The 54,953-nt window shown below is 56.0% G+C and carries 58 protein-coding genes and 1 tRNA gene (2 of these 59 cut by a window edge); 34 read left to right on the top strand and 25 right to left on the bottom strand.

Annotated features, from left to right (window positions below; all coding sequences use genetic code 11):
• The 3 genes in view from xylB to ACR0DX_RS12170 are tightly spaced (each overlapping or abutting the next) and all read left to right on the top strand, a layout consistent with a single transcriptional unit that may run on beyond the window.
• Window positions 1–1,391 carry the 3' portion of a xylulokinase gene (xylB, locus tag ACR0DX_RS12180; protein WP_170354426.1) on the top strand. 67 nt of this gene lie to the left of the window's left edge, so only the last 1,391 of its 1,458 coding nucleotides appear in the window; its start codon lies off the left edge, out of view; it ends in the stop codon at window positions 1,389–1,391.
• Window positions 1,388–2,341, top strand: a complete 954-nt coding sequence (locus tag ACR0DX_RS12175; protein ID WP_480846267.1) for an aldose epimerase family protein — start codon at window positions 1,388–1,390, stop codon at window positions 2,339–2,341. Before xylB ends, ACR0DX_RS12175 begins: the two co-directional genes overlap by 4 nt.
• Window positions 2,338–3,639 carry a cytochrome-c peroxidase gene (locus ACR0DX_RS12170; protein ID WP_170354206.1) on the top strand — a complete coding sequence of 434 codons (1,302 nt, stop codon included), beginning with the start codon at window positions 2,338–2,340 and terminating at the stop codon, window positions 3,637–3,639. Before ACR0DX_RS12175 ends, ACR0DX_RS12170 begins: the two co-directional genes overlap by 4 nt.
• On the opposite strand, the gene ACR0DX_RS12165 is transcribed toward ACR0DX_RS12170, so the two are convergent.
• Both ACR0DX_RS12165 and ACR0DX_RS12160 read right to left on the bottom strand, forming a co-directional pair.
• On the bottom strand, window positions 3,640–5,151 hold the full coding sequence (locus ACR0DX_RS12165) for a CRTAC1 family protein (RefSeq protein WP_170354205.1): 1,512 nt from the start codon (window positions 5,149–5,151) through the stop codon (window positions 3,640–3,642).
• On the bottom strand, window positions 5,141–6,358 hold the full coding sequence (locus tag ACR0DX_RS12160; RefSeq protein WP_170354204.1) for an ROK family transcriptional regulator: 1,218 nt from the start codon (window positions 6,356–6,358) through the stop codon (window positions 5,141–5,143). Before ACR0DX_RS12160 ends, ACR0DX_RS12165 begins: the two co-directional genes overlap by 11 nt.
• Window positions 6,359–6,509: 151 nt before the next feature.
• Here ACR0DX_RS12160 and xylF point away from each other — a divergent pair, with 151 nt between their 5' ends.
• From xylF to xylA, 4 genes are read left to right on the top strand one after another with little or no spacing between them, the layout of a single operon-like run.
• Entirely contained in the window at window positions 6,510–7,529 is a 1,020-nt protein-coding gene (xylF, locus tag ACR0DX_RS12155; RefSeq protein ID WP_480846264.1) for a D-xylose ABC transporter substrate-binding protein, read from the top strand.
• A 60-nt stretch (window positions 7,530–7,589) separates the two neighbouring features.
• On the top strand, window positions 7,590–8,888 hold the full coding sequence (locus ACR0DX_RS12150; RefSeq protein WP_170354202.1) for a sugar ABC transporter permease: 1,299 nt from the start codon (window positions 7,590–7,592) through the stop codon (window positions 8,886–8,888).
• A complete protein-coding gene (locus ACR0DX_RS12145) occupies window positions 8,888–9,691 on the top strand; it encodes an ATP-binding cassette domain-containing protein (RefSeq protein ID WP_170354201.1) in 804 nt (267 codons plus the stop codon). The genes ACR0DX_RS12150 and ACR0DX_RS12145 overlap by 1 nt, the downstream gene beginning before the upstream one ends.
• Before the next feature lie 9 nt (window positions 9,692–9,700).
• On the top strand, window positions 9,701–11,008 hold the full coding sequence (gene xylA, locus ACR0DX_RS12140; RefSeq protein WP_170354200.1) for a xylose isomerase: 1,308 nt from the start codon (window positions 9,701–9,703) through the stop codon (window positions 11,006–11,008).
• A 475-nt stretch (window positions 11,009–11,483) separates the two neighbouring features.
• On the opposite strand, the gene ACR0DX_RS12135 is transcribed toward xylA, so the two are convergent.
• The gene (locus tag ACR0DX_RS12135) at window positions 11,484–11,924 is read right to left on the bottom strand and encodes a hypothetical protein (RefSeq protein ID WP_170354199.1); all 441 of its coding nucleotides are present in this window, start codon (window positions 11,922–11,924) and stop codon (window positions 11,484–11,486) included.
• A tRNA-Ser gene (locus tag ACR0DX_RS12130) sits at window positions 11,884–11,973 on the bottom strand. The genes ACR0DX_RS12135 and ACR0DX_RS12130 overlap by 41 nt, the downstream gene beginning before the upstream one ends.
• A 123-nt stretch (window positions 11,974–12,096) precedes the next feature.
• On the opposite strand from ACR0DX_RS12130, the gene ACR0DX_RS12125 reads away from it, so the two are divergent.
• The 9 genes from ACR0DX_RS12125 to ACR0DX_RS12085 all read left to right on the top strand — a co-directional run bounded on the left by ACR0DX_RS12125 (window position 12,097) and on the right by ACR0DX_RS12085 (window position 19,075).
• Entirely contained in the window at window positions 12,097–12,939 is an 843-nt protein-coding gene (locus ACR0DX_RS12125) for a DUF2059 domain-containing protein (RefSeq protein ID WP_170354198.1), read from the top strand.
• Window positions 12,940–12,944: 5 nt separating this feature from the next.
• Entirely contained in the window at window positions 12,945–13,739 is a 795-nt protein-coding gene (locus ACR0DX_RS12120; RefSeq protein ID WP_480846261.1) for a DUF2059 domain-containing protein, read from the top strand.
• A 209-nt stretch (window positions 13,740–13,948) separates the two neighbouring features.
• Window positions 13,949–14,560: a 50S ribosomal protein L21 gene (locus ACR0DX_RS12115; RefSeq protein ID WP_170354196.1), complete on the top strand. Its 612-nt coding sequence runs from the start codon at window positions 13,949–13,951 to the stop codon at window positions 14,558–14,560.
• Between the two features lie 11 nt (window positions 14,561–14,571).
• On the top strand, window positions 14,572–14,841 hold the full coding sequence (gene rpmA, locus ACR0DX_RS12110) for a 50S ribosomal protein L27 (RefSeq protein WP_010440093.1): 270 nt from the start codon (window positions 14,572–14,574) through the stop codon (window positions 14,839–14,841).
• A 94-nt stretch (window positions 14,842–14,935) separates the two neighbouring features.
• Entirely contained in the window at window positions 14,936–15,094 is a 159-nt protein-coding gene (locus ACR0DX_RS12105; protein WP_174821684.1) for a hypothetical protein, read from the top strand.
• Entirely contained in the window at window positions 15,091–15,627 is a 537-nt protein-coding gene (locus ACR0DX_RS12100) for a GNAT family N-acetyltransferase (RefSeq protein WP_170354195.1), read from the top strand. The genes ACR0DX_RS12105 and ACR0DX_RS12100 overlap by 4 nt, the downstream gene beginning before the upstream one ends.
• 37 nt (window positions 15,628–15,664) lie before the next feature.
• Window positions 15,665–16,699, top strand: a complete 1,035-nt coding sequence (gene obgE / locus ACR0DX_RS12095) for a GTPase ObgE (protein ID WP_170354194.1) — start codon at window positions 15,665–15,667, stop codon at window positions 16,697–16,699.
• The gene (proB, locus tag ACR0DX_RS12090; RefSeq protein ID WP_170354193.1) at window positions 16,687–17,793 is read left to right on the top strand and encodes a glutamate 5-kinase; all 1,107 of its coding nucleotides are present in this window, start codon (window positions 16,687–16,689) and stop codon (window positions 17,791–17,793) included. Before obgE ends, proB begins: the two co-directional genes overlap by 13 nt.
• Before the next feature lie 19 nt (window positions 17,794–17,812).
• Entirely contained in the window at window positions 17,813–19,075 is a 1,263-nt protein-coding gene (locus tag ACR0DX_RS12085; RefSeq protein ID WP_170354192.1) for a glutamate-5-semialdehyde dehydrogenase, read from the top strand.
• Here ACR0DX_RS12085 and ACR0DX_RS12080 read toward each other — a convergent pair.
• The gene (locus ACR0DX_RS12080) at window positions 19,072–19,668 is read right to left on the bottom strand and encodes a histidine phosphotransferase family protein (protein WP_170354191.1); all 597 of its coding nucleotides are present in this window, start codon (window positions 19,666–19,668) and stop codon (window positions 19,072–19,074) included. The genes ACR0DX_RS12085 and ACR0DX_RS12080 overlap by 4 nt on opposite strands.
• 43 nt (window positions 19,669–19,711) lie before the next feature.
• On the opposite strand from ACR0DX_RS12080, the gene ACR0DX_RS12075 reads away from it, so the two are divergent.
• From ACR0DX_RS12075 to tsf, 5 genes are all read left to right on the top strand, one after another.
• Window positions 19,712–19,894, top strand: a complete 183-nt coding sequence (locus ACR0DX_RS12075) for a DUF3553 domain-containing protein (protein ID WP_170354190.1) — start codon at window positions 19,712–19,714, stop codon at window positions 19,892–19,894.
• A 98-nt stretch (window positions 19,895–19,992) separates the two neighbouring features.
• The gene (olsB, locus tag ACR0DX_RS12070) at window positions 19,993–20,748 is read left to right on the top strand and encodes an L-ornithine N(alpha)-acyltransferase (RefSeq protein ID WP_170354189.1); all 756 of its coding nucleotides are present in this window, start codon (window positions 19,993–19,995) and stop codon (window positions 20,746–20,748) included.
• 3 nt (window positions 20,749–20,751) lie between these two features.
• The gene (gene olsA, locus ACR0DX_RS12065) at window positions 20,752–21,588 is read left to right on the top strand and encodes a lyso-ornithine lipid O-acyltransferase (RefSeq protein WP_170354188.1); all 837 of its coding nucleotides are present in this window, start codon (window positions 20,752–20,754) and stop codon (window positions 21,586–21,588) included.
• A 167-nt stretch (window positions 21,589–21,755) separates the two neighbouring features.
• On the top strand, window positions 21,756–22,547 hold the full coding sequence (gene rpsB / locus ACR0DX_RS12060; RefSeq protein WP_170354187.1) for a 30S ribosomal protein S2: 792 nt from the start codon (window positions 21,756–21,758) through the stop codon (window positions 22,545–22,547).
• 76 nt (window positions 22,548–22,623) lie between these two features.
• Window positions 22,624–23,499: a translation elongation factor Ts gene (gene tsf, locus ACR0DX_RS12055; RefSeq protein WP_170354186.1), complete on the top strand. Its 876-nt coding sequence runs from the start codon at window positions 22,624–22,626 to the stop codon at window positions 23,497–23,499.
• A 374-nt stretch (window positions 23,500–23,873) separates the two neighbouring features.
• Here the strand turns inward: tsf and ACR0DX_RS12050 are convergent, their stop codons facing one another.
• From ACR0DX_RS12050 to ACR0DX_RS12040, 3 genes are all read right to left on the bottom strand, one after another.
• Entirely contained in the window at window positions 23,874–24,629 is a 756-nt protein-coding gene (locus ACR0DX_RS12050; RefSeq protein WP_170354185.1) for a LuxR family transcriptional regulator, read from the bottom strand.
• Entirely contained in the window at window positions 24,626–25,075 is a 450-nt protein-coding gene (gene aroQ / locus ACR0DX_RS12045; RefSeq protein ID WP_170354184.1) for a type II 3-dehydroquinate dehydratase, read from the bottom strand. Before aroQ ends, ACR0DX_RS12050 begins: the two co-directional genes overlap by 4 nt.
• A 124-nt stretch (window positions 25,076–25,199) precedes the next feature.
• Window positions 25,200–26,195 carry an NADPH:quinone oxidoreductase family protein gene (locus ACR0DX_RS12040; RefSeq protein ID WP_170354183.1) on the bottom strand — a complete coding sequence of 332 codons (996 nt, stop codon included), beginning with the start codon at window positions 26,193–26,195 and terminating at the stop codon, window positions 25,200–25,202.
• 138 nt (window positions 26,196–26,333) lie between these two features.
• On the opposite strand from ACR0DX_RS12040, the gene ACR0DX_RS12035 reads away from it, so the two are divergent.
• Both ACR0DX_RS12035 and ACR0DX_RS12030 read left to right on the top strand, forming a co-directional pair.
• Complete coding sequence (locus ACR0DX_RS12035; protein WP_170354182.1) at window positions 26,334–27,152, top strand: SDR family oxidoreductase; 819 nt, start codon at window positions 26,334–26,336, stop codon at window positions 27,150–27,152.
• 22 nt (window positions 27,153–27,174) lie between these two features.
• On the top strand, window positions 27,175–28,203 hold the full coding sequence (locus ACR0DX_RS12030; protein WP_170354181.1) for a phosphotransferase: 1,029 nt from the start codon (window positions 27,175–27,177) through the stop codon (window positions 28,201–28,203).
• A 19-nt stretch (window positions 28,204–28,222) separates the two neighbouring features.
• Here the strand turns inward: ACR0DX_RS12030 and ACR0DX_RS12025 are convergent, their stop codons facing one another.
• The gene (locus ACR0DX_RS12025; RefSeq protein WP_480846254.1) at window positions 28,223–28,819 is read right to left on the bottom strand and encodes a DsbA family protein; all 597 of its coding nucleotides are present in this window, start codon (window positions 28,817–28,819) and stop codon (window positions 28,223–28,225) included.
• Window positions 28,820–29,059: 240 nt separating this feature from the next.
• On the opposite strand from ACR0DX_RS12025, the gene ACR0DX_RS12020 reads away from it, so the two are divergent.
• Window positions 29,060–30,235, top strand: coding sequence for a serine hydrolase domain-containing protein (locus ACR0DX_RS12020; RefSeq protein ID WP_480846252.1), 1,176 nt, complete (start codon window positions 29,060–29,062; stop codon window positions 30,233–30,235).
• 49 nt (window positions 30,236–30,284) lie between these two features.
• Window positions 30,285–31,154 (top strand): acyl-CoA thioesterase, encoded by an 870-nt coding sequence (locus tag ACR0DX_RS12015; protein WP_170354178.1) that lies wholly within the window; start codon window positions 30,285–30,287, stop codon window positions 31,152–31,154.
• Here the strand turns inward: ACR0DX_RS12015 and ACR0DX_RS12010 are convergent.
• The 12 genes from ACR0DX_RS12010 to ACR0DX_RS11955 all read right to left on the bottom strand — a co-directional run bounded on the left by ACR0DX_RS12010 (window position 31,151) and on the right by ACR0DX_RS11955 (window position 42,870).
• Window positions 31,151–31,918, bottom strand: coding sequence for an SDR family oxidoreductase (locus ACR0DX_RS12010; protein ID WP_170354177.1), 768 nt, complete (start codon window positions 31,916–31,918; stop codon window positions 31,151–31,153). The two genes, ACR0DX_RS12015 and ACR0DX_RS12010, sit on opposite strands and share 4 nt — an antisense overlap.
• A gap of 111 nt (window positions 31,919–32,029) precedes the next feature.
• Complete coding sequence (locus ACR0DX_RS12005; protein WP_170724302.1) at window positions 32,030–33,259, bottom strand: acyl-CoA dehydrogenase; 1,230 nt, start codon at window positions 33,257–33,259, stop codon at window positions 32,030–32,032.
• Window positions 33,260–33,369: 110 nt separating this feature from the next.
• Window positions 33,370–34,059: a phosphate regulon transcriptional regulator PhoB gene (gene phoB, locus ACR0DX_RS12000; protein ID WP_170354175.1), complete on the bottom strand. Its 690-nt coding sequence runs from the start codon at window positions 34,057–34,059 to the stop codon at window positions 33,370–33,372.
• A gap of 3 nt (window positions 34,060–34,062) precedes the next feature.
• On the bottom strand, window positions 34,063–34,773 hold the full coding sequence (gene phoU, locus ACR0DX_RS11995; protein ID WP_170354174.1) for a phosphate signaling complex protein PhoU: 711 nt from the start codon (window positions 34,771–34,773) through the stop codon (window positions 34,063–34,065).
• Between the two features lie 16 nt (window positions 34,774–34,789).
• Entirely contained in the window at window positions 34,790–35,587 is a 798-nt protein-coding gene (pstB, locus tag ACR0DX_RS11990) for a phosphate ABC transporter ATP-binding protein PstB (protein WP_170354173.1), read from the bottom strand.
• A gap of 10 nt (window positions 35,588–35,597) precedes the next feature.
• Window positions 35,598–36,959: a phosphate ABC transporter permease PstA gene (gene pstA / locus ACR0DX_RS11985; RefSeq protein WP_170354172.1), complete on the bottom strand. Its 1,362-nt coding sequence runs from the start codon at window positions 36,957–36,959 to the stop codon at window positions 35,598–35,600.
• A complete protein-coding gene (gene pstC, locus ACR0DX_RS11980; RefSeq protein ID WP_170354171.1) occupies window positions 36,956–38,428 on the bottom strand; it encodes a phosphate ABC transporter permease subunit PstC in 1,473 nt (490 codons plus the stop codon). Before pstC ends, pstA begins: the two co-directional genes overlap by 4 nt.
• An 81-nt stretch (window positions 38,429–38,509) precedes the next feature.
• Entirely contained in the window at window positions 38,510–39,550 is a 1,041-nt protein-coding gene (locus ACR0DX_RS11975) for a substrate-binding domain-containing protein (protein ID WP_170354170.1), read from the bottom strand.
• A gap of 197 nt (window positions 39,551–39,747) precedes the next feature.
• Complete coding sequence (locus ACR0DX_RS11970; protein WP_170354169.1) at window positions 39,748–40,794, bottom strand: PAS domain-containing sensor histidine kinase; 1,047 nt, start codon at window positions 40,792–40,794, stop codon at window positions 39,748–39,750.
• 22 nt (window positions 40,795–40,816) lie between these two features.
• Window positions 40,817–41,338 (bottom strand): gamma carbonic anhydrase family protein, encoded by a 522-nt coding sequence (locus ACR0DX_RS11965; RefSeq protein ID WP_170354168.1) that lies wholly within the window; start codon window positions 41,336–41,338, stop codon window positions 40,817–40,819.
• A complete protein-coding gene (gene gmk, locus ACR0DX_RS11960) occupies window positions 41,335–41,976 on the bottom strand; it encodes a guanylate kinase (protein WP_170354167.1) in 642 nt (213 codons plus the stop codon). Before gmk ends, ACR0DX_RS11965 begins: the two co-directional genes overlap by 4 nt.
• Window positions 41,977–41,991: 15 nt before the next feature.
• Window positions 41,992–42,870 (bottom strand): YicC/YloC family endoribonuclease, encoded by an 879-nt coding sequence (locus ACR0DX_RS11955; protein ID WP_480846245.1) that lies wholly within the window; start codon window positions 42,868–42,870, stop codon window positions 41,992–41,994.
• A 255-nt stretch (window positions 42,871–43,125) separates the two neighbouring features.
• Between ACR0DX_RS11955 and ACR0DX_RS11950 the strand changes: the two genes are divergently transcribed.
• The gene (locus ACR0DX_RS11950) at window positions 43,126–43,800 is read left to right on the top strand and encodes a PAS domain-containing protein (RefSeq protein WP_170354165.1); all 675 of its coding nucleotides are present in this window, start codon (window positions 43,126–43,128) and stop codon (window positions 43,798–43,800) included.
• Between the two features lie 217 nt (window positions 43,801–44,017).
• Here ACR0DX_RS11950 and ACR0DX_RS11945 read toward each other — a convergent pair whose 3' ends face one another.
• Window positions 44,018–45,388, bottom strand: coding sequence for a class II 3-deoxy-7-phosphoheptulonate synthase (locus ACR0DX_RS11945; protein WP_170354164.1), 1,371 nt, complete (start codon window positions 45,386–45,388; stop codon window positions 44,018–44,020).
• Window positions 45,389–45,557: 169 nt separating this feature from the next.
• On the opposite strand from ACR0DX_RS11945, the gene ACR0DX_RS11940 reads away from it, so the two are divergent.
• Window positions 45,558–46,562 (top strand): GlxA family transcriptional regulator, encoded by a 1,005-nt coding sequence (locus tag ACR0DX_RS11940; protein ID WP_170354163.1) that lies wholly within the window; start codon window positions 45,558–45,560, stop codon window positions 46,560–46,562.
• A 6-nt stretch (window positions 46,563–46,568) separates the two neighbouring features.
• On the opposite strand, the gene ACR0DX_RS11935 is transcribed toward ACR0DX_RS11940, so the two are convergent.
• The gene (locus ACR0DX_RS11935; protein WP_170354162.1) at window positions 46,569–47,096 is read right to left on the bottom strand and encodes a GNAT family N-acetyltransferase; all 528 of its coding nucleotides are present in this window, start codon (window positions 47,094–47,096) and stop codon (window positions 46,569–46,571) included.
• 80 nt (window positions 47,097–47,176) lie between these two features.
• Window positions 47,177–48,277 carry a PQQ-dependent sugar dehydrogenase gene (locus ACR0DX_RS11930; RefSeq protein WP_170354161.1) on the bottom strand — a complete coding sequence of 367 codons (1,101 nt, stop codon included), beginning with the start codon at window positions 48,275–48,277 and terminating at the stop codon, window positions 47,177–47,179.
• A gap of 150 nt (window positions 48,278–48,427) precedes the next feature.
• On the opposite strand from ACR0DX_RS11930, the gene ACR0DX_RS11925 reads away from it, so the two are divergent.
• The 7 genes from ACR0DX_RS11925 to ACR0DX_RS11895 all read left to right on the top strand — a co-directional run bounded on the left by ACR0DX_RS11925 (window position 48,428) and on the right by ACR0DX_RS11895 (window position 54,544).
• On the top strand, window positions 48,428–49,609 hold the full coding sequence (locus ACR0DX_RS11925; protein ID WP_170354160.1) for an ABC transporter substrate-binding protein: 1,182 nt from the start codon (window positions 48,428–48,430) through the stop codon (window positions 49,607–49,609).
• A 127-nt stretch (window positions 49,610–49,736) separates the two neighbouring features.
• Window positions 49,737–50,525 carry an ABC transporter ATP-binding protein gene (locus tag ACR0DX_RS11920; RefSeq protein ID WP_170354159.1) on the top strand — a complete coding sequence of 263 codons (789 nt, stop codon included), beginning with the start codon at window positions 49,737–49,739 and terminating at the stop codon, window positions 50,523–50,525.
• Window positions 50,522–51,352, top strand: a complete 831-nt coding sequence (locus ACR0DX_RS11915; protein WP_170354158.1) for an ABC transporter ATP-binding protein — start codon at window positions 50,522–50,524, stop codon at window positions 51,350–51,352. Before ACR0DX_RS11920 ends, ACR0DX_RS11915 begins: the two co-directional genes overlap by 4 nt.
• 1 nt (window position 51,353) lies before the next feature.
• Window positions 51,354–51,788 carry a hypothetical protein gene (locus ACR0DX_RS11910; protein ID WP_170354157.1) on the top strand — a complete coding sequence of 145 codons (435 nt, stop codon included), beginning with the start codon at window positions 51,354–51,356 and terminating at the stop codon, window positions 51,786–51,788.
• The gene (locus tag ACR0DX_RS11905) at window positions 51,788–52,798 is read left to right on the top strand and encodes a branched-chain amino acid ABC transporter permease (protein ID WP_170354156.1); all 1,011 of its coding nucleotides are present in this window, start codon (window positions 51,788–51,790) and stop codon (window positions 52,796–52,798) included. The genes ACR0DX_RS11910 and ACR0DX_RS11905 overlap by 1 nt, the downstream gene beginning before the upstream one ends.
• Entirely contained in the window at window positions 52,795–54,108 is a 1,314-nt protein-coding gene (locus ACR0DX_RS11900; RefSeq protein ID WP_170354155.1) for a branched-chain amino acid ABC transporter permease, read from the top strand. Before ACR0DX_RS11905 ends, ACR0DX_RS11900 begins: the two co-directional genes overlap by 4 nt.
• A gap of 181 nt (window positions 54,109–54,289) precedes the next feature.
• Window positions 54,290–54,544, top strand: a complete 255-nt coding sequence (locus ACR0DX_RS11895) for a hypothetical protein (protein WP_234899463.1) — start codon at window positions 54,290–54,292, stop codon at window positions 54,542–54,544.
• Window positions 54,545–54,579: 35 nt separating this feature from the next.
• Here ACR0DX_RS11895 and ACR0DX_RS11890 read toward each other — a convergent pair whose 3' ends face one another.
• Window positions 54,580–54,953: the end of a helicase HerA-like domain-containing protein gene (locus ACR0DX_RS11890; protein ID WP_480846239.1), read on the bottom strand. The gene runs 1,168 nt beyond the window's last position; only the last 374 of its 1,542 coding nucleotides appear in the window; its start codon lies beyond the right edge, outside the window — the gene reads right to left on this strand; it ends in the stop codon at window positions 54,580–54,582.

The raw sequence follows: 54,953 nt of genomic DNA, 5'->3' as shown, positions 1-54,953 counted from the left end.
TTGAAGGTAGTGCCGAGTCTAGAATTCTCACGTCTTGCCCAAAGCCTGGTTGGTCCGAACAGTCGCCTTCGGACTGGATAGAGGCTTGCAAAGAAGTTGTCCTTCAGCTTCGTGAAGCACACGGAACGTCGTTTTCCGCGCTGCGTGGCATTGGTTTAAGCGGACACATGCATGGTGCGACCCTTCTGGATGCCAATGGCAACGTGTTGCGGCCGTGCATTCTTTGGAACGACACAAGGGCTTCGAGAGAAGCAGAGATTCTTGATCAATCACCCGGTATGCGTGACAGTTCAGGCAATATCGTTTTTCCGGGTTTTACGGCGCCCAAGTTGGAATGGATTCGTGCAAATGAACCTGACCTGTTCGTCAAAATTGCCAAAGTTCTGCTACCGAAAGACTACTTGCGGCTCTGGCTGACAGGAGATTACGTCAGTGACATGTCTGACAGTGCGGGGACTTCATGGCTGGACGTAGGTGCACGGCGATGGTCGGAAACTGCCCTGGAACAAAGCCACATGAAAATCGAACAAATGCCCCGATTGGTCGAAGGCAGTGATCCGGGCGGAGAGTTGCGGTCCGAGTTGCGGCAAGAATGGGGGGTGTCTGGACAAGTCGTGATTGCTGGCGGAGCAGGGGACAATGCCGCTGCTGCCTGTGGGATAGGCAGTATCAGCGACGGAACTGGCTTTTTGTCTCTCGGAACCTCGGGTGTGCTGCTGGTGTCCAGGGACAAGTATGCTCCAGCGCCAGAAACAGCTGTACACTGTTTTTGCCATTCTGTCCCTGACAGGTGGATTCAGATGGGTGTTATCCTGTCTGCGACAAATAGTTTGAACTGGCTCTCTCGCAACCTTGGCCAGTCCGTTGGTGACTTGGTCGCTGCGCTGCCTGCTGATCTGGATGGCCCATCAGAGATCACGTTTCTGCCTTATCTTTCAGGTGAGCGGACGCCGCACAATGACAGTACAATCCGTGGTGCGTTTCTGGGTGTGGATATTTCCTCGGAGGCCACCGATTTGACGAGGGCAGTCATTGAAGGCGTTGCCTTTGCAATGCGGGACTGTCTGGAGGCCCTCAAGAGTACCGGAACAAAACCAACGAGCCTTTTGGCCGTTGGCGGCGGTGCGCGATCTCATTATTGGTTGAAAAGTCTGGCTACTGCGCTCAATACGCCCCTGGCCTTGCCGCAGGGCAGTGAGTTCGGAGCCGCCATCGGCGCCGCCCGTCTGGCAATGTGCTCGGTCACTGGCGCACCCCCGGGCACTATAATAACGTCTCCCAAAATCGACAGGGTCATCGAACCTCGTCAGGACTTGGTCGATGCTTTCGAAACCGAGTACCAACGCTACCGGCAATATTATTCGGCTTTAGCACCTTTTGCCAAACGATGAACACAAGACGGGACATATCTCCGCAGATCGACAGGGTCGTTCTGAGTGATGGCGATATGCGAGTGTCGCTGCTCAGCTACGGAGCCATAACTCAAAGCTGGTGGTACAAGGGTTTACCAATGATCCTTGGATACGAGAACCCGCAGGACTATGTCGCCGACAAAAATTATCTGGGTGCAATCGTCGGGCGTGTCGCCAATCGGATCGGACAAGCGCATTTTGACTTGGGAAACGTTCGTTATGAGCTTGACGCGAACGACGGTCAAAATTCTTTGCATGGTGGGCGCGCAGGACTATCGCATCAGAATTGGGCTCTTGAGAGGATAACAGTAAACGAGGCCATATTGCGCCTCACTTCCCCAGAGGGTTCCGGCGGGTTTCCGGGAGAAATCAAATTTGAAGTGCGGGTAAGGCTGGACTACCCGCGTTTGACCTATTCGATTTCGGCGCAACCGGATCGGCCGACACCCATAAGTATAGCGCAGCACAACTACTACTGCCTGGGTGGAGCGGCGGGCATTTCCGAGCATTGTCTGCGGCTCACCTCAAGCCGCTATCTTCAAGTTGACAATCGGGGAATTCCCTCTGGCAAATTTGAGGATGCAAGTGAGGGTGAGATGCAATTCAGGGTGCCGAAAGCGATCAGTGCCGCTTTGACGGACTTGGACAACTATTTCGTTTTTGACTGCAAACGAGAAAATGGGTTTCCGGTCGCTGACCTTACTGCACCCAACGGTTTGAAGTTGTCTGTCTGGTCAGACCAGGCAGGGGCGCAGGTTTACTCTGGCGCTCACCTGACGAAACCCTTTCACAAAAGCGCCGGTGTGTGCATCGAGCCGTCAGGTTATCCCAATGCGCCTAACATCCCCGAATTCCCGTCGATCATTTACACGCCCGAAACCCCTTACGAGCAGACCTTGATTTTGGAAATTTCCGAGGGTGGCACATGAGGTTTGCTGCACCGATTATTGCTTTCGGCGTGGTGATTGCGTCCATCACGACAGCAACGTCTCAGAACCTCGGTCCGAACCCAAAATTTGTTGAATCTGATCTGGCTAGTGTCCAACTTGGACGGCTGCTTTTCTATGACCCGATCTTGTCCGGAAACAGGAACATCAGCTGCGCAACTTGTCACCACCCCAAACTTGGCACGTCCGATGGGCTCTCGCTTGGGATCGGAGAAGGGGGTTCGGGTTTGGGGGCAGGGCGCAAAATTGACACGGACAACCCGCCGGAACAACGTATTCCGCGCAATTCACCGGGGCTTTGGAACCTTGGTGCAACCGAATTCACAACCTTCTTTCATGACGGGCGCCTTGAAACTGATCCGACGCGCGAGAACGGTATCAGGACGCCGCTGGGCATGCATATGCGGTCAGGTTTCAATTCAGCTTTGGCAGCTCAGGCAATGTTTCCGGTGCTTTCGCCCGATGAGATGGCAGGCCACTATTCCGAGAATGATGTCAGTCAGGCTGTACGTCTAGGGATGCTTACTCAGGAAGGGGGGGCGTGGGATCTGATTGCAGCTCGCGTCGCGGCCATCCCAGAGTATGAACACCGTTTTTCCTTAACCGCTCCTGGGGACGCGATAACGTTCTCGGCTATTGCGAATGTAATTGCAGATTTCATTGCGTTCGAATGGCGCGCCGACAACAGCCCGTTTGACCTTGCGATGCGGGGGGAAGCAGCATTGCCCGAAGAGGCACAGCGCGGCATGCAGTTGTTTTACGGGAAAGCAGGGTGCAGTACCTGTCATTCGGGCTGGTTCCAAACAGACCATAAATTTCACTCGATTGCGCTGCCGCAGATCGGACCGGGAAAAGCAGCGCGATTTGAAAGCCATACCCGAGATGATGGACGCCTGCGCGTGACTGGTGACGCAGAGGACGCGTTTGCGTTTCGCACGCCCTCGTTGCGCAATGTAACGCTGACGGCCCCATATGGGCACAACGGCGCCTATGCACGGCTTGAAGATATCGTGCGCCATCATCTCAACCCAGAGGCTTCACTGCGGTCGTACACGTTGGAAATGGCGAAACTACCTTATTTTCCTGGTGTGCAGGATCAACGGTCATTGTCGAACCCAGAGAATCTGGATGCGATTGCCAGAAGCAGCGATCTGCCGAGGATAAGTTTGACGGATCAGGAGATTAGCGCACTTCTGAGCTTTTTGGGCAGCTTGGAAGATCCCGCAGAGCGCCTTGGAGTTCCGGATCATGTTCCAAGTGGACTGCCAGTCGATCAATGATCAGCGCTCAATGCGAATGATCTGGTTCGATTGATATTCCTTCCATGCTCCTTTTTCACCATCTGGCCAAATTACGCGAACTTTTATTGCTTCGGCATCCCCCAGCCCAAAATGATGCAGCCCTGCAATGCCGCTTGCATGCCCTCCACCGATTGTGATTTCTCGGGTTTCTATACCTGACGCGGTCTTGGCCTCGATAAAGCTACCGACCGCGAAGCGATTTGACTTGTTTTGAGAAATGTCCAGCATCACCCAATTCTCGGTGTTAGGCTGGTTTTGGTAGACCTCAAGTTCCGACCCTCGGTTAACCACCACCAGATCCAGCCAACCGTCATTATTGAGGTCAGCCAAAGCCGCACCGCGAGACTTGGCCATAGAGGCAATACCAGCCTCGACTGAAGCTTCTAGAAATTGACCATTTTCCTTTTGCAAAAGCAGGTTGTTGGGGTCATCGAAAGCCGCATCTGGCATCTGCTCGACATTTCCTTTGGCAACGAAGATATCGTCCAGACCGTCGTTGTTGACGTCCCCAAATTGTGCGTGCCATCCGGTCGATGGGCGGCCGTCGCCTCCCGTGTGCGGCCTGTGAGCGGTCGTGCCTTTGCCGAAGGTGGCGTCTCGCCAGGTCGGACCACCGGCTTTGGGATCGAAAATCTGCAACTTCTGATCGCCCATCGAAGTCAGGTAAACTTCGGGAAAGCCATCTCCTGTCAGATCCCGCGAAGCGATGCCCATCCCCCAGATCGAGTAAGGCAACCATCCGTCTTCTTTAGAATAAAGGCTTGGTGTTTCCTCCATCGCCCATAACTGCTCTTGGCCGCCGCGCACATAGTAATGGCGATCGTTACTGACGCGCAGATCCGCTTGCCCGGTGCGCGACCAGTCAGAAAACAGAATAGACAACGCGCAATAGCCTGGTTCAAGATGATCCGGTGGCTGGTAGCTGTCACCAGTTGGCCGGAATAGGACCGTGGGTCCGCAAGTTTCAAATGGGCCGTCGGGATTGCGACGCTCAACATAAGTTCCGAAGGCCAGTGTTGGCAGGGTCTGATTGGTTTCCCATGTGGCAGAGAATCCGGTTGTCCAATGATCCTCCGACTGGAAGCCCAGAGTGCTGAAGCGGCGGAACTTGCAATCAGGCTCACCCTTCAAAAGCAAATCGGGGCCCACGCGCAAAACGGCCAGATCCAGAATTCCATCACTGTCGACATCCAGCGGGTAAGCCCCAGTTACGCCGGTTATGGCAAGCGGCTCGGGGGTGTCGGCGCGAAACGATAATCCTTCGCGCGATGTGTTTCTAAACAGTTTGGATGCGTTGGTGCCGCCCGCGGCAAAGAGTTCGGGCAGCCCATCGCCGTCACAATCGAAAACGGCGACCCCGCCGCCCACAAAATGTTCCCAGCCGCCGTCATAGATATGCGTACCTATGTCAATCTTTTGGAACTGAGGAGCGCGACTTTCTGCACTGGCCGCAGATGCAAAAGCGAGCAGGATAAAAAGCTCAGGGCGCATTTGTTGCCAGCTCTTTTACCTTAAGGATCGAGACCTGCTCAATCCCGTACGCCGCAGCACCCTTAGCCCACATAAGATCGCCCCAGTGATGCGCTTTTATTTCCGGCAAGAGGGTGTCGACATTCACGACGCCACTGCGGATTCGGGCCATCACCTCGTCCGAATACAGGTGTTCCAAATCCATTTGAGCCCCGGACAGGATAATGCATTCAGGGTCAAACAGGTTGATCAGGTTGGATATCCCCAGACCAAACATCTGGCCCGCGCGGGTCAGAACGGACTTCGCCCTTTCGTCTCCGGATCGCGCGTTTTTGTGGATATCTGCAACCGTTTCCGTTCCAGTGCCTTGATCGGCAACGGTTGCTTCCCGGATCAATGCATAGTCGCCGACGTAGGCTTCAAGGCACCCTCGCTGGCCGCATTGGCAAAGCGCGCCGTCCAGTTGAACTTTGGTGTGGCCAAACTCTGCTCCGCAGCCTCTTTCCCCGCGATACAGCTTGCCGTCCAGCACAATTCCAAGCCCTACGCCGTGTTCTATCGTCACGACCAAAAAATTCTTAAGACCCTTGCCTAACCCGAAAAGTTGTTCCGCCTTTGCCACCAGGTTGGCATCGTTTTCTATAAAGGCAGGGCAAGGCAATTCTGTTTCCAGAAACTGGCTGAAGTCGACGTTTCTCTCGGTAAGGGATGAGGACCAGTGTACAAAGTTCCGTTCAGCGTCTACGAGACCGGCAATCCCGATTGACACTCCGGACAGGGAGTTCAGGGTCGCGTTGATCTGTGCACAGGCTAGATCTAAGGCCGTGCGAATGGTTGCTACGAATGCCCCTGGCGTCATCCGGACGTCATCCAGCGGATATTTGTATGACGTAACCTCGTTTCCTTCGAAATCTGCAAGGATGACCGAGATCATGTGGCGCGCGACTTTAAGGCCCGCAATAAGATAAGATCCGCCATCCAACTGAAGTAAAACTCTGGGTCGCCCCCTTTTGGCAGACTTGGATTGGTGTTCGGTTTCGATCTCTTTGATCAATCCTGCCGAAATGAGATCGGCTGTCGCTGCAGTAACTGTCGCCGGACTGGTTTGCAAAGCGCTGGCGATATCGATCCGTGAAATCGAGCCTTCTGTCCGGATATGTTCCAGCACCCGAAGTCGGGTGATGTTCCGCTGGTCCGCGGCATTTTGAGAAGCTTTGCTTTTCAGCATCTTGGTCTCGCGAATCTGGTTCTTAACTCAGTCTATTTGGATTCCGCCCGCCCTAACAGAGTAAATATTTTACCCGCTGAATTAAATATGGTATTCAATTTCGTGAGAGCCGCGAATCGAAACACGATGGCTCGGCAAATGGGAGGAAAACATGAAAAGAATTCTCAGCTTCTCTGCTGTGGCCACGCTGTTGGCTTCGACCGCATTCGCAGAGCCAGTGGTCGGTGTGAGTTGGTCGAACTTTCAGGAAGAACGCTGGAAGACGGACGAAGCGGCCATCAAGTCTGCGCTTGAAGCAGGCGGCGCCGATTATATTTCGGCAGACGCGCAATCGTCTTCCGCAAAGCAGTTGTCAGATATTGAAAGTCTGATTGCGCAAGGCGTGGACGCGCTTATCATTTTGGCGCAGGACGCGCAGGCAATCGGACCGGCTGTTCAAGCTGCGGCCGACGAAGGTATCCCGGTCATTGCCTATGACCGCCTGATTGAAGACGACCGTGCATTCTATCTGACCTTCGACAACGTGGAAGTCGGCAGAATGCAGGCCCGAGCTGTTTTTGAAGCCATGCCCAAGGGTAATTACGTGATGATCAAGGGCTCTCCTACTGATCCCAACGCTGATTTTCTAAGGGGTGGTCAGCAAGAAATCATCGGGGCTGCAGTTGACAGTGGCGACATCGTTATCGTTGGTGAAGCCTACACGGACGGCTGGTTGCCCGCGAACGCACAGCGAAATATGGAACAGATCCTGACCGCCAATGAAAACAATGTGGATGCTGTCGTGGCATCAAATGATGGTACTGCAGGTGGCGTTGTGGCAGCTTTGACTGCGCAGGGAATGGAAGGCATCCCGGTGTCCGGTCAGGACGGCGATCATGCAGCATTGAACCGTGTCGCGTTGGGAACTCAGACCGTTTCCGTTTGGAAGGATGCCCGCGAACTTGGTAAGGCAGCAGGTGAAATCGCAGTCGCGCTGAGTGGGGGAACAAGTCCCGCCGACGTGGAGGGCGCGGCCAGTTGGACGTCGCCTGGCGGTACCCAGATGAACTCGGTCTTCCTTGCACCTGTACCGATCACGAAGGACAACCTGTCTGTTGTTGTGGACGCCGGATGGATCCCATTGGAGGATTTGTGCCAAGGTGTCGAAAACGGACCTGCCCCTTGTAACTAAACTTCAAAGTCCCTGGCCCTGTCTGGGCCGGGGACCATTGCTGAATATGAAAGATCGGAAATGACCGAAACTTCGTCTCAGCCGATACCGGAAAAAGCAAAACCCAGCCTGTTCCAGCAGTTGGAACTGGATATGCGGCTTTTGGGAATGATCGGCGCGTTTGTCATCCTGTGCATAGGGTTCAACATCTTTACGGATGGACGGTTCCTTACGCCTCGGAACCTGTTCAATCTGTCCATTCAGACGGTTTCGGTGGCCATAATGGCCTGCGGGATGGTGTTCATCATTGTCACGCGACACATCGACTTGTCCGTTGGAGCGCTGCTTGCAACGACGTCAGCCGTGATGGCAATGACGCAAACCGAGCTTTTGCCGCAAGTACTAGGGATGGGTTTGAACAACCCTGCAACCTGGGCGATCACCATTGTCGTCGGGCTGTTTGTCGGCACGCTGATTGGTGCGTTTCATGGCTGGATGGTTGGGTATCTGACGATACCAGCCTTCATCGTTACTCTTGGTGGGTTTCTGGTTTGGCGAAACGTGGCGTGGTATTTGACCAGCGGCCAGACGATTGGCCCTCTGGATAGTACGTTCCTGATGTTTGGCGGGACGAACGGCACATTAGGCACGACGACAAGCTGGCTGTTCGGCTTGTTCGCCACCGCAATCGCGATCTGGGCTTTGTGGAGCAGTCGTCGTGCAAAGGCGGCACATGGTTTTCCTGTCAAACCCGTTTGGGCAGAGGCCACTCTGGCCGGGATAATCGCAATTGCCATCCTTGGGTACGTTTACATCGTAAACAGCTACGCCATTCCGGCGCGTCGGTTGCAACGTATGTTCGAAGCGCGCGGAGAGACAATGCCAGAGGGGCTGGTCGTCGGATACGGCATTCCGATTTCTGTCCTCATATTGATCATCGTAGCCGTAACCCTAACAATTGTGGCGCGGAAAACCCGGTTCGGACGCTACATCTTTGCCACTGGTGGAAACCCAGATGCGGCAGAGCTTTCCGGCATCAATACGCGGCTGCTGACCGTGAAGATTTTTGCACTGATGGGTTTCCTATGCGCCGTTTCTGCGGTGGTTGCTTCTGCGCGCCTCGCGAACCATTCAAACGACATTGGCACGCTGGATGAACTACGGGTTATTGCTGCCGCTGTAATTGGTGGGACCGCGTTGTCCGGTGGCATCGGGACGATCTACGGCGCCATCCTTGGTGCATTGATCATGCAAGCGCTCCAGTCTGGTATGGCCATGGTTGGCGTGGACGCGCCGTTTCAGAATATTGTGGTCGGCAGCGTTCTTGTGTTGGCCGTCTATATCGACATCGTCTATCGCAAACGATTGGGGGCCAAGTGATGCAAGATCAAGGCACGCAGAAAATACCCTCAAAATCTGGGCGCGGCTCCGGCGCAGCGCCATTGGTCGAAATGCGAGACATTTCGATCTCGTTCGGTGGAATCAAGGCTGTCGACCACGTGTCGGTCGATCTCTATCCGGGTGAAGTGGTCGGTCTGCTTGGGCACAACGGGGCTGGAAAATCGACGTTGATCAAGGTTCTGTCCGGCGCATATCAAATGGATCACGGCGAGATTCTGATCGATGGCAAGCCAGTCGAGATTGGCAACCCCCGTGACGCCCGCGCGAACAATATTGAGACCATCTACCAGACGCTTGCCCTGGCGGACAATCTGGACGCGACATCAAACCTTTTCCTGGGACGCGAGATGACGACGCCATTGGGGTTGGTCAACGATGCCGCCATGGAGGCCGAATGCCGAAAGATCATGGCGCAGCTCAATCCGAACTTTCAGAAGTTTAATGACCCTGTCTCTGCGCTGTCGGGTGGACAAAGACAGTCGGTCGCGATTGCCCGGGCTGTCTATTTCAACGCTCGTATTCTGATTATGGACGAGCCGACAGCGGCGCTGGGGCCGCATGAGACAAAGATGGTGGCCGACCTGATCCACCAGTTAAAGGCGCAAGGCATCGGCATCTTCCTGATTGATCACGACGTGCATGCTGTAATGGAGCTATGCGATCGCGCTTCGGTCATGAAGAACGGAAAATTGGTTGGGACTGTCGATATTGCAGACGTAACAGATGACGATTTGTTGTCGATGATCATTCTCGGCAAGCAGCCAGAACAAAAAGCAGAATAGGGGGCAGATATGCCAAGCGGATTTTTTGAAGGGATCGAAGAGATCCGGTTTGAAGGCGTAGACAGCGACAACCCCATGGCCTTCCGCCACTACAATCCCGACGAAGTTGTCATGGGAAAACGTCTGGAAGACCATCTGCGGTTCGCGGTTGCCTGGTGGCACTCCTTCGCATGGGAGGGCGGAGACCCCTTTGGCGGACCTACATTCGAACGCCCGTGGCATCCTCAGGACGACATGGGACGGGCCCGATTAAAGGCGGATATTGCTTTTGAACTGTTCGAGCTGCTGGGTCAGCCCTTTTTCTGCTGGCACGACGCTGACATTCGGCCCGAGCAGGGCAATTTTGCCGATAACTTGAAAACTCTGGAAGAAATCACCGATTACATCGGTGAAAAAATGCAAACGTCCAGCACCAAGCTCCTTTGGGGTACCGCCAACATGTTTAGCCACCGTCGGTGGATGTCAGGCGCAAGCACCAACCCCGATCCGGATGTTTTTGCTTTTGCGGCAGCAACGGTAAAGTCGTGCTTGGATACGACCCACAAGCTTGGTGGCGAAAACTATGTTCTGTGGGGCGGGCGTGAAGGCTATGAAACTCTGCTAAACACGGACCTGAATACTGAACTGGACCATATGGGCCGGTTCTTGAATATGGTCGTAGAGTACAAACACAAAATCGGCTTCAAGGGCACCATCCTTGTAGAGCCCAAACCTCAGGAGCCGTCCAAGCACCAATACGACTACGACGCCGCGACCTGTATTGGATTCCTCAGGAAATACGGTTTGGAAAGCGAAGTGAAGTTGAACCTTGAGCAGGGACACGCGATCCTCGCCGGGCATAGTTTCGAGCATGAAATAGCGGTTGCTGCTGCCGAGGGGATGCTGGGTTCGATTGATATGAACCGAAACGATTATCAGTCGGGGTGGGACACAGATCAATTTCCTAACAACACGCCAGAGGTTGCTTTGGCATATTACTACATTCTGAAAGCCGGAGGTTTTACAACTGGGGGCACCAACTTTGACGCTAAAGTACGTCGCCAGTCGCTTGATGCAAAAGATCTTGTTGCAGCACACATCGGCGGAATGGACATATGTGCAAGAGGCTTGAAAGCCGCGGCTGCTATGATCGAAGATGGCGGTCTGGAGGATGCGCTGTCTGAACGGTATTCCGGTTGGAACGCTCCGGAAGCGGCGTCTATGCTCAACAGTAGTCTTGAGGACATCTCTGCGCGAGTTTTACAGGACAATATCAACCCGGAACCGCGATCTGGGCGTCAGGAAATTCTGGAAAACTATGTGAACAGGTTTGTTTGACCGAGGAAAAATATCAGTTGAAGTATTGCCAAAAGAACTCGGAGTGAACTGAACAGATGCTTTCATGACTAAGTGGTTGCAATCAGATCACTTTGAGCCGGAAGGATCACGTTCTGTTATAGTGCGCTTAAGTGGATCAGCGCTAATGGCCTGCCTAACGCAGGATGGAGTTTTGAAATCTGCACTGGACGGCGCAGATGGCTAGTAGCCGCCAACCTAAACATTAGTTTATTTGTCAACGCAACAGGCTGCACAGGTTTTACGATTCGTTCTCGTCCAGACACAGTGACCTGCTGGCTTGATGCGTCGAAAAATACGCTTGCCTTGCACAGTAGGCGGCGGGACTAAGGTGCAATAGTTGCCTCGCGCCCATTCCGGCAGTCAAAAATTCAGGTTGGTAAGGGCAACGCCCTCGCTGTTCATGGCTGAGCCGACTGATCGCGCTCAGGTGCCACGGCCGATAGGCGGTAATTCCTCAGTCTCGACTGTGTTTTGGCATCTTTCTCAATTGATTTAGTCTGACATGTTCCTGCGGAATTTCGGCAAGGGTGCTTAACATAGAGCGCTGTTTCCTGTCTTGCCTCACACTTGTGTAAATCGCCCGGGTGCAAGCTGATGGCGACAATGAGTCTGTTGAAGTTACAAAAACCGCAAAACTCCAAAAGTTGTCTTGCGGACGCAGGGTATCTTTTGGTTGTCCGACTAAGTGTGAGAATAGAGCAAAATCGCCGTAGTAGGCTTCAAAAGGAAAACAGTTGGCTTTAACAAAGTTCAAAAAGCCTATCAGTATGGCGGCTTTGATCCAAACTATCGCAACACTGGAAATCTCATCACGCCCGGAAATGCGTTGTTTTCCGCTTTTTGCGTCGGGATAGTGGCGGAGAGACAGGGATTCGAACCCTGGGTGGGCTTGCACCCACAACGGTTTTCGAGACCGCCCCGTTCGACCACTCCGGCACCTCTCCGCGGGGGTCTGTGAGGGGTGGATTTAGTGAGGAACGGGCAGGGGTGCAAGCAGAAAATTCCCGAAATTCACTAAGAAGGGATTTTCCATTGCCTGACGGCGTAAAACACCTAGGCTCTGTGGCATGACATATATCTATCGCACCGCCTTTCTGCCCCTTTGTATGTTGGTCGCAACGCTATTCGCCCTTCCGGTTTCATCGCTCGCTGCCGAGCGGGACAGGATCGAGGCATTTCTGGAAACCACCGGCTTTGACGTCGCGTTGGAAAGTATCGCGCTGGCCTCGGCATCAGCACCGGAAATGCTGGGGATTGACCCGGACGGATTCGGGTCGGATTGGGCACGGTTGACCGAAGATGTGTTTGACGTCCAAGAGATGCATGAAACCGCCGTTTCAATTCTAGAGCAGACACTTAGTGATGACGCTCTAAATCATGCAGTCGAGTTTTATGCGTCCGATCTGGGTCAAAGACTGGTCGAGGCCGAAAACGCGTCGCATCTGATTGAAGATGAAGATGCCAAGCAGCTTGAGGGTCAGCAGATCGTGTCAGACCTGATCCGTGAGGGCTCGATGCGGGTGGAAGAGCTGAAGCGGATGAACGCAGCCGTTGATTCTAGTGGAACAGCCCTGCGTGCCATTCAAGAAATCCAACTGCGGTTCCTTCTGGCAGCAAGTGCTTCGGGAGTTATTGACCTGCAGATGGGAGCAGACGACCTAAGACTGTTGATGCGCCAGAACGAAGCCGGGATGCGTCAGTCGCTGAAATTGTCTGCTCTGGCGGGCGCGGCTTATACGTACCAGGATTTCTCGGATGCGGATATCATCGCGTACTCAGACGCGCTTGAGGAACCTCTGATGCAGGAGGTTTATGAACTTCTGAACGCCATTCAGTATGAAATCATGGCCATGAAATTCGAAGATCTTGCAGCACGTATGGCGGATCTGCATCCGGCTCAGGATATCTGATGCGAGTGGGTGTCCTTTTCTTGGTGATCACGCTGTGGGCGACAATTGGGTCGGCCTCGGAAAAAGTGGACCGTCTGATGGATGCCATACGCCTTGAACAGGTAATCGACATTCTTCGAAGCGAAGGGCGCGAACAGGCCAAGGAGTTAAACGAAACGCTTCTGGGCAATTCCGGTGGGTCATATTTTTCGGCGCAACTGGACATCATCTACGATGCGGAATGGATGCACGATCAGATCAGCGATGTTTTCCAAGAGTCGCTGACTGAAGGTCAACTGGATCGCGCAATCGTTTTCTATGAAAGTGACCTTGGCCAGACGCTTGTTTCCCTTGAGAATTCGGCGCGCGAGGCGATTGGCGACGAGACCATCCTAGAGATGGCCAAGGACAGCTTTTTGACGGGCAATCACGATGTGTCTCTTTACCGCCTTATTGACGAATACATCGAGGTTAACGATCTGATCGCCAAAAACGTCCACAGCGCCATCAGTGCAGATTTCCAATTCTTTCGAGGGCTGAACGAAGATGTCGGCGCGGATGATCAGGAAATATTGGCCCAGCTGCTAACCGAAAAGGACGCCATCACTCAAGATACGGAAACATGGCTTTATTCGTTTTTGTTGATGGCCTATCAGCCGTTAGAGGATGGGCAGATGCGGGAAAACATCGCCTTTTCGCGTACCGAGACGGGGCGCGCCGTGAACAAAGCCTTTTTTGACAGCTTTGACCAAATGTATGACGACATCTATTACCGACTTGGTCAGGCGGTTTCACATGCGTTGACGGCTTCGGAGCTGTAAGCGGGCTTTTGCTGTTGACTTTCACCAGCATTCCGGGAATAAGCGCGCATCCCGGCCGGTTCCTCCGCGCCGGGTCTCGTTATTATTGACCCATTGGGCCTGTCCCTAGGGTCGTCACACAGCCCGAAAAGGGCGCGCTGTTCGAGGTGGCGAAAGCCGGCAACACCCGTAAGGGGACCACAGAACGCGGGTTTGAAAAGGAAAGACGCATGTTTGCGGTCCTCAAGACTGGCGGCAAGCAGTACAAGGTTCAGGCGGGCGATGTGCTCCGCGTTGAAAAGCTGGCTGCCGATGCAGGTGAAAAAGTTCAATTCAACGATGTTCTGATGCTGGGCGGCGACGCTCCAGTTGTTGGTGCACCTTTCGTTGAAGGCGCAGGCGTACAGGCCGAAGTGATCGAACAGATCAAAGGTGACAAGGTCATCAAATTCGTCAAGCGCCGTCGTAAGCACAGCTCGAAGCGTACCGTTGGCCACCGTCAGAAGCTGACTCTGGTCAAAATCACCGACATCTTGGCGTCGGGCGCTGACAAGTCGGGCATCAAAGCGGCAACTGGTTCGGCACCGGCTGGCGAAGCGGCGCCTGCTGCAAAGCCTGCCAAGAAAGCTGCTGCCAAGGCAGAAGCACCCGCTGCAGCTGCTGCTGACGAACTGACCAAGCTGAACGGTGTCGGCCCCGCCGCTGCCAAAAAGCTGAACGACGCAGGTATCGAGAGCTTTGCCGCTCTGGCCGCCTTGTCGGACGAGCAGATTGCTGCTATCGACACCATCAAAGTGAAGCCCGAATGGGTTGAGCAAGCCAAAGAGCTGGCTCAAGGCTAAGGAGAGAGAGAATGGCACATAAAAAAGCTGGCGGTTCCTCCCGTAACGGTCGCGACTCTGCTGGTCGTCGCCTTGGCGTGAAACTCTATGGTGGCCAGGCGGCCATCGCAGGCAACATCATCGTACGTCAGCGCGGCACCAAGTTCTGGCCGGGCGAAGGCGTGGGCATGGGCAAAGATCACACCATCTTTGCAACTGTTGATGGCGCCGTGAAGTTCCACAAGGGACTCAAGAACCGCACCTTTATTTCGGTCCTGCCAGTGGCGGAGGCCGCAGAGTAAGCCGAAACCCTAAAGGTTTAGAAATAAATGGGGGACCGGCAGAAAATGCCGGTCCCCTTTCTCGTTTTTAACACAGTTTTGACCAATGAGCCCGATGACACACGCAGCAAGCACAATACCGCCCCTGTTTCAGGGACGCATTGCCCATGCGGTTGAAGATCGTCTGGGCCGCAAATATCTGATGTGGACGTTAATTGGTTTCACTGTTGCGTCCGTAATTTACGTGTTGTTCGGAGGAGGACCGCACTCATGAAGTTTGAGACAATAATAAACCAGCCGGTGATCGAAACCGAGCGGTTCGATCTACGCCCCTTGCGTCGTTCGGATATGGGTCTCATTGAACACTATGCAGGCGATGAACGTGTGGCGCGGATGACCACGGCTATTCCACATCCATTGCCGCCGGGTTCGACCGAAGCGTTCGTTACCCGCGCCATGTCCGAGGAGCGGGACGAAGACGTTTGGGCCTTGGATGCCACCAAAGATGACGGACCAGAGCTGATTGGCCTGATTTCGTTGACTCGGCTGGATCGCAACCAGTCCGAGGTTGGGTATTGGGTCGCGCCGATCTACTGGAATACCGGTGTGGCATCGCTGGCGGTTGAGGCGTTGATCAATGCAAACCCGTTGGAGAACGCCAATATGTTCGCCAGCGTGTTTCAGGACAATCCGGCCTCGGCCCGGGTATTGACCCATTGCGGGTTTGAATATCTTGGCGATGCCGAAAACTATTCGGTGGCGCGCGATGCGAATGTGCCCACCTGGACATATACAAAGAAACTGTGACTTGTGGCCGATGGGGCCTTTGCAGTAGGGGACAGCTATGAAATTTCTCGATCTTGCAAAGGTCTACATTCGGTCCGGGGCCGGTGGGGGCGGGTGCGTCAGCTTTCGGCGCGAAAAATACATCGAATATGGCGGCCCTGACGGCGGGGACGGCGGCAAAGGCGGCTCGGTCTGGGTTGAGGTTGTGGACAGCCTGAACACCCTGATAGACTTCCGCTATCAGCAGCATTTCTTTGCCAAAAACGGTCAGCCCGGTCGTGGGCAGCAGCGTACCGGCAAGGATGGCGATGACATTGTCCTCCGCGTGCCTGTTGGGACCGAGATTCTGGACGAGGACGAAGAGACCGTCATCTGCGATCTGACAGAGGTCGGGCAGCGTGTGCTGCTAGCGAAGGGTGGCAATGGCGGTTTTGGCAACCTGCATTTCAAATCGGCTACCAACCAGGCTCCGCGCCGGGCCAATCCGGGGCAGGCGGGGATCGACCGCACCATTTGGCTGCGGCTGAAGCTGATCGCCGATGTGGGTCTGCTGGGCATGCCCAATGCGGGCAAATCGACCTTTCTGGCAGCCACCTCGAACGCGCGACCCAAGATTGCCGATTATCCGTTTACCACGCTGCACCCCAATCTGGGTGTTGTGGGCGTGGATAGCGTCGAATTCGTTGTTGCCGACATTCCTGGCCTGATCGAGGGCGCGCATGAGGGCCGCGGCATTGGCGACCGTTTTCTGGGCCATGTCGAACGCTGCGCCGTACTGCTGCATCTGGTCGATGGCACCTCGGAAACCGTGGCCGAGGATTACCGCACCATCATTCACGAGCTTGAGGCTTACGGTGGTGAGTTGGCCGAGAAACCCCGGATCACCGTGCTGAACAAGGTCGACGCTCTGGATGATGAGGAACGCGAACTGGCCAAGTCTGAGTTGGAAGACGCCGTGGGCGGCCCCGTCATGACCATGTCCGGCGTCGCGCATTTGGGCGTGACCGAGGTTCTGCGCGCACTGCGCGCGGAAATTGACGACAATCGCCTCCGCCACAAACCCGCCGAGGAGGTCGCGCCTTGGCAACCCTGACTTCAGCCAAACGTCTGGTTGTGAAGATCGGGTCTGCCTTGCTAGTGGATCGGGATACAGGGTTGTTGCGGTCTGACTGGCTGCATTCGCTGGCGCAGGATGTGGCGTGGCTCAAAGGGAAGGGGACGGACGTCATTTTGGTGTCCTCCGGCTCGATTGCTCTGGGTCGTGGGGTTCTTAGCCTACCTATGGCGACATTGCCGCTGGAACAGTCTCAGGCGGCTGCGGCCGTTGGGCAAATCCGCCTCGCCCGCGCCTATGAAGAGGCTCTGGCCCCGCATAATATCACCACCGCGCAGGTTCTGGTCACGCTTGAAGACAGTGCCGATCGCCGTCGTTACCTGAACTCACGCGCGACGCTTGAGACGCTGCTTGGCCTGGGCGTCGTCCCGATTGTCAATGAAAACGATACAGTTGCCACGGATGAGATCCGATATGGCGACAATGATCGTCTGGCTGCTCAGATCGCTGTCACCGTAGGCGCAGACCAGTTGATCCTGTTGTCTGATGTGGATGGGTTCTATACCGGGAACCCGACCGAGGACAGCTCGGCGACCCGTTTTGATGTGATCGAACAGATAACGCCCGAGATTGAGGAAATGGCCGGTGACGCCGGTTCAGGTCTCTCGAAGGGCGGGATGAAGACCAAATTGTTGGCTGCCAAGATGGCGACAGCTGCAGGTTGCGACATGGCGATTACTGAAGGATCGACCTTAAACCCGCTGAAAATGCTCGAAAATGGCGCGAACTGCACGTGGTTCACGGCCACCGTCGATCCGCACGCGGCGCGCAAACGTTGGATATCAGCCATGAAACCCCGCGGTGAGATCGTGGTGGATGCCGGCGCGGCCAAAGCACTTGGCAATGGCAAAAGCCTTCTGCCTGCGGGTATTGTCGAAGTGACCGGCGATTTCGGGCGCGGCGATCCGGTGGCGATCATAGATCCGCAGGCGAGGCGTTTGGCCCAAGGTCTCAGCCGCTACACTGCGCAGGAGGCAGACGCGATCAAAGGGCGCAAATCATCCGAGATCGAGGCGACGCTAGGCTATCCGGGCCGCGCCGTGTTGATCCACCGGGACGATCTGGCGCTGTAGGTAAAGAAAGGCATGTAATATGAAGGATTTCGACAGCATTCCCGCCCTGATGACTGATTTGGGTGTGCGCGCCAAAGCGGCCTCGGCCGAGCTGGGCTTTGCCAGTGCAGAACGCAAGCACGCGGCCCTGATTGCCGCTGCTGATGCGGTCTGGGCGCGACGCGCCGAGATCATTGAGGCCAACGCGAAAGACCTGGAGTTCGGGCGCGACAAGGGTCTGAGCCCGGCGATGATGGATCGCCTGATGCTGGACGAAGCCCGCATTCAGGGCATGGTCGATGGTCTGCGCACCGTTGCCGATCAGGCTGATCCGGTGGGTGAGGTTCTGACCGAATGGGACATGCCGTCAGGTCTGCATATCCAGCGCGTGCGGACGCCTCTGGGCGTGATCGGCGTCATTTATGAAAGCCGCCCGAATGTGACGGCGGATGCGGGTGCTCTTTGCTTGAAATCGGGCAATGCGGTGATCCTGCGTGGCGGTTCGGAAAGCTTCCATTCCTCAAGCGCGATCCATGCCTGTCTGGTCGAGGGTCTGAAGGCTGCCAACCTGCCCGAAGACGCGATCCAGTTGGTGCCCACACGCGACCGAGCAGCCGTTCAGGAACTGCTGACGATGACCGACTATGTCGACGTGATCGTCCCGCGCGGTGGTAAAGGGTTGGTGGGCCTTGTCCAGCGTGAGGCGCGAGTGCCCGTGTTCGCGCATCTGGAAGGCATCGTGCATATTTATATCGATAAAGCTGCCGATCCGGCCAAAACGCTTGAGGTCGTGCTGAACGCCAAAACCCGCCGGACGGGGATCTGTGGAGCAGCCGAATGCCTGCTGATCCATCAAGACGTTGCTGAAACTTTGGGCCGGGACGTCATCCAAGCTTTGTTGAGTTCAGGTGTCGAAGTCCATGCCGAGAGTGGTTTGGAGATGAACGGAACGATTGCAGCGTCGGCCGACGATTGGGGAAAAGAGTTTCTCGACAGTATCATCGCCGCCAAACCTGTTGCCGATATTGACGCTGCTATTGCGCATATCCGGCAGTACGGCTCTGACCATACAGATTGTATCATGACCGAAGATGCAGAGGCCGCTGCGCGGTTCTTCGAACGTCTCGATAGTGCAATTCTGATGCACAACGCCTCGACGCAATTTGCCGATGGTGGAGAGTTTGGCATGGGCGCCGAGATCGGTATCGCCACCGGCAAGATGCATGCCCGCGGACCTGTGGGCGCTGCTCAGTTGACCAGTTTTCAGTATCTGGTCCGCGGAAACGGGACTATTCGGATCTAAAACCGTATCTCGACGCGGGTTGAGGTTGTATCCACCGCAACCCGCCGTCCCATAGAAGTCGCGGTATCAGGGAGCAGGGCGAACTGAACGTGGGCAGGCGTGACCTTGTTGGCAAACCGCCCGCGGGGCAGGTTATTCCATAAGTCGTTGTCGATGTTCAATTTGTCCGCGATACCCGTGACGGACCAGCGGTCTACATTATTGCGAATGGAGACTTCGCCGCCGAACGGCATTGCGCTTTCACAGCACATCAATGCCAGAAACGCCAATTTGACCTGATTGCGCGGCACGGCTTCGGTGAGGTTCCAGTTCACCCGCAAACGTCCGGCTCGTTCTACATCTTTCAGCAAATCGCTGACTTCAGTCCGCCCCAAGGGTTGATCCCCAGCGGACCCAAAGGCCACGCGAAAGAACCTGATCCGCGCGCCAGCGCTACCGACACTGCCCGAGATCAGCTCCATCTCGGGGCCTTGGGTGCCGCCAACCATTTCCAGCAGTTCAAGCCCGTTGGTAATCGCGCCAATAGGGCTGATCAGGTCGTGACAGATGCGCGAGCCGATCAGCTCGGCCAGGTTGACGTCTGTAGCGCTCATGCGTACCTCCTGCCGTATCTGCCGCCGGACCCGGAGCCCAGTCATGTCAGACCTCAATGCCATTCTTGCACCGGGCATGTTTGTCCGCCACCCCGATTTCCCCGATTGGGGCATTGGACAAGTGCAGTCCAATATCGGTGGCAAAATCACCGTGAACTTCCGCGAGCAGGGGAAAGTGGTGATTAACGGATCGCGCATCGCCCTGATGCCCGTCTTTGATCCGTGAAACTGGTTTAGGAAAGGTTAACGCGCGGTCGGTTGCGGCCCATGTTGCCATTCCCCCGATACCTGCGGTATCTGCCCTGAAACCACAGGGACGTTCTAATGTCGGGTACAGGCCCATCCTTCACCGTCAAACTCGCCGAGACCGAGGCCGAACTGCGTGCCGCGCAGCGGCTGCGTTATGACGTCTTCGTTCGCGAACTGGGCGGTGGCGGAGAGATGGTTGATCACGACGCGGGGCTGGAACAGGATCGGTTTGACCCGTATTTCGACCATATGCTCGCCATCGATGACCAGACGGGCGAAACTGTTGGCGTTTACAGACTGTTACCGGGTGAACGTGCAGCAGATCTGGGTCAGTTTTATTCCGAAGACGAATATGATGTCAGCGTCCTTAAAGACAGCGGTCGCAAGCTGTTGGAATTGGGGCGATCCTGCCTCCACCCTGACTATCGCGGCGGCACGGCAATGTATCATCTGTGGAACGGTCTGGCCGCCTATGTGAACGCGCGCCAGATTGAAGTTCTGTTCGGCGTCGCCAGCTTTCATGGCACTGATGTTCAGGCGCTGGAGCAGCCTCTGTCGATGTTGCATCACAACCACCTCGCGCCGCCAGACCTGAGGGTGCGGGCGCAACCCGATGTGTTTCAGCCGATGGACTTGGTGGACGTGGATGCGCTGGATCGCCGTGCAGCCATGGTGCAGGTTCCAGCGCTGATCAAAGCCTATCTTCGGCTGGGCGGGTTCGTGGGCGAGGGCGCTTTTATCGACCATGCCTTCAACACAACGGACGTGTGCCTGATCTTGGACACAGCGCGTATGAACGAGCGCCAACGGCGCATCTATACCGGAGCATAACCCTTGAGCGACGCATCCTGGCACAGCGAAGACGCGCCTGATCCCATTGAGTTGGGCCTTATCGGCTGGATTCTGGTCATTTTGCGTGGTCTTCCTCTGGCGGTGTTAGTTTTCGGCGGTCTGATTGTTCTGCTGATCCTACGCCTGATCGAACGACCGATTTACGGTGTCCGCCGCCCCGTCACGCCCTTCATCACACAGTTTGTATGTCGCAACGCTTTTCGCATTCTAGGAATGGGGTTCCGCAGTTCGGGAGAGTTGATGACCCAACGCGGTGCAGTGGTGGCCAATCACTCCTCGTGGTTGGATATTTTCGCGCTTAACGCCCGCAAAAGGGTCTATTTCGTCTCAAAAGCCGAAGTGGCGAAATGGCCCGGTATCGGCTGGCTTGCCCGGGCCACGGGTACGGTGTTCATCGAACGCAACCGTAAAAAGGCGCGCGAGCAAACCTTGTTGTTTCAGGAACGCTTGTCCGCAGGTCATAAGTTGGCGTTTTTTCCGGAAGGAACCTCAACCGATGGAATCAGGGTTTTGCCTTTTAAAACAACACTCTTTGCTGCATTCTTTACCGATGAACTGCGCGAATTCATGTATGTGCAGCCGGTCTCGGTGATCTATCACGCTCCTGCTGGGCAACCCAACAGGTTCTATGGGTGGTGGGGAGATATGGATTTCGGTCCGCATTTGCTGAAAACGCTGGGCGCCCGTCGGCAAGGCTGGGTCGAGTTGATCTACCACATACCCGCCAAGGTCAGCGACTTTGAAAACCGTAAAGCGTTGGCTGCTCATTGCGAAGAAGCCGTGCGTCATGCTCATAGCTTGGCGCGGCTTGAAAAATAGGGGCGAAAGCCTCTTGCACTGCACCAAAACCTGCCGTATACGCGCGCCATTCAAACCCGCAGGCGGGGTTTGGGCTTTTTGCAGGGAGACATCCTCATCAGGCCCGCCGGTTGGAGCATCCGCTTCTTTCACCCCCGCCAAGGCGTAAACCGGAAAAGGAAAATAGCATGGCTCTTCCCGAGTTCACCATGCGTCAGCTGCTGGAAGCTGGCGTTCACTTTGGTCACCAGACACAGCGTTGGAATCCCCGCATGGGCCCGTTCATCTACGGCTCGCGCAATGGCATCCACATCATGGACCTGACCCAGACCGTTCCGATGCTGGATCAGGCTCTGCAGGCTGTTCGGGACACCGTTGCAAAAGGTGGCCGCGTTCTGTTCGTTGGTACCAAGCGTCAGGCCGCTGGCCCGATCGCCGAAGCGGCTGAAAAGTCGGCTCAGTACTACATGAACCACCGCTGGCTGGGCGGTACGCTGACCAACTGGAAAACCGTTTCCCAGTCGATCAACCGTCTGAACCAGATCGACGAAGCAATGGAAGCCGGCGCAGAAGGCCTGACCAAGAAAGAGCGTCTGGGCATGGAGCGTGACCAGCAGAAGCTGCAGGCTTCGCTGGGCGGTATCCGCGAGATGGGCGGCGTTCCTGATTTGCTGTTCGTCATCGACGTCAAAAAAGAAGCACTGGCCATCGCCGAAGCCAACAAGCTGGGTATCCCGGTTGTGGCTGTTGTCGACACCAACTGCTCGCCTGACGGTGTTGACTACATCATCCCCGGCAATGACGACGCAGCCCGTGCGATCTCGCTATATTGCGACCTGGCAGCACGTGCCGCTCTGGACGGCATGACCGCTCAGATGGGTGCAGCAGGTGTTGACCTGGGTGCATTCGAAGAAGCACCGGTTGAAGAAGTAGTCGCCGAAGAAGCCTCCGCGGAAGCAGAAACACCTGCCGAAGCGTAAGCTGCCCGTCACGTAAATGACATATGGGGCAGGGTAGACCTGCCCCAATTCCGTTTGATTTGAGGAGAGCCGAAAGATGGCAATCACAGCAGCAATGGTTAAAGAACTGCGCGACAGCACAGGCGCAGGTATGATGGACGCGAAAAAAGCGCTGACCGAAACTGGCGGCAACATGGACGAGGCCGTTGACTGGCTGCGTACCAAAGGTCTGGCCAAGGCGGCCAAGAAATCCGGTCGTACGGCCGCCGAAGGTCTGGTTGCTGTTCACGTCAACGGTGGCAACGGTGTTGCTGTCGAGGTGAACTCGGAAACCGACTTCGTGGCGAAAAACGCTGAGTTCCAGGAAATGGTCGGCAAGATCGCATTTGCAGCCGAAGGCGTTGCAGATGTTGACGCTCTGCTGGCGGCTGACCTGGGTGGCAAATCCGTTGCCGACACTCTGACCGACAAGATCGCCACCATTGGTGAGAACATGTCGGTACGCCGCATGGCGAAACTGTCGGGTGACACTGTTGTGTCTTACGTCCACAACGCAGCCACCAACGGCATGGGCAAAATCGGCGTTCTGGTCGCTCTGACCGGTGGCGACGAAGCGATCGGCAAGCAGGTTGCGATGCACATCGCAGCTGTGAACCCGGCAGCTCTGTCCGAGGCGGACATGGATCCAGCTGTTGTCGAGAAAGAAAAGCAGGTTCAGATGGACATCGCTCGCGAATCCGGCAAACCGGAGCAGGTGATCGAAAAGATGATCGAAGGCCGCATGAAGAAATTCGTGGCTGAATCGACTCTGCTGAACCAGTCGTTCGTTGTGAACCCTGACCTGACCGTTGAAGCAGCCGCCAAAGAAGCAGGCGCAACCATCACCGGCTTTATCCGTCTGGAAGTTGGCGAAGGCATCGTGGTCGAGAAAGAAGACTTCGCAGCCGAAGTTGCCAAAGCCGCGCAAGGCTAAGATGTTTTGTCCGAAACCTTACGGGGGTTCGGCACCTTATCGGAACCGGTCACGCACAGCGTGGCCGGTTATTTCGTATGGACAATAAAAAAGACGCCGCAGCGCCTGAAATTCAAGGATAGGGTTGGGGGGCCCCGCATGATGGGGATGGTCGAGGCCCCCCAGTGTTTCCGGCAAAGGTACGTGGACGAATAGACGCCCCTGTGCCAGAGCGGTTGGAGAGCCCTGAAATTACAAAGATCCAACCAAATGTTCCCAGGCTAAAGCCACCACTCACGGAACAATCTCATTTTGCAACTGTAGACCCGGATTCGGAAAGTCATGTTTTCCTTACCTAGGGTAAGTTGATGCAAATTAGCGTCAAATTCCCGGTGTTATGCCTCTATTTTGAACATCTGATTCTGCAATGACGCCTTCAGTACAGCCTGAGCGGTGGTTTCAACCGACAGCGATTCTCGGGCTAGCCTCAAATGCTTTTCGACTGTCGCTGCGGTTAAGCCCATCAACAGGGCGATATCTTGCGTGGTTTTGCCATCCCCAACCCATTCCAGCGCTTCACGTTGGCGATTGGTCAACGCTCGATTAGGAGCATTGTAGGGCAGCGTAAGAATTTTCAGATGCGCCACGTTATTCATGAGAAGAATGTCATCGCCATGTTCAGCCCAGATCGCATCGACTTCTTGTTGGGACTGGCCGCCAGAGGCAGATAGCGAGATCGCACCTTTCGATCTAAAGGAAACCGAGTTGAAGCTGACCGTATAGCCTGCGACGACCCCCAACGACCGATTGAACTCGACCACTTTCCTTTCTTGCGGCGATAGGGTGCCATCCAAAAGCATGTCCTGCGTCATTTGCCAGCTTGCAGCGCCTTCGTTCTCAAGCGCCCATTTCAACATAGGAGCGTTGAAATAAAGCCCATCTCGCAGGAACCCATCCAAGTAGTCTTTGCCATGGTTCGTCAGGATCGTGAAGTCCTCGGGGTCACCTAAGGAAGTTTCCGTTTTGTAGCGCGTAAAGCCGTATAGCAGGCGATCAAACCCATATCCGGCCATCTGACGGCAATGGGCATCCCAAAGCTCTTCAAGCGATTTGACATAGCTGAGAAAGTGCAAATAGGCGTCCAGCTTCATGCGCCAACCTCGCCGTCCAGATAGCCTGCCAGTGCGTCCAGTGCCAATACGTAGCTTCGCGTTCCAAAGCCACAAATCTGACCCAACGCAACCTTTGAGATATAGGATTGGTGTCGGAATGGCTCTCGCGCATGAATGTTTGACAGATGAACCTCAACCACCGGCAGGTCGACAGAAGAAATCGCGTCCATCAGAGCAATAGAAGTATGCGTATAAGCTCCAGCGTTCAGAACAATCCCGTTCTGGACACCTTTCGCCGCATGGATCGCGTCGATCAATTCGCCCTCATGATTTGACTGCAAGGTCGAAACGTCAATTCCTATTTTTTTTCCATGGTTAAAGCACAATTCCTCAACCATTTTCAGAGTGGTGCTACCATAAACCTCGGGCTGGCGCGTCCCCAGCAAATTCAAGTTTGGGCCGTTCAAAATCAGAGCTTTGTGCATCGTCTCACTGTTCCCATTTATGAGTTTCTTAAACACGAAGGGGTGCCCGAGTCTACTGCCCGCGCACTTATCACGCGAGCAGGTGTGTTTCTAAACAACGTAGACCGCCTCTGATCCGGAAGTTTCAGGGCATCGACACGACGACTTTACCCAGCACGGACCGATCTGCCAGCTTCACCAGCGCGTCTTGCGCTTGTTCCAGTGGGAAAGTGGCGCTGATTTGCGGTTTGATCTTGCCTTCGCCATACAACCTGAACAAATCGTTGATGTTTTGCGTGTGACCCGCTGGATCCCGGAACACGGATGCTCCCCAGAAGACACCGACAATTTGGCACCCTTTGAGAAGCGGTAGGTTGAGGGGTATCTTGGGAATTCCAGCGGGAAACCCGACTACAAGGTATCGACCATTCCACGCCATACTACGCAGTGCAGGTTCGGCATAGTCGCCTCCGACCGCGTCATAGACCACGTCCACACCCAAAGGTCCGGCCATTGCCTTGATTTCACCCGAAAAGGCTTTCTGCGCATCGCGGTCCATCTGATGGTCGTAGACGATCACCTCATCTGCGCCAATCTTACGGCAGAATTCGGCTTTTTCTTGCGAAGATACAGCCGCAATCACCCGCGCACCCTGTGCCTTTGACAATTCAATCGCAGCTGTCCCAACGCCGCCCGCTGCGCCCAGGACCAAAACAGTTTCGTCTGCCCGCAGGTGCGCCCGGTCTTTCAATGCATGGTATGAGGTGCCGTAGGTAAATATGAAACAAGCGGCATCCTCGAACGGCATCGATTGCGGAAACTTAACCGCTGTCGACGCCTTGATCGTCATATGAGTCGCGAATCCCCCATGGCCGGTCAAGGCAAGAACACGGTCCCCGACCTCGTAACCCGCGACATCCTCACCAATGGCCAGAACCTCACCTGCAATTTCGCCACCGGGTGCAAAGGGTCTGGGGGGCTTGATCTGGTACAGGTCTCGGATCATCAGGGTGTCGGGGTAATTGACCCCAGCGGCCTTAACGCCAATCAGCAACTCGCCTTTTCCCGGTTCCGGATCGGGCAGGGTGGTCAGTTCCAAAGTTTCCGGTCCACCCGGGGCGACGCTGAGTAAAGCTTGCATGTTGGCCCTATTGTCCTTGTTATTGATTCAGGAGGAAGTTTGGCGCAGCAGCGGGTGTTGTCAAGAAACCGACGAGGTGCAACCCTCGGTCGATCAGCAGCATGCGATTGCGCCAAATAAATGATCGAGGAGCACACTATGACGCCCGAAACCCTATTTTCCTTGCATGGAAAGACAGCATTTGTGACCGGGGGCGCCACGGGAATTGGACGCATGGCTGCTGAGGCATTGGTTCGGGCCGGTGCGCGGGTTCTAATTGCCTCGCGTAAGGCTGACGCGTGTGAAGCCGTCGCCGCGGAACTAAACGCTCTGGACGCGCCGGGAACCGCCGAAGGGTTCGGTGGGGACGTTGGGACAAAGGAGGGCATCGAAGCGTTGGCGTCCGAGGTTCAAAAGCGGACGGACCGACTTGATATCCTTATGAATAATGCCGGTGTATCTTGGGGTGCGCCGATGGGACAATTTCCCTATGAGGCATGGGACAAAGTCATGTCGGTCAACGTTGCGGGTATCTTTGATCTGACCCAAAAACTGTTGCCAATTTTGATGAAGTCCGGAACCCCCGAGGACCCGGCCCGCGTGGTCAATGTGGGCTCGGTGATGGGTGAGGTGCCAATGGGCGATGGCGCATACAGCTATTCGGCCTCGAAAGCGGCTGTATTGCATCTGACCAAGATCATGGCAAAGGAACTGTCGCCGTATCACGTGACCGTCAACGCGCTGGCTCCTGGTCCTTTTGTGTCGCGGATGACCGCCTTTGCAACGGCCGACACAGATACACGGGACAGGGTGGGTAAATCGGTTCCACTTGGCCGCGTCGGCAGCGAAGACGACATCGCAGGATGCATGCTGTTCCTGTGCGGCCGGGGAGGGAGTTATGTAACGGGCGCGGTCATTCCTGTCTCTGGTGGAATCAATGTTGTGACCGCCGGAAACATTTTCGCCGAAGCGCTTTAAGATCGCATTGGAGGGAGCTGAAATGGCGAATAGTTCGACATTGGACCTTGATGCTGTTGGTCGGTATCTCAGCGCACATTTGGAAGGGTATCAAGGCCCGCTGCAAGCCACCAAGTTCGATGTCGGGCAATCCAATCCCACCTTCGAATTGCGCACGCCTGCGAAGACTTATGTGCTGCGCCGCAAACCGCCCGGTACGTTGCTGAAATCTGCGCATGCTGTCGACCGTGAGTTTCGTGTTCAACGCGCGTTGGCAAACACCAACGTCCCTGTTCCTGCGATGTACCTGCTGTGCGAAGACGACGGCGTTATTGGTTCAGAATTCTACGTGATGGAACGTCTTCAAGGGCGCGGTTTTCTCGAGCCCACCATGGACGGCGAAAGCAATGAGACCCGAAAAGGGGTTTTCGCCGAAATGAACCGAGTGCTGGCCGAACTGCATATGGTCGATATCGACGCGGTCGGTCTGTCTGACTACGGGCCTCCTGGAAACTACTTTGAACGGCAGATAGCGCGGTGGACCAAGCAGTACCGAGCCTCGGAAACCGACCGGATCGATGAGATGGACAGGCTGATTGCCTCTCTTGAAACGTCGTTGCCTGTGGATGACGGGCAACGGACATTGGTTCATGGCGACTACAGGATCGACAACATGTTGTTCGAGCGTGACGGAACGCGCTGTATAGGTGTTCTTGATTGGGAACTATCGACAATCGGACATCCTTACGCAGACCTGGCCGCTGTCATCATGCAGTGGCAAATGCCGCCAGGAAAAGAAGGTCGCGGATTGGCAGGATTAGATCGAGAAAGCCTTGGTATCCCTTCGGACCATCAGTTTATCTCAGAGTACTGTGAGCGCCGAGGGCTTCCGGCCATCGACAATTTTGGGTTTTATCTTGCTTTCAACTTCTTCCGCATGGCCGGTATTTTGCAGGGCGTTTACAAACGTGCTCTAGACGGTAATGCCTCTGATCCGAAACGTGCTATGAAATTGGGATCTTATGTTCCGATGTTCGCGCAATATGGATTGATGGCGATGAAGGCATCCTAACGATTTTCAAATGCTGGCCCTATGCAAGTTCCAGTTCGAGGTTCCCCAAACTGTTCTTGCCGAAAAACATCTCGGGCCCGCTGAAGAGGGTCGGCACCCCGAACACTCCGCGCCTGACAGCAGCTCTGGTTTGATCCTTCAGCTGCTGTTTCACATCCGGACTGCTGATGGCTTCGCGTAGTTTGCGGACAGGCAAGCCGTTCTCTTGCAGGATTTCGGTTAGTACATTGATCTCATCAACTTTTTGCCCATGCACCCAAATTGCATCAAAAACAGATTTTATGTATCTGTCTTCCCATGATTTTCCAGAGGCATAAATCGCGCCGCGCATGGCGAATTTTGTATTGACTGGAAAATGTGGGCTCATGTGAAAGCTCAGGCCGCGGCGCCTGGCAAAACGATGCAAGTCATGCGTCAGATATGCTGTTTTTTGTCTGTTTTCGGAATAGGCGTGAAACGGGCCCCGGTTATTGGTGGCTTTGAATATTGTGCTTAGCAAAACCGGGACGTTGGTCACTGAAACATCGTGGCGATTCGCCAGTTCAGGAAGAACCTTGTGTGCCAGATAGGCATTTGGACTGCAAAAGTCGTAAACGAATTCTATGGTTTGTGTCACTTTTCTCACTCCCGACCGGTAATCGTTGAAAAAGCACTCACCACAAAAACGAATCTGTTGTGTGACGAGCTTACCATCTCGCCGCAGTATTCAGCCCATTCTAAATGGGTTTGTTTGAATTCCTCTGTTCATTTTGGGCGTCCTTGCGCAGTGTAAGGCACGTGTATTTCAGGAGACCTAGCCCCTATGATTTGTGCGCCTGGCTTTGACGCTGATCGATTGGATCGTATCCGGATCTGGATGCAACGCTACGTGGATGACCGGAAATATGCCGGCAGCTCGTTTCTCTTGCGCCAAGGGCAAGACGAGGTTCTGTTCCATGCTGCCGGACACCGCAGCAAAGAACATAACCTGCCATTCGAAAGAGATACGATCGCTCGCATTTATTCGATGACAAAACCCGTTACATCGGTCGCTGTTATGATGTTGGTTGAACAAGGGTTGATCCACTTAGATGCGCAAGTGTCCGACTTTATTCCCGAATTTCGGAATATTCAGGCGCTGATCCCCGGTGCAGAACGTCTGGATCAAACCGAGGATACGCAACCCCCGACACTGCACCATCTTTTGACCCATACCAGCGGTCTCAGCTATCCGTTCAACCCTGGCGTCCTTCCCGCAGCAATGAACGAGATGGATCTCATCTTTTCAGCCGACCAAGGCCTTCTTAAGGACCGGGTACGTGAATTGGCGACGCTACCGCTCGCGTTTCAGCCGGGCTCCCGTTGGGAATATTCAGTCGGGATAGACGTTTTGGGCCGCGTCGTCGAAATCGCATCTGGCCAACCGCTGGACAAGTTTTTCCCAGCTCAGATATTCGACCCGTTGGGAATGACCGAGACGGGATTCAGGGTTCCCAAAGGGGCAGGGGACAGGTTTGCGTCGCTCTACACACCCCTCTCCGGCGACGCCATGGCGCTGAACGCCGCCAAAGAAAGCACGGATACTCTGAGATTAGTGGACGAACCGGGCGCATCGCCGTTTGAACGAACCACCACATTCTCGGGCGGAGGAGGTCTGGTTGGAACGATTGACGATTACGCAAAATTTGCGGACATGCTCAGAAACCGAGGCAGCCAGAATGGGCAGCGTCTGCTGGGGCCAAAAACTGTAGACTTCATGATGGTCAATCACTTACCGGGTGACATTGCATCGATGGGCCCACAGAGTTTCGCCGAACAACCGATGGAGGGAACCGGGTTCGGTCTGGGTGGAGCAGTAGTTATGAACCCCGGCCGCACACGCACTCCGGGCTCGGTCGGAGATTTCAGTTGGGGTGGTATGGCCTCGACATTCTTCTGGTTGGATCGGGTCAATGACCTCACTGCCGTGTTCTTTACTCAGCTCTCGCCATCCAGCTCTTATCCGTCACGCGCTGAGCTCAAGGCGCTTGTCCTAGGGGCAATGATTGATTGATCGGAACAGCGCTGATACCTGTTTCACACGACTCAATCGGAGAGCTGTCATGACCGAAGCCGAACGCGTTCTGCTGGACCTGTTGAATGTCGAAAGGCTGGAGGTTGACTTGTATCGCGGCACCGGGTCCGGCGGTGAAACGCCCAAACGGATCTTTGGCGGGCAGGTCGTATCGCAGGCCCTTGCCGCAGCGTACAGGACCGTCGATGATCGGTTATGCCATTCGCTTCATGCTTATTTCATAAGGCCGGGTGATCCAAGCATTCCCGTTATTTATCAAGTGGATCGCGCCCGAGATGGAGGTTCGTTCACTACCCGCCGCGTGGTCGCCATACAGCATGGCAAACAGATTCTGAACATGTCTGCTTCGTTCCATATTGTTGATGAAGGTTGGGATCATCACCACCCAATGCCCACGATGGAGGCGCCTGAAAATTATCCAGCGCGCACCGATCTGAGGAACAAGTATGTCGATCTTGTTCCTGAAAAATTGCAGGGTGAGTTATTGCGAGAGCGTCCGATCGAAGTTCGTGAGGCAAGCCATTTAAATCCTTTTGCGCCGGAAAAGTCCGACGATCGAAATCAGGTATGGTTTCGGATGAATGCCGCAGCACAAGCAGATCAAATCACACAACAACTCCTTCTGACTTACGCGTCGGATATGTATCTGATGAGCTCGGGGATGCGCCCCCATGGGTTAAGCTGGTTCACCGGCGAAGTGAATGGTGCCAGCCTGGACCACGCGCTTTGGTTCCATGCACCTGTTCATTTTGAGAACTGGCATCTCTATGCGATGGATTCGCCTTGGACCGGGCGAGGGCGCAACTTCAACCGTGGATCAATCTATTCTCAAGATGGCACACTGGTCGCTTCGGTTGCGCAAGAAGGTTTGATGCGCAAAGCCAAGAGGACAGTTTAGTTGTTCTCGATAAACACTTGGTTTAACTTCCGCATTCCGCCAAGCCAGCGCTCATAGTCTCCGGCTTTGTGTCGGATGTATTCCAACACCTGAGGATGCGGAAGGATCAGAAATTGCTCGGCCTCTATGCCTTTGACGCATGCATCAGCAACGTCCTCCGGCTCAAGCATGCCATCGATTGAGGCAACCGAGGTCTCATGACCTTTGGTCATAGCGGATCGGACGGCCTGAGGACATAAGACAGACACGCGCAATCCGTTGTGACCATATGTCAAAGACAGCCATTCGGCGAAACCAACGGCGGCGTGTTTGGTGACGCCGTATGGTGCTGCGCCGGGCTGATTCAACAATCCGGCTGCAGACGCAGTCGTAAGGATGTAGCCGCCGCCACGCGACACCATGCGCGGCACCAGATGGCGCGCGGTCCAAACATGAGACATGACATTGATCTTCCAGATCCTGTCCCAGTCCTCGTCGGGGACATCCAGACCTCCTAACGTCAAAATACCGGCATTTGCGCAGAAAAGATCAATGGGCCCAATGTCTTCTTCGACGGTATTGATTAAGTCTCTGACGCTGCCTTCACTGGATACGTCGCAGTGAAATGCGTGGCCACCAATCTCATTTGCAATGTCCGCAGCACCGGCGTGATTGAGATCCGAGCAAACAACCGTCGCACCTTCGGCAGCAAATCGACGGGCGAGACCTTCGCCGATACCTCCGGCTGCACCTGTTATAACGACGGTTTTGTCATTCAGTTTCATGAATCACTCCAGAGCCACGGGTTCAATTCGTGATCCTATGGTATTGGTAAAGAATGAAAAGTTGCATTTCATTCCACGCATAGAATTACCATAATACCAATTACGCGATATTTAGTAGAAGGCTTGTAAGCCCGTTTGCGCGCGCCCAAGGATCAACGCGTGGACGTCATGGGTGCCTTCATAAGTGTTTACGGTTTCGAGGTTCACCATATGCCGGATCACTTGGAATTCGAGCGATATTCCGTTGCCGCCATGCATGTCCCGCGCCAACCGTGCGATGTCCAAAGCTTTACCGCAGTTGTTGCGCTTGACGAGCGAGATCATTTCAGGCGCAGCTTCGGCTTGGTCCATAAGACGTCCAACCCGCAGGCTGCCTTGAAGCCCAAGTGCAATTTCGGTTTGCATGTCGGCCAGTTTGCGCTGGAACAATTGTGTCTGGGCCAAAGGTTTGTCGAATTGCTTGCGATCCAACCCATATTGACGCGCAGCGTGCCAGCAGCATTCAGCGGCCCCCATAACTCCCCAGCTGATGCCATAGCGTGCGCGGTTAAGGCAACCAAAAGGACCTTTCAGGCCCTGAACATGCGGCAACAGTGCAGTCTCGTCCACCTCAACGCCGTCCAGAACGATTTCTCCGGTGATCGAGGCGCGCAGACTTAGTTTGTTCTGTATCTTCGGCGCGCTCAGACCCTTCAGCCCCTTGTCTAGGACAAATCCACGGATTTTCCCACCATGGGCGTCGGACTTGGCCCAGACTACGAAAACATCCGCAATGGGCGCGTTCGATATCCACATTTTGCTGCCGGTCAAACGGTAGCCACCATCAATTTTCTCGGCGCGGGTCTTCATACCGGCCGGATCCGAACCCGCATCAGGCTCGGTCAGGCCAAAACAGCCGATCCATTCGCCGCTGGCCAGTTTCGGAAGGTATTTGCGGCGCTGCTCTTCGCTGCCATAGGCATAGATCGGGTACATAACCAGCGAGCTTTGAACCGACATCATGGAACGATAACCCGAGTCGACACGCTCAACCTCGCGCGCAACAAGGCCGTATGAGACGTACCCGCCCCCTAGCCCGCCGTATTCCTCGGGGATCGTCGTTCCCAGCAGGCCCATCTGGCCCATTTCGCGGAAGATTTCAGGGTCCGTTTCTTCATTCTGAAACGCCTCGGTGACGCGTGGTTGCAGCTTTTCCTGCGCGTAGGCCCGCGCGCTGGCCTCGATCATGCGTTCATCTTCTGTAAGCTGATCTGTCAGCCGGAACGGATCGTCCCAAGCAAACCGGCCCATGTCCGGAGCATCCTTGGCGCGCAGGGTCGGTTTGGTATCGGGGGCATTCATGGTCCATCTCCGCTCTGTCAGGTTTGACGCAACCTAGCTTTACCGACGGGTAAAAGACAGAAAGAGTTTGGCAATACCTTATGAGAAAAACTCATAAGGTAACATGCGCCCTACCCCAACGCGTAACCTGCGCCCCGAACAGTTCTGACCGGGTCTGCACCGCCATGCTGGGTCAAAGCCTTTCGCAGGCGACCGATATGCACGTCCACGGTGCGTGTATCGACATAGATGTCGCGTCCCCACACCCGGTCGAGCAGTTGTTCGCGGCTCCAGACACGGCCGGGTTTTTCCATGAACGTGCTCAGTAGCCGGAACTCGGTTGGGCCAAGTTTCAGCGGCTTGCTATTGCGACTGACTTTATGCGTTTCCGAGTCCAGGATGATATCGTCAAACTCTAGCCGAATGCCAACAGTCGCCGGGCGCACACGGCGTAATTGCGTGCGCACACGGGCCATCAGTTCGACCACCGAGTACGGCTTGACCACATAGTCATCCGCACCGGTTTCCAGACCACGAACCTTGTCGACCTCTTCCGTGCGGGCCGACAACATGATGATCGGAATTGAACGTGTGTCAGGGCGTGATTTGAGGCGGCGGCAGACTTCGATCCCGCTCAGGTTGGGCATCATCCAGTCCAACACGATGATATCCGGGCTGTCTTCATCCACCAGCAGCATGGCTTCGTCACCGCTGGCGGCCTTGGAGACGCGGAACCCTTCTGCCTCGAGGTTATAGGCCAGCACTTCACGCTGTGCTGGCTCATCCTCAACGACCAGAACTGTAGGCTGATCTGCAGACATTGATCAGATCTCCTGCGGGATTTGGGACGTCGTGTCCGCCTTTGGGCGGGCCTCGGTCGGGCGTTCGCCGGTCACCAGATAGACAACCTGCTCCGCGATCGCGGTGACATGGTCACCCATGCGTTCGATGTTCTTTGCGATGAAATGCAGGTGCATACAGGACGAGATGTTGCGCGGGTCTTCCGCCATGAAGGTCAGAAATTCCCGGAACAACCCATTATACATCTGGTCCACTTCTTCGTCGCGGTTAATGACGTCGGTCGCCAGTTCCGCGTCGCGCTGGATATAAGCGTCCAAAGCGTCGCGAAGCATCCGCTCGACTTCGCGCGCCATGCGGCGCAGGGCGGCGGCGCTGCCGTTGATCTCGCCCGCATTGACCAGTACCGTCGTCCGTTTGGCGATATTCTTGGAATAATCACCGATACGTTCAAGGTTACCGGACACTTTCAAGACAGAAAGGACCAGACGCAAGTCGCTCGCAGTCGGCGCTCGCAGCGCGATCAGACGCGCGGTTTCCTCGTCAATCAACTCTTCCAACGCGTCGATGGCCTTGTCGCCCTGCCGGACTTCTTGGGCCAATTCTTCGTCTCGGGTCTCCAGTGATCTCGCGGCGCTCATGATGGCGGCCTCGACCAGCCCGCCCATCTTCATGATATGAGCCTGAATCGCCTCGAGGTCGCGGTCGAATGCGGATGCAATATGTTGTTCGCTCATGGTCTGATACCTGTCCTCAGCCGATCCGGCCGGTGATATAGCTTTCGGTGCGGGGATCTTCGGGGTTGGTGAAGATTTGCCCCGTCTCGCCGAATTCGACGAGGTTGCCGAGGTGGAAGAATGCGGTTTTCTGGCTGACCCGCGCGGCCTGCTGCATCGAGTGGGTCACGATCACCACCGAATAGCGCGAGCGCAGTTCGTCTATCAGTTCCTCAACCTGCGCAGTTGCAATCGGGTCCAGGGCCGAGCACGGCTCGTCCATCAGCAGAACCTCAGGCTCGGTCGCGACGGCGCGGGCAATACATAGGCGCTGCTGCTGACCGCCTGACAGGCCGGTTCCGGGGGCGTCCAGACGATCCTTGACCTCATCCCAGATCGCACCGCGACGCAGGGATTTCTCAACGATCTCATCCAGTTCCGCCTTGTTCTTGGCAAGGCCGTGGATGCGGGGGCCATAGGCCACGTTGTCATAGATCGACTTGGGGAACGGGTTCGGCTTCTGGAACACCATGCCCACCTTGGCGCGCAGCTGCACCGGGTCGACGCGCTTGTCATAGATATCCTCGCCATCCAGCAGGATATCGCCCTCGACCCGGCAGATGTCGATCGTGTCGTTCATCCGGTTCAGGCAGCGCAGGAAGGTGGACTTGCCGCAGCCCGACGGGCCGATGAATGCGGTCACGGTCTTGTCTTCAATCTGAACATCCACGTCCTTGATGGCGTGGGTGTCGCCGTAATAGACCTGAACCTTGTTCGCGGCGATTTTAATGGCTTTGGAGTCCACGGCTCTCTCCACTCGTGTCATGTCGTTCATAATAAGCCCCTTACCAGCGGCGTTCAAAGCGGCGGCGCAGGATGACCGCGATGGTGTTCATTGTCACAAGGAAGATCAACAGAATGATGATGCCCCCCCATGCGCGTTCGTAAAAGGCTGGGTCGGCGCGTTTGGACCATTCGTAGATTTGTGCAGGCATGGCCGAGTTCGGAGACAGGAAGCCCGCCACCAGCCCGTCGGGCGGGTTCGAGGCGATAAAGCCCACCATCCCGATCAGTAGCAGCGGCGCGGTTTCCCCCAGCGCCTGTGCCAGACCGATAATGGTGCCGGTCAGGATGCCGGGCGCAGCCAGTGGCAGAACATGGTGGAACACCGCCTGCATTTTCGAGGCCCCTACCCCCAGCGCCGCATCTCGGATCGACGGCGGAACCGCCTTGAGCGACGCGCGGGTCGAGATGATGATCGTCGGCAACGTCATCAGCGTCAGCACCAAACCGCCAACCAGCGGCGCCGAGGTCGGCAGGTGCATGTAGTTGATGAAGACAGCCAGACCCAGAATACCGAACACGATCGACGGTACGGCGGCGAGGTTGGATATGTTCACCTCGATGATATCTGTCAGCCGGTTCTGCGGCGCGAATTCCTCAAGATAGATCGAGGCCGCGACGCCAATCGGCAGCGCCAAAGCCAACACGACGAACATCATGAACAGAGAGCCCAGCATCGACACGCCGATCCCAGCGGCCTCGGGCCGTTGGTCGGAGGCGTCAGAGCCGAAGATGAAATCGGGGTTGAACGCTTTGTACAAAACACCCGCATCCCGCAATTGATCTACGAAATCCAGCTGCGCCACCGTGATGCTTTTGTCATTGGCAATGGAGCCGCGGGTCACGCGGCCCTTCATGTACCCATCGACGCGGCTGTTGACCAGAAAGCGGAAGCTGACGGTTTTGCCGATCTCATCAGGGTTTGCGATCACATAGTTCCGCAGTTCAGCCTGTGCGGCTTTGGACAAGATCTTACCCATGTCCTTGGGCGAAAGATCGGTCTGGATACCCAGCTCTTGCACTTCCATCTCAATCGCCGAGGCGATCAGCGGGGCGTAGCCAAAGGTCGAGACCTTCTTGATATCCTCGATATTGCGGTTGCCCATCTTGTCCAGCTTGTCTTCTTTCAGCTCAACATTCAGTTCAAGGAACGTCTGCTGGAACGCGCCGGTGCCTGCGGTCACAATGTTTGTCACCAGCACGATCAGCATCAGCAGGCCGATACCGATGGCAGCAATCCCATACATCTTAAACCGGGATTCAGCCGCATTGCGTTTTTTGGTACGGGCATCCTTTTCGAACAGCGATCCGTGTTTGGAAGGTGCCGCAGGTGCTGCGCCGGGGGTTTGGGAAATATCGGTCATTCGTACTGCTCCCGGTATTTGCGCACGATGTAGAGGGCGAAGATATTCAGCCCCAGCGTGATGATGAACAAGGTCAGACCCAGCGCGAAGGCTACCAGCGTTTCGGGGCTGGCAAAGTCGGTATCGCCGGTCAGCTGGCTGACGATCCGGGTTGTGATGGTAGTCATCGCCTCGAACGGGTTGCCCGAGAATTTGGCGATTGCACCGGCGGCCATCACAACGATCATCGTCTCACCGATAGCGCGGCTGGCGGCCAGCAGGATCGCACCCACGATCCCCGGCAGTGCGGCCGGCAGCACCACCTGACGGACGGTTTCGGAGTGCGTCGCGCCAAGACCCAACGAGCCGTCGCGCATCGACTGGGGCACCGCGTTGATGATGTCATCGGACAGCGACGACACGAATGGGATCAGCATGATGCCCATAACCAGACCCGCCGTCAGAACCGCGTTGGAACTGGCCATCCAGCCCACTCCGAATGCACCGCCTTCGCCGAACACTGACACTAGCGCGGGGCCAACTGTCAGCAGGGCAAACAGACCGTAAACAATGGTCGGGATACCGGCGAGGATCTCCAGTAACGGTTTGGCAATCGAGCGGGTCGCACCCGATGCATATTCGGACAGGTAGATCGCTGCGAACAGGCCGATTGGCACCGCCACTAGAAGCGCAATCAATGAGATATAAAGCGTGCCCCACAACAGCGGTAGGATTGATAGTTCCGAGCCCCCTCGGAAGTTCGGGGCCCAGGTACTGCCGAAGAAGAAATCCTTCCACGAATGCAGCTGGAAGAAGTTCATCGTCTCGAACAGCATCGACAGAACGATGCCCACGGTCGTCAGGATCGCGATGGACGCAGCCAGCAGCAGCAGCGCTAGAACGCCCTGTTCTACCACGTTACGCGCGCGGAACTCCTTGTGCGTACGGATATAGGCAAAGGCCGCGCCCAACAGTGCGACCGCGAGCACGATCACCTGCATCGCCACCGAACCGGTTCCGGTCATGCTGCGATAGGTTTGTGCAGCAACCAGAATGGGTTGCGTGATATCCTGCGTCAGCACCTGCCCTGCGTCTTTCAGCGTTTGGGTCAGCTGCGCGATGTCAGCATTTGCGTCTTGAGCCTGCGCCTGCGTCAAGGCACCGACGGCCACCGCGCCCTCAAGACCATCCGCCACCCGGCGGACCTCGCTCATGATCAGGCCCCGGTCGGACCCTTCGGGAATCGCGCTGTCGGGGATCATGCCCGTCACGGTGCTGTTCACGAAAACAGGTTGCGCCAGCAACCAGACAATCAGTACCCCGATGGCAGGGACCAGCGCCGTCAGCGCGACATTGTAGCCATAGTAGGACGGCAGTGAGTGCAGATCACGCGCATCCCCTCCGGCACTTGCCAGAGCACGGGACCGGCCCGTGAAAAATCCGATCACTGCCAGTGCAAGCAGGATGATCAACAGCCAGGATAATGCCATGGGAACTCCGTGGGGATGGCAGTGGTGGAGTCAAAAAGAACCGGGGCGCGCGAAACGCCCCGGTTCTAAAGTGTTAAAGGCTTAGGAGCCGCCGCCCAGAACGGTTTCGTTCGCAACAGCTTCCTGAACTTTTACCAGCTCGGGATCCGAAACCAGACCGTATTCGGCCAGCGGGCCATCGGGGCCTGCGATCTCGTCCGCAACGAAGAACTCAGCATATTCTTTCAGGCCAGGGATCACGCCGATATGGGCTTTCTTGACGTAGAAGAACAGCGGACGCGACACAGGGTATTCGCCGGTTGCGATCGACTCGGTCGAAGGCACGATGCCGGACATGGTCGCAACCTGCAGCTTGTCGGTGTTGTTCTCGTAGAACGCCAGACCAAAGACGCCGATGCCGTCTTTGTTGCTGTCGATACGTGCCAGAGTTTCCGTGTAGTCGCCGTCAATGTCGACTGACACGCCGTCGGTGCGGATCGCGATGCACTGTTTTTCGGCTGCTTTCTTGTCGTCGCCGGCTGCTGCCTTGAACACTTCGAAATCGCCCAGGTGCTCACAACCTGCCAGGATGACCTTGTCTTCGAACACTTCACGGGTGCCGTGCTTGGTGCCGGGGATGAAGGTTGCGATCGGCTGCGCCGGGAAGTCCGGGTTTACGTCGGCCCAGGTCTTGTTGGGGTTGTCGACAACTTCACCGTCTACGACGATTTTCGCGGCCAGCGCTTTGTACCAGTCTTCCGGCGTGAACTCGAAAGAGTTGCCGTTGATGTCGGATGCGAAAACGATGCCGTCATAACCGATCTGAACTTCGATGATGTCGGTTACACCGTTTTCGGCGCAGGCTTTGATCTCTTTTTCGCGGATGGCGCGCGATGCGTTGGCCACGTCGATGGTGTTTTCGCCAACACCTTCGCAGAAGCGCTTGAGGCCAGCCGAGGAACCGCCCGATTCAACAACCGGTGTCGGGAAGTCAAAGTTTTCACCGAAGGCTTCGGCAACGATTGAGGCGTAAGGCAGAACGGTCGAGGAACCGGCAACCTGAACTTGATCACGTGCAGCAGCAGTAGTGGCCGAAACGGCAGCAATCGCCAGAGCAGAAGCCGACAGTTTTACAAAGGACATCTCAGTCTCCTTGAGAAAGATAACAAATGATCACCCCCATGATGATCTTGGGCGAACCCCTAGAAGCCGCGCGTAAGCCTTTTGTGACAAGTTTGTAACGGTTTTATGACAACTGAATTTGTTTCATCGTGACCCAGCGTAAACGTAAAGAAAGCAGACAACTTGGTCAGACTTTCAGAGGTATCATGAACTTGATGTCATCGGGGCAGAATGACAGTAAAAACAGAGCCTTTCCCCAAGTCGCTTTCGACCCTAAGCCGCCCGCGGTGGCGATTCACGATGTGTTTCACAATCGCCAGCCCTAACCCTGTTCCACCAAGTTGCCGCGACCTGTGACTGTCCGCGCGATAGAATCGTTCTGTCAGGCGCGGCAGGTGAACGGGATCAATGCCCGGCCCTTTGTCTATCACCTGAACCCGCACTGCGGGTCCCCGCATCGCCGTATCCCGGTCCGAGGCCGTTGCATGAACGTCTACACGCCCACCACTGCCACCATACTTTATTCCGTTTTCAATCAGGTTGGTAAAAACCTGCCGTAATTGATCGCTGTCGCCAACTATCGACACAGGCCCGTGCGTTTCGCTGAGAACCAGCTCGACGCCCGCGTCCTCTGCTAGGGGGCGCAAGGAATTGATAATGGATTGCAACAGCCCGATCAGTTCCAACTGCTCTTTCGGGCGCACCCGTTCTTCACTTTCCACGCGGTTCAGTGAAAGTAAGTCGTCGACCAGACGGTTCATGCGGCTGGCCTCGTCGGTCATGATCTGCAGAAACCTGTCCCGGGCGGCGACATCATCGCGTGCGGGTCCGCGTAGCGTTTCGATGAACCCCATCAAAGCTGTTAGCGGCGTGCGCAGCTCGTGGCTGACATTGGCGACAAAGTCTCGTCGCATCTGGCTGGCCTGTTCCAGATGTGTCACGTCCTGAAACGTCGCCAGAACCGCCCCACCCGAGACGGCCCCCACCCCGTTCATATACCGGCATTCAACTTCGAAGGTTGTATCCTGCGCCCCGTCATTTGCCAGATGTCGGGTTCGGGTGGTGCCTTTCGAACGCAAGCTCTGTTCCATCGCGTCGATAACCTGCGGTTGCCGCAGGATCGTCGCGAAGTGGCGGGTCTCGATGTTTTTGCCCAACATCGTCGTGGCGTCCGTGTTCGCAGCAATGATCCGCTCGGTCTGATCGACCAGCAAAGCAGGCATGGGAATGGCCGACACGAATTCGGCAAGAAGGTTTTCGGACATGGACGTCAACTCTTGCAGGCATTCAGACCGGTTTCATGGTGTCCCGGAATTTGCGCATATTGCTTTGGTAGTGCAACGCACTGAGCGTCAGTTTCTGCGCGGCCGCGTCATCCAACTGACGAATGACCTTACCCGGCGATCCCATGACTAACGAGTTGTCGGGGATTTCCTTACCTTCAGTGATCAGGGCTCCGGCTCCGATCAGGCAGTTCTTGCCGATTTTGGCCCCGTTCAGAACAATGGCCCCCATTCCGATCAAGGAGTTTTCGCCAATCGAACAGCCGTGCAGCATGACCTTGTGACCAATCGTACAGTTCTTGCCAATGGTCAGCGGAAAACCCGGGTCGACATGCATGACGCAGTTTTCCTGAACGTTACTGCCCTCGCCTAAACGGATTTCCTCGTGATCGGCACGCAGTGTGCTGCAAAACCAAACCGAGGCCCCCTCTTCCAACACCACTTTCCCGATCAGATTTGCGTCAGGTGCGACCCACGTATCCTGATGAAGCTGCGGTGCGTGATCCCCCAGGGCGTAGATGGTCATGATTGTTCCTCAAATTCATTTTGCAGGTTGCGAACGTGGTTCTGAAGGCTGGGTTGCTGGATGCGGCGCATCCGCTCGGCGCTGACGATGGTTTTCAGCTTTTCCTCAGTCGAGTCCAAATCATCATTTACCAATACGTAGTCGTAATAGCCCCAGTGGCTGATCTCGTCCCAGCTTTTCAACATCCGTTTTGAAATCACGTCGTCGCTGTCCTGCCCGCGCGTCTCAAGTCGGCGGCGCAGTTCCGGGATCGAGGGCGGAAGAATGAATATTGAAAGCGCGTGCTTGCCCAAATCCGAGTTTCGGATCTGTACTTCGCCCTGCCAGTCTACGTCGAACAGAACATCCTTGCCGGATTCGATCGACTCACGCACCGGACCGGCGGGTGAGCCATAGAAATTTCCAAAGACATGCGCGTGTTCCAGCATTTGTCCGTCGGCAACCTGCTGTTTGAACGCATCCTCCGAAAGGAAATAATACTCGCGGCCGTGTTCCTCGCCCGGTCGTGGTGCGCGAGTGGTGGCCGATACCGAGAATTTCAGATCCGAATCCCATTGCATCAACCTTTTGGCCAGCGTCGATTTCCCTGCCCCCGAAGGCGAGGACAGAATGATGAGAAGGCCGCGTCGATCCGCCATTTGGGGCTCCTGTCGTTATTCCACGTTCTGCACTTGCTCGCGCATCTGATCTATTACGGCCTTCAACTCAAGCCCCACCGACGTCAGGTCAGCGCTTTGCGCCTTAGAACACAATGTATTGGCCTCACGGTTGAACTCTTGCATCAGGAAATCCAGCTTGCGCCCAACCGCGACATCCTGCGCCAATAGGTCCCGAGCTGCACTTACATGGGCCTTCAGGCGGTCGACCTCTTCGGTGATGTCGGCTTTGACAGCGAGTAACGCCAGTTCTTGCGCGACCCGGTCGGGTTCGACCCCCTGCGCGTTGTCCAGAACCCGCGACAGGTTTTCGCGCAGGGCCTCTGCCATTTTGTCTTTGCGCTGCTCAGCAAGATCTGCGGCCTGGTCGGTCAAACTGGCAACTTGGTCCAGCTGCCCACCCAAGACCCGACCCAATGCCTGACCTTCGCTTTCCCGCATTTGGATGAAATCGCTCAGGACGTCCTTAAACTCGACCACCAGGTGCGCGACCAGAGGCGCGGGGTCGTCAATATCACTGCCTGCATCCAACATACCTTTGAGCGATAACAACTCGGCCGCTGAAGATGGGGCAAGTGTCACATCACGTGCCGACGCCAATTGCTGTGTTCGTACCAAAGCATCCAGTACCGCAGACATTGCGGTTTCGTTCAGCATCAGATCAGGTGCGGTTTCGTCTTTAGACAGCCGCAGAGAAAGGGTTACGTTTCCACGGCTCAACGATTTTGAAAGCTCTGCCCGTAAGGCGGCTTCAAGTCCGCTTAGCCAGTCCGGCATCCGCAATCGCAGATCAAGACCCTTGCCGTTGACGCTGCGCAGTTCCCACGTCCAGCTATGCGGGCCCAACGCGCCTTTACCCGATGCAAATGCGGTCATGGATCTGATCATGCCGGTTCCTTCTGTCTACGCCTGCGTTTGCCTGCCTGGCGCACCTAATGGCATTGGCCGCTTCAGAGCAAGAGTTTGCTGAGTTTGACGGCAAAGCCGACAAGTTAACCATTCATTAAAGAATTAGTCCAAAATTGACTCAACCCGTGTCAATTTGATCACCGTCAGGACTGGTCAGTCAGTGATGCCCCCGGTATCTGGCATTTTATGAAAATCGTGGTCGATTGATGCTAGGGTGATGAAATGAAAACCTTTTTCGGGAACGGATCCGGGTCAAGTTTTGGAAAGATCGTCGCTATGGATCGATTCGACAGTGGGCGCAGCCTGTCGCCCATCCGGCAGGCCGAGGCATATTGGACAGCGCTGCTGACTGGCGACAGTGTTCCTATGCGCGCTCAAATCGACCCGCGCGGGCTTGAGAGCATACTGGAATATACCTTTATCCTTGAACGCATCGCGCCCGGCTTGGCACGTTTCCGACTGGCGGGCAGTCATCTGAACAAACTTGCGGGTATGGAGGTCCGTGGAATGCCTCTGACCGCGTTCTTCGAAGCAGAAGCGCGTGAACAGGTCACCGATACACTGGAACAGGTCTTTGGCGGCCCCGCGATTGCCGAGCTGGGTCTGATGTCGACCGGAGCGCTGGGTCGTCTTCGGCTGGAGGCGCGGATGATACTCTTGCCGCTGAAAAGCGATCTCGGCGACATCAGCCGGGTGTTAGGCGTTATGGTCAGCGACGGCCCAACAGGCCCCACACCACGTCGGTTTGGCGTGCGCGATCGCAAGCTCCGCCCTGTGTCCGAAGTTCAGGCCCCCAGCAAGCGTCAAGCGCCGGAACCGACAGGTTTTGCGGAAGACTCCGTAGAATTCAGCCGTCCCGGTTCGCATTTACGATTGGTCGTTTCGCGTGATGACTAACGGAGTTGGCGCCTGGTCCGAGTTGGCGCCTTCGGAAAAAGGAAGGTGGAGGATCTGACCGGTTTTCCAGTAGCGCCCGACCTTGCGTTAGGGCGCTGCGTCCAAACGCAACAGCGTGCGAGGATTGGATATTGGTTCAAGGTTCTGCAAATAAGGCGTCAAACAACAACAGTCATTTGACGCCTTGCTTTCATTCGTTTGGAATATTCGCGCCCCGTTAACCGGCTTCGCGCTTAGTCCGATTGCGCCGCAATGACGTAAGCTCTTCCGCGACAAGGAATGCCAGTTCAAGCGACTGCGACGCATTCAGGCGTGGATCGCAAGCAGTATGGTAACGATCCGAGAGATCCTCTTCCGTTACGGCGCGAATACCTCCGGTACATTCGGTGACGTCCAGACCAGTCATCTCGAAATGCACGCCACCGGGGATCGTGCCTTCGGCCTGATGGACGCCAAAGAAGTCGCGCACCTCGCGTAGGACCGAATCGAACGGACGGGTCTTGTATCCCGTGGCCGACTTGATCGTGTTGCCATGCATCGGGTCGCAGACCCAAGTGACCTGGGCGCCCTCTTCCTTGACCGCTTTGACCAGACGCGGCAGATGCTCACCCGCTTTACCGGCACCGAAGCGTGCGATCAGGGTCAGGCGGCCCTCTTCATTTTCGGGGTTCAGTTTGGCCATCAAAACCTTGAGGTCTTCGGCGGTCGTGGTCGGACCGCATTTCAGACCGATCGGGTTCTGTACGCCCCGGCAGAATTCCACATGCGCACCGTCGGGCTGACGGGTACGGTCGCCAATCCAGATCATGTGACCCGAGCCGGCCAGCCAGTTGCCGGATGTCGAATCCAGACGGGTCAGCGCCTCTTCGTATTCAAGCAGCAGCCCTTCGTGGCTGGTGTAGAACTCGACAGTCGAGAATTCATGCGTGGTATCGGCATTGATCCCGGCAGCATCCATGAAGTCGATGGAATCCTGAATGCGGTCTGCGATTTCCGAGTATTTCTGAACGTCCTGATCGTCGGTAAAGCCCAGCGTCCAGGAATGGACGCGGCTCATATCGGCGAAACCACCGGTCGAAAATGCCCGTAACAGGTTCAACGTGGCCGCCGCCTGAGTGTAGGCTTGCAGCATTTTCGATGGATTCGGAATACGGGCTTCGGGCGTAAAGGCCAACTCGTTGATGATGTCACCACGGTAGCTGGGCAGCTCCACGCCATCAATCACCTCGGTCGGCGCGCTGCGCGGTTTGGCGAATTGACCCGCCATGCGGCCCACTTTGACCACCGGCACCTTGGCGCCATAGGTGAGAACCATGGCCATCTGCAGCATTACTTTAAAGGTGTCACGGATCGCATCCGCGCTGAATTGTTCAAAGCTTTCAGCACAATCCCCACCCTGCAGCAGGAATGCCTCGCCGCGGCCAGCGGCACCCAGTTGCTGTTTTAGGCGTCGCGCCTCGCCCGCAAAAACCAGCGGGGGATACTGTGCAAGCTGGGCCTCGACCTTGGCCAGCGCGGCCGCGTCGGTATAGTCTGGCATCTGAACCCGGGGCTTGCTGCGCCAGTTCGTTTTTTGCCACTCGGTCATAGCTTTGATCTCCGCTGAAGTATTCAGGTCGTCTCTATACAAAATGCATTGCAGAGTGACCATATCCGATTTGCGCCCCTTGACGACCTAAACAACCTTTGATCATGGTGGCTGTCACATCTGTCGCCAGACGCAACGTCATCAGGCGCCGAATCAAGGACACCTCGCCATGCAAGAGCAACGCCAAGTTGTCACGGTGCAAGACACTGCGGCCAACCCCCGGAATTTCGTATTTGTCCTGCTGGACAAGTTTTCGCTTTTGTCATTCGCTTCGGCGCTGGACAGTTTGCGTATCGCGAACCGGATGGCTGACAAAGATCTGTATTCCTGGACCTTCGCCGGCGAAGGCGGCGAGACTGTCAAATGCTCGGCCGGGACCGAGTTTAAGTTGGACACCGACCTAAATGAGTTGCAGCGCGATGACGTTGTGATGATTTGCGGTGGCGTCGACGTGCAGGCCGCGACAACCAAAAAGGTTCTGAACTGGGTCCGGCGTGAAGCACGGCGTGGCCTCAAGATCGGGGGGTTGTGCACAGCTGCCTATACGTTGGCTAAAGCTGGTTTGCTGGACGGTAAACGCGCAACCATTCACTGGGAAAACGCAGACAGCTTTGTTGAGGAATTTGATGAGGTCGAGCTGACCAAGTCTGTTTTCCAAATTGATGGAAACCGGATGACAACGGCGGGCGGGACGTCGTCGATTGATCTGATGCTGAAGATTATTGCCGATGACTACGGTGAAGATCTTGCCAATGCCGTCGCCGATCAAATGATCTATTCCTCGATCCGTACCGATCAGGACACTCAGCGTCTGTCCACACCTACCCGGATCGGCGTTCGGCATCCAAAGCTTAGCCAAGTTATCCTGATGATGGAAAAGAACATCGAAGAGCCGATCTCGCCCTCGATTCTGGCCAAAGACGTGGGTATGTCGACCCGTCAGTTGGAACGCCTGTTCCGCCGCTATCTAAGCAGGTCGCCCAAGCGGTATTACATGGAGCTGCGCCTGCACAAGGCGCGCAACTTGCTGATGCAAACCGATATGAGTGTGATCAACGTGGCCCTGGCCTGTGGCTTTGCCTCACCCAGCCATTTCTCGAAATGCTATCGTGCGCATTACAACACGACGCCGTACCGCGAACGCGGAGCCCAAGCCGGGCGGCTTTCCGTCTGACCAGGCTTATAGGGTCTTAGCAAAGTAGTGTAGATGCGGCCTCAGCATAGGCTGATCCAAATAGGTGGTCGTCTCGATGGGTTCGGAAAGCTCTTCAAATCCCAATTTCGGATAGAGGTTCCGCATCTCGATATTCGGCGTAAGCGTGTCGGCCACCAGGCGCTTTAGCCCCAAGGAACGCGCCGCGTCCTCTCGCGCTTGAATCAAGGCTCGCCCTGCACCTGTACCGCGCGCAGTTTCTGTCACGAACACCCGTTTCAGTTCACCAGTTTCCTTATCCAGACGTTTCATCATGCCGCATCCTATGATCTGACCTGTGCGGCCTCTCGCCAGAACCAGGCACCCGTTCGGCGGTAGATAGTCATCCGACCGCGCCCAAAACTCTGCCAATGCGCTTTTCGGAGCAGCCGGGTCTATTTCAAACCCCATGGCCGTCATGCGTTGAACGATCAACGCATAGTACTGGGACAGGATTCCGTTCAGCTCCTCGTGATCTGGCAGGTCGTCACACATTTCTATCGAGAAGTCGCGCAATGGACAGCACCCTGATATGACCCTGATGCCCCAAAACAAGCCTGGTTCAGGGTCAACAGTCAAGGATCGAGGCCAGCACCCTATGTGTCAGGCGAAAGCCGGAAAACGGCTCCTTGTCCCACGGAAATGAACCAGATCGTTCCGTCCGGTGCTTCGACGATATCCCGAACGCGTTCCGTTTCGGGGCCTTTGATCTGTTCGACTTCTTTCAGGGGGGCACCTGTTAGTCGGGCGATATAGTCGAACTTAAGAGATCCAACGAAAATATCCCCTGCCCATTGCGGCCACAGTTTTCCCGAATAGACCAACAAGCCGGACGGAGCGATGGACGGATCCCAATAGTGACGCGGCTGCTCCATTCCGTCCTTGGCGGTACCTTCGCCAATACTTTGTCCGGAATAGTGCTTTCCGTATGAAATCACGGGCCATCCATAGTTTAAGCCGGGGCGGATCAAGTTCACTTCGTCGCCTCCGCGCGCACCATGTTCCGATGTCCAAAGCTGGCCTTGGGCGTCCAGCCCCGCACCTTGTGGATTTCGGTGCCCATAGGACCAAATCTCGGGCCGAATATCGGCTTGGCCCACGAACGGGTTATCCGCGGGGACAGAGCCGTCGCGATTGATGCGGACCACTGTACCAATATGGTTCGACCTGTCTTGCGCCTGAGGACGATCACCGCGATCTCCGATTGTGACGAACAGTCTCCCGTCCGTCGCTTCGACCACCCGCGAGCCGAAATGGCGACCGCCCGAGCCTCCCGGCAGCGCCTCAAAAATCACCCGTAGGTTCGTCAAACGATCTCCACTTTCCGACAAACGCGCCACGGCAAGTGCAGTCCCAGCACCACCCCGCTGTGATTTTGAAAATGTCAGGAAAATTTCACGGCTCTGGTCAAAATCCTTTGGTACCGTGACATCCAGCAACCCACCCTGCCCGTTCGCAACCACTTTCGGAACATCGCGCACAGGGTTGGCTGTTCCTTCTGCGACATACAACAACTCACCATCCCGTTCGGTCACGAGAAATGCGCCGTTGGGCAGAATACCGATGGCCCATGGCGTATCCAGGTCCTCGACCATCGTGTCGACCTGAACATTCCCGGCGGAGGTTTTCAGCGTATCCGCCGAAGCGGAACCCGTGCCGAACATAAAAACAAGAATCGCAAATACCCGAACCGTCATGTTTTTCACCTTGGAACCGCTGTGTTAGCACTAAGAAAACAAATAGGTTTCCTCTCGACAAAAACACGTTTTCGTTAGGACTTTTCTTTTCCGAACAGCTTGCCTAGGGTCGTGACCAGAACGAATACGTTCACAATAGGGAGTAACCATATGAAAAAGCTGCTTACTGCAACTGCAGCATCCGCTCTGCTGGCTGGTCCGGCACTGGCCGAAGACATTTCGCTGGGCGTTCTGTTTGGCTTCACCGGCCCGATTGAATCGCTGGCCCCGGCCATGGGTTCGGGTGCCGAGATGGCGATGGCCGAGGTCACCGAATCCGGCAAGCTGCTGGATGGCACCAAAGTGACCGCGTCGCGTGCAGACACTGGCTGTATCGACAATGGTCTGGCCACCTCGAACGGGGAACGCATGATCGCGGATGGCGTTGCCGGCATCATTGGCGGCGATTGCTCGGGCGTGACCGGCGCGATCCTGCAGAACGTCGCGATCCCGAACGGCATGGTGATGATTTCGCCGTCGGCGACCTCGCCCGGCCTGTCGACCATGGAAGACAACGGCCTGTTCTTCCGCACCGCCCCGTCGGACGCGCGTGAAGGTCAGGTGATGGCGGACATCCTGAATGACCGTGGTATCAGCTCGATTGCTTTGACCTACACCAACAACGACTACGGCAAGGGTTTGGCAGACGCGATCCAGTCCTCGTTTGAGGCGTCAGGTGGCGAAGTGACCATCGTTGCCGCACACGAAGACGGCAAAGCCGACTACTCGGCCGAAGTGGGCGCGCTGGCCTCGGCCGGTGGCGACATTCTGGTTGTCGCGGGTTATCTCGACCAAGGTGGTCTGGGCATCATCCAGTCGGCGCTGGACAGCGGTGCGTTTGACACATTCGGTCTGCCCGGCGGCATGATCGGTGACTCGCTGCCCAACAATGTTGGCCCCGACCTGAACGGTTCGTTCGGTCAGATCGCCGGTTCGGGTGGTGAAGGTGCTGAGAAGTACTTTGCCATGGCCGAAGCTGCAGGTTTCGACGGTTCGTCGCCTTATTCGCCGGAAAGCTATGACGCGGCTGCGCTGTTCATGCTGGCGATGCAGGCGGCTGGGTCCACCAACCCCGCTGACTACGGTGCGAAAATCATGGATGTCGCCAATGCTCCGGGCGAAAAAATCTATCCCGGTGAGCTGGCCAAGGGTCTGGAACTGTTGGCTGCGGGTCAGGACATCGACTATGTCGGCGCGTCGGGCGTTGAGCTGATCGGCCCCGGTGAAAGCGCGGGCTCGTATCGCGAGATCGAAGTGACCGACGGCGAGAACAAGACCGTTAACTTCCGTTGATCGACACGTGTAAGTCATAAAAACAAGCAGCCCGGGCCTTGTGCCCGGGCTGTTTCAATGACAAAAGCCCGCACCATTCGTACAGGGATGTGGCAACAACGCCGGAAAACGGCGGCTAGGGGATAAGATGATCGTCGTCGAAGACGTGCACAAGCATTTCGGCGGGTTTCATGCGGTGGACGGGGCATCGCTGGAAATCCAAAAGGGCTCGATCACCGGTCTGATCGGACCGAACGGGGCCGGAAAAACCACTCTGTTCAATGTGATCGCGGGCGTTCTGCCGCCGACCAGCGGGAAGGTCCATATGGATGGTGAGGATATCACCGGCCTGCCCCCGCATGAGCTGTTTCACAAGGGCCTGCTGCGCACCTTCCAGATTGCGCATGAGTTCTCTTCGATGTCCTGCCGCGAGAATCTGATGATGGTTCCGGGGGCGCAATCGGGTGAATCGCTTTGGAACACGTGGTTCGGCCGAAAGCGTATCGCCGATGAAGAACGCGCTTTGAAGGCCAAGGCCGATGAGGTGCTGGAATTCCTGACCATCGAACATCTGGCCGATCATAAGGCCGGTCAGGTCTCGGGCGGGCAGAAGAAACTGCTGGAACTGGGCCGCACCATGATGGTCGACGCCAAGATCGTGTTTCTGGACGAAGTTGGCGCGGGCGTTAACCGCACCCTGCTGATGACCATCGCTGACACCATCCTGCGCCTGAACAAGGAACGCGGCTATACCTTCGTGGTCATCGAGCATGACATGGATTTCATCGGCAAGATCTGCGACCCGGTCATCTGTATGGCCGAGGGCAAGGTGCTGGCCGAAGGCACTCTGGATCAGATCAAGGCCAATGAGCAGGTGATCGAAGCTTATCTGGGCACCGGCCTCAAGAACAAAGACAAGCTGGAGGCGGGCGCATGAGCGACAACCCCTACCAGGATGACAAGGGCAACAAGGACGCCTCGATCACCAATACGCATGGTGTCGGCACCATGACCCCCGCCCATCGCACAAGCGGTGAGACGCACAAGGTCGAAGGCGGCCCCTTCCTGATCGGCGACACCATGACCGGCGGCTATGGCAAGGGTCCAGACATCCTGCACGACTGCACCATCGCCGTGGAAAAGGGTGAGATTGCGGTAATCGTCGGCCCCAATGGCGCGGGCAAATCCACCGGGATGAAAGCCGTGTTCGGCATGCTGGACGTGCGCTCGGGCGCGGTGCGGCTAGACGGTGAGGACATTACCAACCTCAGCCCACAAGATAGGGTGATGCGCGGGATGGGCTTTGTGCCGCAGACCTCGAACATCTTCACGTCGATGACGGTAGAAGAAAACCTTGAGATGGGCGCTTTCATCCGCCGCGACGATATTTCGGGAACGATGGAACAGGTCTATGACCTCTTCCCCATCCTGCGCGACAAGCGCAACCAAGCGGCGGGAGAGCTGTCGGGCGGTCAACGCCAACAGGTCGCCGTGGGCCGCGCGCTGATGACACAACCTAAGGTGCTGATGCTGGACGAACCGACCGCTGGTGTCTCGCCCATTGTTATGGATGAGCTGTTTGACCGGATCATCGAGGTCTCGCGTACCGGGCTGCCGATCCTGATGGTCGAACAGAACGCCCGTCAGGCGCTGGAGATCGCGGATAAGGGATATGTGCTGGTTCAGGGGCGGAACGCCTATACCGGCACGGGCAAGGAATTGCTGGCCGATCCCGAAGTGCGTAAGAGCTTCTTGGGGGGGTGAGTTGAGAACCGTATTGATTGTCGCATTTACCTCTTTTTGCAGTTCAGCATGGGCAGCCCCCTTCATACTGCAAGAAATCTGCACAAACGTGGAGAACTGTGAGGGCGATGAGTTCACGCTTGAACTATTGGGCACACCTCCCGAGCGTATAAAGAGTAGCTTCGGAGATTTTTCAGTCGATAGGATCGCCAGAGCAGGCGAGATCACCTCGAAAATTCGTTTGTCCGATGGGCAAGAGTGGACCGCCACTTCACAAAACGACTTACTGACGGCGTTCCGGGTCGAAGGTGATAAACACGAGAATATGTATGTGACAAAGACTTCGACCACCGAACTATCAGTGACGTTTCTAACCCAACCGCTGCGCTATGCCGACTATACGAAAGCTAGCAACGGACGACGCGCATTCTCAGGCAAATGCGAGCAGGAGTTTTAATGGACTTCCTCAACGCCCTTGTGGCGCTCTCCAACTTCGTTCTTGTTCCCGCAATCGCCTATGGCAGCCAGTTGGCACTGGGCGCTTTGGGGGTGACGCTGATCTACGGCATCCTGCGGTTCTCGAACTTTGCTCATGGCGATACGATGGCCTTTGGCGCGATGATCGCCGTTCTGGTCACGTGGGGTCTGCAGGCCGCCGGGGTCAGTTTCGGGCCGCTTCCGACCGCTTTGCTGGCCCTGCCCTTTGCCATTCTCGGCTGCATCGTTCTGGTGCTGGTCACCGACCGGCTGGTTTACAGGTTCTACCGAGAACAAAAGGCCAAACCGGTCATTCTGGTGATCGTGTCGATGGGCGTGATGTTCATCATGAACGGCATTGTGCGATTCATCATCGGCCCGGATGATCAACGCTTTTCGGACGGCGCACGGTTCATCGTCTCGGCGCGTGACTTCAAAGCGATGACCGGCCTGCGTGAGGGGCTGGCGATCAAGACCTCTCAGGGCATTACTGTGGTCGTGGCCGTTGTCGCCGTGGTGCTGCTGTTCTGGTTCCTGAACAAAACCCGCACCGGCAAGTCGATGCGTGCCTATTCGGATAACGAGGATCTGGCCCTGCTGTCCGGCATCAACCCCGAGCGTGTGGTGATGATCACATGGATCATCGTTGCTGCACTGGCGACCACGGCAGGTGTGCTCTATGGCCTCGACAAAAGCTTTAAGCCCTTCGTCTATTTCCAGCTTCTGCTGCCGATTTTTGCCTCGGCTATCGTGGGTGGCTTGGGCAACCCACTAGGCGCCATCGCGGGTGGCTTCATCATCGCGTTTTCCGAAGTGACCATCACCTATGCGTGGAAAAAGGTGCTGACCTATCTGGCACCGGAAAGCCTGGAGCCTTCTGGATTGGTTCAGTTCCTGTCCACCGATTACAAATTCGCCGTCAGCTTTGCCATTCTGCTGATCGTGCTTCTGTTTAAGCCCACGGGCCTGTTCAAGGGGAAAGCGGTATGACCGAGCCCGTCAAAAACACGCTGCTTTTTGTGGCCGTTGCCAGCCTGATCCTGCTGTCCGGTTTCACGCAAAGCTGGAACTCGGCCATATTGATCCTGAACATGGGGCTGATCTCGGCCATCATGGCGATCGGGGTAAACCTGCAATGGGGATTTGCCGGTCTGTTCAACGTCGGTGTCATGGGGTTTGTGGCCTTGGGCGGGTTGGCGGTTGTTCTGGTCTCGACACCGCCGACACCCGGTGCGTGGGTCGCAGGCGGGTATGGGGTTATACTGTCGCTAGTGCTAGGTGCAGCGACCGTGGTGGCGGCCGTCGTGACCGCTCGGAAATTACCAAAAGGTCGTGTTCAGACATTGACGATTGTGGCCATCCTCATTGTCGGGTTTTTCATCTACCGCGCGGTATTTGACCCCAATGTCGCGGCGATCGAGGCGATCGACCCGGCCGTAGCGGGTAACATCGGCGGCTTGAACCTGCCGGTCCTGATCGCGTGGCCCGCTGGCGGTCTTTTGGCAGCCGGGGCCGCTTGGTTGATCGGAAAAACTGCACTGGGGTTGCGATCCGACTATCTTGCCATCGCGACTTTGGGGATTGCCGAAATCGTCATCGCCATCATGAAAAACGAGGATTGGCTGGCCCGCGGCGTCAAGAATGTCTACGGCATTCCGCGCCCGGCACCTGTGGTGGGATATGAGGTCGAATTGCAAGCAGATCCCGGTTTCATCGCTCGCGCCGAATGGCTGGGTCTTGATCCCGTTACGGCCTCGACGCTTTCGGTCAAGCTGGGCTATTCGCTGCTGTTCACCATAGTGCTGCTGGTGCTGCTATGGATGGCGCAGATGGCGCTGAAAAGCCCATGGGGCCGCATGATGCGCGCCATTCGTGACAATGAAGTCGCGGCCGAAGCGATGGGCAAGGACGTCACGCGCCGGCACCTGCAAATCTTTGTTCTTGGCTCTGCAATCTGTGGCATCGCTGGCGCAATGATGACCACGCTGGACGGGCAGCTGACGCCAGGCACCTACAACCCGCTGCGTTTTACCTTCCTTGTGTGGGTCATGGTGATCGTCGGCGGTTCGGGTAACAATTTCGGAGCGGTTTTGGGAGCGTTCTTGATCTGGTTCCTGTGGGTTCAGGTGGAACCCATCGGTCTTTGGCTGATGAACCTGATCACGTCCGGAATGCCCGAAGGAAGTGCGCTGAAAGCCCACTTGATCGAAAGTGCCGCGCATATGCGCCTGTTTACTATGGGGCTGATATTGCTGATCGTTCTCAGGTTCAGCCCCCGTGGCCTCATTCCGGAAAAATGATCACTTCATCTTGAGAGGCACTACAATCACGCCCGATTTCGGGCGTGATTTCTTGATTTACCCGCCTCTCCCGTCTAGAGCACGTTACAAACCTTGCGGCCCCAGGAAAATTTCCGGTGTTTACCGGAATTTAGACAATCCGCTTGAGACTGCGACCAAACACTCACAATAAAGAGTTCACATGATTATGACACTAGCCAAACCAATCCTTTTTCTGACGCTGATCGCTGGGCTGACAGGGTGTGTTCCAAGCCCCGAAGACTTTGAAACCACCCCGGTGAAAATCCAGACGCCCGAAGGTGAAATCACCTGTCAGCTTTACCGCCAGGATCGCGTGATCTGGGACCGGGCCATTGATTTCCCTGCGACCAAGCTGACGGTTCCTCAGGCCGATGCCTATTGCAAGCAGGAAGGCCAGCGCCGCCTGAAAGGTTGATCTTTTGGCCGGGAAAGCAGCCTGTTTTCCCGGCTTTACCTGCTTTTGAATAAACCCCCAAGAATTCCGCGGACAATACGCCGGCCAGTGGTTCCTTTCAGCTCTTTGATGACAGCTTCACTCATGGCGGTCGCGAACGTGTCTTTCTTGCGCGATTCTCGGGAAGAGGAGCGTCCGACACGACTGCCTGAATATCTGCGGGCTGTTGCGAACTCTCGTTCGGCTACGGACTTGGTTTCGATCTCTTCCTCGGCCTGTTGAGCCGCCTGAGCAGCGGCATCGGCCCGTGACTGCAAAATCTCGAACGCCGACTTTCGGTCCTTCAAGTCACGGTATTTCTGTTGCATGGGCGAAGCATCAATGACCGCTTGCCGTTCGGCTGAGGTGATGGGTCCAAGGTGAGTCCCTG

This window comes from Ruegeria sp. D3 (assembly GCF_056534465.1).
Note: the sequence above shows the minus strand (reverse complement) of the source record. Positions and strands in the feature narration are given on the sequence as shown.

What these genes read in the sequence shown, in the direction of transcription:
- ACR0DX_RS11950 (WP_170354165.1), top strand. Translation starts at nt 43,126, where the DNA reads ATGAAAACCTTTTTCGGGAACGGATCCGGGTCAAGTTTTGGAAAGATC.
- ACR0DX_RS12020 (WP_480846252.1), top strand. Translation starts at nt 29,060, where the DNA reads ATGCAACGCTACGTGGATGACCGGAAATATGCCGGCAGCTCGTTTCTC.
- ACR0DX_RS11940 (WP_170354163.1), top strand. Translation starts at nt 45,558, where the DNA reads ATGCAAGAGCAACGCCAAGTTGTCACGGTGCAAGACACTGCGGCCAAC.
- ACR0DX_RS11905 (WP_170354156.1), top strand. Translation starts at nt 51,788, where the DNA reads ATGGACTTCCTCAACGCCCTTGTGGCGCTCTCCAACTTCGTTCTTGTT.
- ACR0DX_RS11945 (WP_170354164.1), bottom strand. Translation starts at nt 45,388, where the DNA reads ATGACCGAGTGGCAAAAAACGAACTGGCGCAGCAAGCCCCGGGTTCAG.
- ACR0DX_RS11955 (WP_480846245.1), bottom strand. Translation starts at nt 42,870, where the DNA reads ATGACCGCATTTGCATCGGGTAAAGGCGCGTTGGGCCCGCATAGCTGG.
- ACR0DX_RS11895 (WP_234899463.1), top strand. Translation starts at nt 54,290, where the DNA reads ATGATTATGACACTAGCCAAACCAATCCTTTTTCTGACGCTGATCGCT.
- ACR0DX_RS11900 (WP_170354155.1), top strand. Translation starts at nt 52,795, where the DNA reads ATGACCGAGCCCGTCAAAAACACGCTGCTTTTTGTGGCCGTTGCCAGC.
- ACR0DX_RS12085 (WP_170354192.1), top strand. Translation starts at nt 17,813, where the DNA reads ATGAAGGATTTCGACAGCATTCCCGCCCTGATGACTGATTTGGGTGTG.
- ACR0DX_RS12075 (WP_170354190.1), top strand. Translation starts at nt 19,712, where the DNA reads ATGTCAGACCTCAATGCCATTCTTGCACCGGGCATGTTTGTCCGCCAC.
- pstA (WP_170354172.1), bottom strand. Translation starts at nt 36,959, where the DNA reads ATGACCGATATTTCCCAAACCCCCGGCGCAGCACCTGCGGCACCTTCC.
- ACR0DX_RS12080 (WP_170354191.1), bottom strand. Translation starts at nt 19,668, where the DNA reads ATGAGCGCTACAGACGTCAACCTGGCCGAGCTGATCGGCTCGCGCATC.
- ACR0DX_RS11930 (WP_170354161.1), bottom strand. Translation starts at nt 48,277, where the DNA reads ATGACGGTTCGGGTATTTGCGATTCTTGTTTTTATGTTCGGCACGGGT.
- ACR0DX_RS12030 (WP_170354181.1), top strand. Translation starts at nt 27,175, where the DNA reads ATGGCGAATAGTTCGACATTGGACCTTGATGCTGTTGGTCGGTATCTC.
- xylF (WP_480846264.1), top strand. Translation starts at nt 6,510, where the DNA reads ATGAAAAGAATTCTCAGCTTCTCTGCTGTGGCCACGCTGTTGGCTTCG.
- ACR0DX_RS12125 (WP_170354198.1), top strand. Translation starts at nt 12,097, where the DNA reads ATGACATATATCTATCGCACCGCCTTTCTGCCCCTTTGTATGTTGGTC.
- ACR0DX_RS12105 (WP_174821684.1), top strand. Translation starts at nt 14,936, where the DNA reads ATGACACACGCAGCAAGCACAATACCGCCCCTGTTTCAGGGACGCATT.
- ACR0DX_RS12005 (WP_170724302.1), bottom strand. Translation starts at nt 33,259, where the DNA reads ATGAATGCCCCCGATACCAAACCGACCCTGCGCGCCAAGGATGCTCCG.
- ACR0DX_RS11975 (WP_170354170.1), bottom strand. Translation starts at nt 39,550, where the DNA reads ATGTCCTTTGTAAAACTGTCGGCTTCTGCTCTGGCGATTGCTGCCGTT.
- obgE (WP_170354194.1), top strand. Translation starts at nt 15,665, where the DNA reads ATGAAATTTCTCGATCTTGCAAAGGTCTACATTCGGTCCGGGGCCGGT.
- ACR0DX_RS12170 (WP_170354206.1), top strand. Translation starts at nt 2,338, where the DNA reads ATGAGGTTTGCTGCACCGATTATTGCTTTCGGCGTGGTGATTGCGTCC.
- xylA (WP_170354200.1), top strand. Translation starts at nt 9,701, where the DNA reads ATGCCAAGCGGATTTTTTGAAGGGATCGAAGAGATCCGGTTTGAAGGC.
- ACR0DX_RS12100 (WP_170354195.1), top strand. Translation starts at nt 15,091, where the DNA reads ATGAAGTTTGAGACAATAATAAACCAGCCGGTGATCGAAACCGAGCGG.
- ACR0DX_RS11965 (WP_170354168.1), bottom strand. Translation starts at nt 41,338, where the DNA reads ATGACCATCTACGCCCTGGGGGATCACGCACCGCAGCTTCATCAGGAT.
- ACR0DX_RS12160 (WP_170354204.1), bottom strand. Translation starts at nt 6,358, where the DNA reads ATGCTGAAAAGCAAAGCTTCTCAAAATGCCGCGGACCAGCGGAACATC.
- ACR0DX_RS12150 (WP_170354202.1), top strand. Translation starts at nt 7,590, where the DNA reads ATGACCGAAACTTCGTCTCAGCCGATACCGGAAAAAGCAAAACCCAGC.
- phoU (WP_170354174.1), bottom strand. Translation starts at nt 34,773, where the DNA reads ATGAGCGAACAACATATTGCATCCGCATTCGACCGCGACCTCGAGGCG.
- ACR0DX_RS12050 (WP_170354185.1), bottom strand. Translation starts at nt 24,629, where the DNA reads ATGAAGCTGGACGCCTATTTGCACTTTCTCAGCTATGTCAAATCGCTT.
- ACR0DX_RS11915 (WP_170354158.1), top strand. Translation starts at nt 50,522, where the DNA reads ATGAGCGACAACCCCTACCAGGATGACAAGGGCAACAAGGACGCCTCG.
- ACR0DX_RS11920 (WP_170354159.1), top strand. Translation starts at nt 49,737, where the DNA reads ATGATCGTCGTCGAAGACGTGCACAAGCATTTCGGCGGGTTTCATGCG.
- ACR0DX_RS12145 (WP_170354201.1), top strand. Translation starts at nt 8,888, where the DNA reads ATGCAAGATCAAGGCACGCAGAAAATACCCTCAAAATCTGGGCGCGGC.
- ACR0DX_RS12035 (WP_170354182.1), top strand. Translation starts at nt 26,334, where the DNA reads ATGACGCCCGAAACCCTATTTTCCTTGCATGGAAAGACAGCATTTGTG.
- ACR0DX_RS12175 (WP_480846267.1), top strand. Translation starts at nt 1,388, where the DNA reads ATGAACACAAGACGGGACATATCTCCGCAGATCGACAGGGTCGTTCTG.
- ACR0DX_RS12015 (WP_170354178.1), top strand. Translation starts at nt 30,285, where the DNA reads ATGACCGAAGCCGAACGCGTTCTGCTGGACCTGTTGAATGTCGAAAGG.
- tsf (WP_170354186.1), top strand. Translation starts at nt 22,624, where the DNA reads ATGGCAATCACAGCAGCAATGGTTAAAGAACTGCGCGACAGCACAGGC.
- ACR0DX_RS11970 (WP_170354169.1), bottom strand. Translation starts at nt 40,794, where the DNA reads ATGTCCGAAAACCTTCTTGCCGAATTCGTGTCGGCCATTCCCATGCCT.
- pstB (WP_170354173.1), bottom strand. Translation starts at nt 35,587, where the DNA reads ATGAACGACATGACACGAGTGGAGAGAGCCGTGGACTCCAAAGCCATT.
- pstC (WP_170354171.1), bottom strand. Translation starts at nt 38,428, where the DNA reads ATGGCATTATCCTGGCTGTTGATCATCCTGCTTGCACTGGCAGTGATC.
- aroQ (WP_170354184.1), bottom strand. Translation starts at nt 25,075, where the DNA reads ATGCACAAAGCTCTGATTTTGAACGGCCCAAACTTGAATTTGCTGGGG.
- ACR0DX_RS12115 (WP_170354196.1), top strand. Translation starts at nt 13,949, where the DNA reads ATGTTTGCGGTCCTCAAGACTGGCGGCAAGCAGTACAAGGTTCAGGCG.
- ACR0DX_RS12010 (WP_170354177.1), bottom strand. Translation starts at nt 31,918, where the DNA reads ATGAAACTGAATGACAAAACCGTCGTTATAACAGGTGCAGCCGGAGGT.
- ACR0DX_RS12040 (WP_170354183.1), bottom strand. Translation starts at nt 26,195, where the DNA reads ATGCAAGCTTTACTCAGCGTCGCCCCGGGTGGACCGGAAACTTTGGAA.
- gmk (WP_170354167.1), bottom strand. Translation starts at nt 41,976, where the DNA reads ATGGCGGATCGACGCGGCCTTCTCATCATTCTGTCCTCGCCTTCGGGG.
- olsB (WP_170354189.1), top strand. Translation starts at nt 19,993, where the DNA reads ATGTCGGGTACAGGCCCATCCTTCACCGTCAAACTCGCCGAGACCGAG.
- rpsB (WP_170354187.1), top strand. Translation starts at nt 21,756, where the DNA reads ATGGCTCTTCCCGAGTTCACCATGCGTCAGCTGCTGGAAGCTGGCGTT.
- ACR0DX_RS11925 (WP_170354160.1), top strand. Translation starts at nt 48,428, where the DNA reads ATGAAAAAGCTGCTTACTGCAACTGCAGCATCCGCTCTGCTGGCTGGT.
- ACR0DX_RS12165 (WP_170354205.1), bottom strand. Translation starts at nt 5,151, where the DNA reads ATGCGCCCTGAGCTTTTTATCCTGCTCGCTTTTGCATCTGCGGCCAGT.
- rpmA (WP_010440093.1), top strand. Translation starts at nt 14,572, where the DNA reads ATGGCACATAAAAAAGCTGGCGGTTCCTCCCGTAACGGTCGCGACTCT.
- phoB (WP_170354175.1), bottom strand. Translation starts at nt 34,059, where the DNA reads ATGTCTGCAGATCAGCCTACAGTTCTGGTCGTTGAGGATGAGCCAGCA.